This window comes from Marinobacter sp. MIT932201 (assembly GCF_047123295.1).
Lineage (GTDB): Bacteria > Pseudomonadota > Gammaproteobacteria > Pseudomonadales > Oleiphilaceae > Marinobacter > Marinobacter salsuginis.
Window position 1 is genome coordinate 4,029,301 of record NZ_CP138917.1, and the last position, 57,671, is coordinate 4,086,971.

Annotated in this window: 47 protein-coding genes (2 of these 47 only partly in view); 16 read left to right on the plus strand and 31 right to left on the minus strand. The window is 58.9% G+C overall.

Annotated features, from left to right (window positions below; all coding sequences use genetic code 11):
* Nucleotides 1–2,498: the 3' portion of an EAL domain-containing protein gene (locus SIC15_RS18575; RefSeq protein ID WP_412536641.1), read on the plus strand. Its footprint begins 106 nt before the window's first position; the window shows 2,498 of its 2,604 coding nt (coding positions 107–2,604); the start codon falls outside the window, past its left edge; its stop codon occupies nt 2,496–2,498.
* 12 nt (nt 2,499–2,510) lie between these two features.
* Here the strand turns inward: SIC15_RS18575 and ilvD are convergent, their stop codons facing one another.
* Entirely contained in the window at nt 2,511–4,199 is a 1,689-nt protein-coding gene (gene ilvD, locus SIC15_RS18580; protein WP_412536642.1) for a dihydroxy-acid dehydratase, read from the minus strand.
* Between the two features lie 178 nt (nt 4,200–4,377).
* Here ilvD and SIC15_RS18585 point away from each other — a divergent pair, with 178 nt between their 5' ends.
* Nucleotides 4,378–6,795 carry a xylulose 5-phosphate 3-epimerase gene (locus SIC15_RS18585; RefSeq protein ID WP_412536643.1) on the plus strand — a complete coding sequence of 806 codons (2,418 nt, stop codon included), beginning with the start codon at nt 4,378–4,380 and terminating at the stop codon, nt 6,793–6,795.
* On the opposite strand, the gene SIC15_RS18590 is transcribed toward SIC15_RS18585, so the two are convergent.
* The 4 genes from SIC15_RS18590 to ald form a co-directional block, all read right to left on the minus strand.
* Nucleotides 6,776–8,509 (minus strand): alkaline phosphatase D family protein, encoded by a 1,734-nt coding sequence (locus SIC15_RS18590; RefSeq protein WP_412536644.1) that lies wholly within the window; start codon nt 8,507–8,509, stop codon nt 6,776–6,778. The two genes, SIC15_RS18585 and SIC15_RS18590, sit on opposite strands and share 20 nt — an antisense overlap.
* Nucleotides 8,510–8,724: 215 nt before the next feature.
* Nucleotides 8,725–9,336 carry a Yip1 family protein gene (locus SIC15_RS18595; protein ID WP_222465536.1) on the minus strand — a complete coding sequence of 204 codons (612 nt, stop codon included), beginning with the start codon at nt 9,334–9,336 and terminating at the stop codon, nt 8,725–8,727.
* A gap of 179 nt (nt 9,337–9,515) precedes the next feature.
* The gene (locus SIC15_RS18600) at nt 9,516–10,088 is read right to left on the minus strand and encodes a glutathione S-transferase family protein (RefSeq protein WP_069182164.1); all 573 of its coding nucleotides are present in this window, start codon (nt 10,086–10,088) and stop codon (nt 9,516–9,518) included.
* A 22-nt stretch (nt 10,089–10,110) separates the two neighbouring features.
* The gene (gene ald / locus SIC15_RS18605) at nt 10,111–11,229 is read right to left on the minus strand and encodes an alanine dehydrogenase (protein ID WP_412536645.1); all 1,119 of its coding nucleotides are present in this window, start codon (nt 11,227–11,229) and stop codon (nt 10,111–10,113) included.
* Nucleotides 11,230–11,386: 157 nt separating this feature from the next.
* Between ald and SIC15_RS18610 the strand changes: the two genes are divergently transcribed.
* A complete protein-coding gene (locus SIC15_RS18610) occupies nt 11,387–12,190 on the plus strand; it encodes a dienelactone hydrolase family protein (RefSeq protein ID WP_412536646.1) in 804 nt (267 codons plus the stop codon).
* Between the two features lie 51 nt (nt 12,191–12,241).
* Here SIC15_RS18610 and SIC15_RS18615 read toward each other — a convergent pair whose 3' ends face one another.
* The 6 genes from SIC15_RS18615 to cysZ all read right to left on the minus strand — a co-directional run bounded on the left by SIC15_RS18615 (nt 12,242) and on the right by cysZ (nt 20,161).
* On the minus strand, nt 12,242–12,937 hold the full coding sequence (locus tag SIC15_RS18615) for a lysophospholipid acyltransferase family protein (RefSeq protein ID WP_136629868.1): 696 nt from the start codon (nt 12,935–12,937) through the stop codon (nt 12,242–12,244).
* 171 nt (nt 12,938–13,108) lie between these two features.
* Entirely contained in the window at nt 13,109–13,315 is a 207-nt protein-coding gene (locus tag SIC15_RS18620) for a cold-shock protein (RefSeq protein WP_008172950.1), read from the minus strand.
* Between the two features lie 239 nt (nt 13,316–13,554).
* Nucleotides 13,555–13,935, minus strand: coding sequence for a fluoride efflux transporter CrcB (gene crcB, locus SIC15_RS18625; RefSeq protein WP_412536647.1), 381 nt, complete (start codon nt 13,933–13,935; stop codon nt 13,555–13,557).
* 17 nt (nt 13,936–13,952) lie between these two features.
* Nucleotides 13,953–16,403, minus strand: a complete 2,451-nt coding sequence (locus SIC15_RS18630) for an acyl-CoA dehydrogenase (protein WP_412536648.1) — start codon at nt 16,401–16,403, stop codon at nt 13,953–13,955.
* 130 nt (nt 16,404–16,533) lie between these two features.
* Complete coding sequence (gene rapA / locus SIC15_RS18635; RefSeq protein WP_412536649.1) at nt 16,534–19,395, minus strand: RNA polymerase-associated protein RapA; 2,862 nt, start codon at nt 19,393–19,395, stop codon at nt 16,534–16,536.
* 16 nt (nt 19,396–19,411) lie between these two features.
* Nucleotides 19,412–20,161 (minus strand): sulfate transporter CysZ, encoded by a 750-nt coding sequence (cysZ, locus tag SIC15_RS18640; protein ID WP_069182806.1) that lies wholly within the window; start codon nt 20,159–20,161, stop codon nt 19,412–19,414.
* A gap of 97 nt (nt 20,162–20,258) precedes the next feature.
* On the opposite strand from cysZ, the gene SIC15_RS18645 reads away from it, so the two are divergent.
* A complete protein-coding gene (locus SIC15_RS18645) occupies nt 20,259–20,663 on the plus strand; it encodes a VanZ family protein (RefSeq protein WP_412536650.1) in 405 nt (134 codons plus the stop codon).
* Nucleotides 20,664–21,100: 437 nt separating this feature from the next.
* Here SIC15_RS18645 and SIC15_RS18650 read toward each other — a convergent pair whose 3' ends face one another.
* Complete coding sequence (locus tag SIC15_RS18650; protein WP_412536651.1) at nt 21,101–21,763, minus strand: class I SAM-dependent methyltransferase; 663 nt, start codon at nt 21,761–21,763, stop codon at nt 21,101–21,103.
* Nucleotides 21,764–21,896: 133 nt separating this feature from the next.
* Here SIC15_RS18650 and mnmH point away from each other — a divergent pair, with 133 nt between their 5' ends.
* The 5 genes from mnmH to SIC15_RS18675 all read left to right on the plus strand — a co-directional run bounded on the left by mnmH (nt 21,897) and on the right by SIC15_RS18675 (nt 26,489).
* Nucleotides 21,897–23,000 (plus strand): tRNA 2-selenouridine(34) synthase MnmH, encoded by a 1,104-nt coding sequence (gene mnmH, locus SIC15_RS18655; RefSeq protein WP_412536652.1) that lies wholly within the window; start codon nt 21,897–21,899, stop codon nt 22,998–23,000.
* A gap of 142 nt (nt 23,001–23,142) precedes the next feature.
* Nucleotides 23,143–23,976 (plus strand): mechanosensitive ion channel family protein, encoded by an 834-nt coding sequence (locus SIC15_RS18660; protein WP_412536653.1) that lies wholly within the window; start codon nt 23,143–23,145, stop codon nt 23,974–23,976.
* Between the two features lie 170 nt (nt 23,977–24,146).
* Entirely contained in the window at nt 24,147–24,704 is a 558-nt protein-coding gene (locus tag SIC15_RS18665) for an aminoacyl-tRNA deacylase (RefSeq protein ID WP_412536654.1), read from the plus strand.
* 82 nt (nt 24,705–24,786) lie between these two features.
* Entirely contained in the window at nt 24,787–26,082 is a 1,296-nt protein-coding gene (locus tag SIC15_RS18670; protein ID WP_412536655.1) for an FAD-dependent monooxygenase, read from the plus strand.
* 41 nt (nt 26,083–26,123) lie between these two features.
* Nucleotides 26,124–26,489 carry a histidine triad nucleotide-binding protein gene (locus tag SIC15_RS18675; protein WP_069182177.1) on the plus strand — a complete coding sequence of 122 codons (366 nt, stop codon included), beginning with the start codon at nt 26,124–26,126 and terminating at the stop codon, nt 26,487–26,489.
* 330 nt (nt 26,490–26,819) lie between these two features.
* Here SIC15_RS18675 and phoU read toward each other — a convergent pair whose 3' ends face one another.
* From phoU to SIC15_RS18700, 5 genes are all read right to left on the minus strand, one after another.
* Nucleotides 26,820–27,542 (minus strand): phosphate signaling complex protein PhoU, encoded by a 723-nt coding sequence (gene phoU, locus SIC15_RS18680; RefSeq protein WP_069182178.1) that lies wholly within the window; start codon nt 27,540–27,542, stop codon nt 26,820–26,822.
* A 33-nt stretch (nt 27,543–27,575) separates the two neighbouring features.
* Nucleotides 27,576–28,463, minus strand: coding sequence for a phosphate ABC transporter ATP-binding protein PstB (pstB, locus tag SIC15_RS18685; RefSeq protein WP_069182179.1), 888 nt, complete (start codon nt 28,461–28,463; stop codon nt 27,576–27,578).
* Nucleotides 28,464–28,474: 11 nt separating this feature from the next.
* Nucleotides 28,475–29,749: a phosphate ABC transporter permease PstA gene (gene pstA, locus SIC15_RS18690; protein WP_069182180.1), complete on the minus strand. Its 1,275-nt coding sequence runs from the start codon at nt 29,747–29,749 to the stop codon at nt 28,475–28,477.
* Nucleotides 29,742–31,130 (minus strand): phosphate ABC transporter permease subunit PstC, encoded by a 1,389-nt coding sequence (pstC, locus tag SIC15_RS18695; protein ID WP_069182181.1) that lies wholly within the window; start codon nt 31,128–31,130, stop codon nt 29,742–29,744. The genes pstA and pstC overlap by 8 nt, the downstream gene beginning before the upstream one ends.
* 137 nt (nt 31,131–31,267) lie before the next feature.
* Nucleotides 31,268–32,308 (minus strand): substrate-binding domain-containing protein, encoded by a 1,041-nt coding sequence (locus tag SIC15_RS18700; protein ID WP_227549479.1) that lies wholly within the window; start codon nt 32,306–32,308, stop codon nt 31,268–31,270.
* A 197-nt stretch (nt 32,309–32,505) separates the two neighbouring features.
* On the opposite strand from SIC15_RS18700, the gene SIC15_RS18705 reads away from it, so the two are divergent.
* Nucleotides 32,506–32,910, plus strand: a complete 405-nt coding sequence (locus SIC15_RS18705; protein ID WP_069182183.1) for an acyl-CoA thioesterase — start codon at nt 32,506–32,508, stop codon at nt 32,908–32,910.
* 4 nt (nt 32,911–32,914) lie between these two features.
* On the opposite strand, the gene SIC15_RS18710 is transcribed toward SIC15_RS18705, so the two are convergent.
* From SIC15_RS18710 to SIC15_RS18735, 6 genes are all read right to left on the minus strand, one after another.
* Entirely contained in the window at nt 32,915–33,907 is a 993-nt protein-coding gene (locus SIC15_RS18710; RefSeq protein ID WP_412536656.1) for a dihydroorotate dehydrogenase-like protein, read from the minus strand.
* Complete coding sequence (nifJ, locus tag SIC15_RS18715; RefSeq protein WP_412536657.1) at nt 33,900–37,493, minus strand: pyruvate:ferredoxin (flavodoxin) oxidoreductase; 3,594 nt, start codon at nt 37,491–37,493, stop codon at nt 33,900–33,902. Before nifJ ends, SIC15_RS18710 begins: the two co-directional genes overlap by 8 nt.
* A 125-nt stretch (nt 37,494–37,618) precedes the next feature.
* Nucleotides 37,619–38,725 carry a DUF3524 domain-containing protein gene (locus SIC15_RS18720; RefSeq protein WP_412536658.1) on the minus strand — a complete coding sequence of 369 codons (1,107 nt, stop codon included), beginning with the start codon at nt 38,723–38,725 and terminating at the stop codon, nt 37,619–37,621.
* An 11-nt stretch (nt 38,726–38,736) separates the two neighbouring features.
* Entirely contained in the window at nt 38,737–39,921 is a 1,185-nt protein-coding gene (locus SIC15_RS18725) for an MFS transporter (protein ID WP_412536659.1), read from the minus strand.
* 98 nt (nt 39,922–40,019) lie between these two features.
* Nucleotides 40,020–40,817: an ABC transporter permease gene (locus tag SIC15_RS18730; RefSeq protein ID WP_412537634.1), complete on the minus strand. Its 798-nt coding sequence runs from the start codon at nt 40,815–40,817 to the stop codon at nt 40,020–40,022.
* Nucleotides 40,804–41,412 carry an ATP-binding cassette domain-containing protein gene (locus SIC15_RS18735; protein WP_412536660.1) on the minus strand — a complete coding sequence of 203 codons (609 nt, stop codon included), beginning with the start codon at nt 41,410–41,412 and terminating at the stop codon, nt 40,804–40,806. The genes SIC15_RS18730 and SIC15_RS18735 overlap by 14 nt, the downstream gene beginning before the upstream one ends.
* 96 nt (nt 41,413–41,508) lie before the next feature.
* Between SIC15_RS18735 and SIC15_RS18740 the strand changes: the two genes are divergently transcribed.
* On the plus strand, nt 41,509–42,135 hold the full coding sequence (locus SIC15_RS18740) for a hypothetical protein (protein WP_412536661.1): 627 nt from the start codon (nt 41,509–41,511) through the stop codon (nt 42,133–42,135).
* A 7-nt stretch (nt 42,136–42,142) separates the two neighbouring features.
* Here the strand turns inward: SIC15_RS18740 and arsJ are convergent, their stop codons facing one another.
* Entirely contained in the window at nt 42,143–43,336 is a 1,194-nt protein-coding gene (gene arsJ, locus SIC15_RS18745; RefSeq protein WP_291904529.1) for an organoarsenical effux MFS transporter ArsJ, read from the minus strand.
* 1 nt (nt 43,337) lies between these two features.
* Nucleotides 43,338–44,342 (minus strand): ArsJ-associated glyceraldehyde-3-phosphate dehydrogenase, encoded by a 1,005-nt coding sequence (locus SIC15_RS18750; RefSeq protein WP_412536662.1) that lies wholly within the window; start codon nt 44,340–44,342, stop codon nt 43,338–43,340.
* 170 nt (nt 44,343–44,512) lie between these two features.
* On the opposite strand from SIC15_RS18750, the gene arsB reads away from it, so the two are divergent.
* Nucleotides 44,513–45,583 (plus strand): ACR3 family arsenite efflux transporter, encoded by a 1,071-nt coding sequence (gene arsB, locus SIC15_RS18755; RefSeq protein ID WP_349342277.1) that lies wholly within the window; start codon nt 44,513–44,515, stop codon nt 45,581–45,583.
* A 128-nt stretch (nt 45,584–45,711) separates the two neighbouring features.
* Nucleotides 45,712–46,509, plus strand: coding sequence for an undecaprenyl-diphosphate phosphatase (locus SIC15_RS18760; protein WP_412536663.1), 798 nt, complete (start codon nt 45,712–45,714; stop codon nt 46,507–46,509).
* Between the two features lie 153 nt (nt 46,510–46,662).
* On the opposite strand, the gene uvrD is transcribed toward SIC15_RS18760, so the two are convergent.
* Both uvrD and SIC15_RS18770 read right to left on the minus strand, forming a co-directional pair.
* On the minus strand, nt 46,663–48,828 hold the full coding sequence (gene uvrD, locus SIC15_RS18765) for a DNA helicase II (RefSeq protein ID WP_069182197.1): 2,166 nt from the start codon (nt 48,826–48,828) through the stop codon (nt 46,663–46,665).
* A gap of 314 nt (nt 48,829–49,142) precedes the next feature.
* Nucleotides 49,143–50,594 (minus strand): NAD-dependent succinate-semialdehyde dehydrogenase, encoded by a 1,452-nt coding sequence (locus SIC15_RS18770; protein ID WP_222465561.1) that lies wholly within the window; start codon nt 50,592–50,594, stop codon nt 49,143–49,145.
* Nucleotides 50,595–50,780: 186 nt separating this feature from the next.
* Between SIC15_RS18770 and SIC15_RS18775 the strand changes: the two genes are divergently transcribed.
* Complete coding sequence (locus tag SIC15_RS18775) at nt 50,781–51,794, plus strand: histone deacetylase family protein (RefSeq protein WP_069182199.1); 1,014 nt, start codon at nt 50,781–50,783, stop codon at nt 51,792–51,794.
* Nucleotides 51,795–51,798: 4 nt separating this feature from the next.
* On the opposite strand, the gene thiI is transcribed toward SIC15_RS18775, so the two are convergent.
* Nucleotides 51,799–53,253, minus strand: a complete 1,455-nt coding sequence (gene thiI / locus SIC15_RS18780; RefSeq protein WP_412536664.1) for a tRNA uracil 4-sulfurtransferase ThiI — start codon at nt 53,251–53,253, stop codon at nt 51,799–51,801.
* 110 nt (nt 53,254–53,363) lie between these two features.
* Between thiI and ppnN the strand changes: the two genes are divergently transcribed.
* Complete coding sequence (gene ppnN / locus SIC15_RS18785; protein ID WP_069182201.1) at nt 53,364–54,746, plus strand: nucleotide 5'-monophosphate nucleosidase PpnN; 1,383 nt, start codon at nt 53,364–53,366, stop codon at nt 54,744–54,746.
* Nucleotides 54,747–54,770: 24 nt separating this feature from the next.
* Here ppnN and SIC15_RS18790 read toward each other — a convergent pair whose 3' ends face one another.
* Nucleotides 54,771–55,106: a c-type cytochrome gene (locus SIC15_RS18790; protein WP_069182202.1), complete on the minus strand. Its 336-nt coding sequence runs from the start codon at nt 55,104–55,106 to the stop codon at nt 54,771–54,773.
* Between the two features lie 219 nt (nt 55,107–55,325).
* On the opposite strand from SIC15_RS18790, the gene SIC15_RS18795 reads away from it, so the two are divergent.
* Nucleotides 55,326–56,429: an enoyl-CoA hydratase/isomerase family protein gene (locus SIC15_RS18795; RefSeq protein ID WP_291904546.1), complete on the plus strand. Its 1,104-nt coding sequence runs from the start codon at nt 55,326–55,328 to the stop codon at nt 56,427–56,429.
* A gap of 10 nt (nt 56,430–56,439) precedes the next feature.
* On the opposite strand, the gene SIC15_RS18800 is transcribed toward SIC15_RS18795, so the two are convergent.
* Together SIC15_RS18800 and SIC15_RS18805 are read right to left on the minus strand one after the other, a co-directional pair.
* On the minus strand, nt 56,440–56,937 hold the full coding sequence (locus SIC15_RS18800; protein WP_153634023.1) for an ankyrin repeat domain-containing protein: 498 nt from the start codon (nt 56,935–56,937) through the stop codon (nt 56,440–56,442).
* A gap of 82 nt (nt 56,938–57,019) precedes the next feature.
* A protein-coding gene (locus SIC15_RS18805; protein WP_412536665.1) for a tRNA(Met) cytidine acetyltransferase TmcA crosses the window boundary here: on the minus strand, nt 57,020–57,671 show its end. Its footprint extends 1,508 nt past the window's final position; 652 of the gene's 2,160 nt are visible here — the last part of the coding sequence; the start codon falls outside the window, past its right edge; its stop codon occupies nt 57,020–57,022.

Genomic DNA, 57,671 nt, shown 5'->3' on the forward strand with positions numbered 1-57,671 from the left:
CTGCTATGGCCTACGGCCTTCTGGCAGCCTTGCTCCATCAACCTGCAAACCCGCTTTCGCCGCTGCCGCATGTTGACGCTCCCGCCTCAGCACCTCAGTCCCCTCGCATTGTGCAGATCGACTATCTGGTTGCACCTCTGGAGCAAGTAATAGACAACGAAAACTGGCGCCGGCAAAACTGGCAAGCAGCCCCTTCAGAGAACTCCGGCATTGGCTACTACGACGGCCCCGTCACCTTCAAGGTGACCGTGGAAAACCCCGGAACCGCAGGCGTCGAACAGTGGGCACTGGTATCCGCACCTTACATCGACCGGCTCAGGCCCGCCATTCTCGATGAAAACGGCGTTTTCCAGAGGCTTCGCGAAATGGGAGACATCTACCCGTTCGGTAACCGGGTGGTCTCGCTACCACCATGGATCTGGCCAGTTTCATTACCAACGGGCACGTCCACACTCCTGTTCGAGGTTCAGAATACAGGCCCCACGTTGCTGCCCATTACCATTATGGAACCGAACAACGTCGTGAGCAGCATCGCAGGCACCATGGCCTGGAAGGCATTCATTACCGGCCTCCTCGTCTTTGCATTGTTGCTGAGCCTCAGTTTCATGATGAAGTTCAGGCTTCCGGGACTGGCCTGGCTGGGCGTTCTCACGCTATCCGTTATTCACGTGCAGCTGGTCATGGAGGGCTTTGGACTCTGGTTAATCTGGCCAAACTTACCGGAAGTAAACGCACTACTGAACATCAGCTTGTGTCTTTGCCTCATCTCACTTTGCCAAATCACGCCAAACTTCATCCAGGTCTCTAGACTCCCGAGGCTGCTACTGAATGCGACGAGTGTGCTCGGCCTGTTGCACCTGCTGGCCATGCCATTGCAGCTATCGTTGCTCGGGCAGGACTCCTTCCTGATACTGGCGCTGACCGGTGGTTCAATGATTCTGGCCCTGGCTCTCAAACAGGCCCGGCACGAGGTGTATGCCCGCTACTTTGCTCTATCACTGCTCTGTATTCTCCTGGGCACAGTGATATCGGCAGCCCGGACTGTCGGCTGGGTCCCGGTGAACAGTTTTACCGACTCGGCATTCTTTATCGGCGCGGCGGCCGCGTCTCTCATTCTAACCAGTGGCATTGGCCGTCAAATACTGGAAGAGCGTAAAAAAAGGCTGAATTCCGATATTCGCGCCCGTCAGGAACGAAAGCTGCGATCTCACGTTGAGCAGAATTATAAAAAACTCCTCAAAACCCATAGCGTAACCGGCAAACCCAATCGGGCCATGCTCGAGGAGTCATTGGACCAGTTTGATAGCCAACAGCGGCCCTACACCGTCGCCATGATTCAATTGACCCGCTTTAACGAAATCGAGCAGGCGCTTGGCTATCGGACGGCAGAGGATCTGCTCAGAAGCTATCTGTGGGAGCTGGACGGATTTCTCAAACGGATCATGGGGGATCGGCTGATCATGGTTGACGGCTATGCGCTTGCCAGCATTGATACCAGCAACCATGCCTTCGCCTTTTACCAGAGCGATACTGCAGGCACTGATACGGAAAAACTGAAAACCATCGTGAACTGGTTGGGAGAGAACTTCCGCGAGGGCCGATTTTCGCTATCCTGGAGCCCTTCCGTGGGTATTGCTCATGCGCCGGAACATGGAGTCGACGCGTCAGCAATCCTGTCATCTGCCGGCTTTGCTGCCCTGAACACGCATCAGTCCCTGACGGTTTACGACCCGGCTATCGCAGACTTGCAGTACCAGCAGCAAATGCTGATGCTGGATATCGAAGAGGCGCTGGGCAACGGCTGCATATGGCTGGAATACCAACCGACAGTGCGTATAGAGGATGCAAGTATCGCGTCATTGGAAGCCCTGATCCGCTGGCAACATCCGGATTTCGGGACAGTTGCCCCGGATCGATGGATCCCGTTAGCCGAACAGGTCGGGATGATTCACCATGTTACGCTCTGGGTGGTCGACCGTGTCTGTGAAGATATGAGCGCCCTGAAGTCTCGCCACGGAGACCACATTGCAGTTGCGGTCAATATTTCTGCAAACGATCTCACCTATCCGGACTTTCTTGAAAAGGTGAAGGGGATTGTTCAGCACCATAGAGCACACCCCTCCGACCTGATTCTGGAGATTACCGAAACAGCGATGATGGCCGACACAGTCCTGGCACAGGAAGTCATTCGGACCCTCAGCCACAGCGGGTTCAGAAGTGCCGTCGATGATTTTGGGACGGGACACTCTTCGCTGGGAACCCTTGCCACATTCGAGCTGGACGAGTTGAAAATCGATCGTAGCTTTCTCAGTGGCATACTCACCCAACCGGCCCGACAACGAATATTCCGGGCGGCGCTGGACCTGGGTGAGGCCCTGGAGCTGGATGTCGTAATCGAAGGCGTGGAGGAGGAAGCTATCGCCGCCTGGCTGCAGCAGTTCCCCGGCCTTTACGGCCAGGGATACTACTGGGGTAAGCCAGAACCGTTGAAGAGCTGAGCTCCAGTTATATCACGGCAGATCGGTCACCGCCCCTTTTGAGGCCGAACTTACTGTTCGCGAATACTTCGCCAGTGTGCCTCGAGTAAATCGCGGAGGCGGCGCCTGCCAGGCCTGGCGCCGGCGTTCCAGCTCTTCACCGGAGACGCCCAGCTCAATCCGGTTGCTGACGGCATCAATGGTAACGGTGTCGCCATCCTCAACCAGTGCGATGGGACCGCCTTCAGCCGCTTCCGGCGTGATATGACCAACCACAAAGCCATGGCTGCCGCCGGAGAAACGGCCATCGGTTATCAACGCCACGTCGCTACCCAGGCCCTTGCCCATGATGGCGGAGGTTGGGCTCAGCATCTCCCGCATGCCCGGTCCACCTTTGGGGCCCTCATAACGGATAACCAACACATCGCCGGCCACCACCGTGCCGTCGAGAATCCGCTCCTGGGCCTCTTCTTCCGAATGGAATACCCGGGCACGGCCGGTAAAGTGAGTACCTTCCTTGCCGGTAATCTTCGCCACTGCCCCGGTTGGCGCCAGGTTTCCGAACAGGATACGTAAATGGCTGTCCGCCTTGATCGGATTATCAAAGGCATGAATGATGTCCTGTCCCTCCGGATAGGGCGCCACGTCGGCCAGGTTTTCCGCAATGGTCTGGCCGGTTACAGTCAGGCAGTCCCCATGCAGCAGCCCATGATCGAGCAGCATCTTCATAAGCGGCTGAATGCCGCCAATGGCCACCAGCTCCGACATCATGTAGTGGCCACTCGGGCGAAGATCCGCCAGCACCGGCACCCGCTTGCCAATCTCGACAAAATCCTCCAGTTCCAGATCCACACCGATCGTACTGGCCATGGCCAGCAGGTGCAGTACCGCATTGGTGGAACCGCCCAGGGCAATCACCACGGTGATGGCGTTTTCGAAGGCTTTGCGGGTCATGATGTCGCTGGGTTTGATGTCTTTCTCCAGCAGATTCAGCACTGCGGCACCGGCACCACGACAATCCGCCGCCTTTGTATCTGATACGGCATTCTGCGCGGAGCTTCCTGGCAGGCTCATGCCCATGGCCTCGATGGCCGATGCCATGGTGTTGGCGGTGTACATGCCACCACAGGAGCCTGGCCCCGGTATCGCGGTTTCCTCGATCTGCTTGACCTCGATCAGATCCAGGTCGCCCCGGGCATGGGCACCCACGGCCTCAAACACGGAGATGATATCGGTATGGTTCTCGCCGGGCATGATCGTGCCGCCGTAGACAAACACCGATGGCCGGTTCAGGCGCGCCAACCCCATCATGCAACCGGGCATATTCTTGTCACAGCCACCGATAGCCACCAGGCCATCGAAGCCCTCGCAACCTGCCACCGTCTCGATGGAATCGGCAATCACCTCCCGGGACACCAGGGAATACTTCATACCCTCGGTACCATTGGCAATGCCGTCCGATATCGTGATGGTATTGAAGATCAGCGACTTGCCGCCTGCCTCATCGGCGCCGGCAGCAGACTCTTCCGCCAGCTGATTGATGTGCATGTTGCAGGGCGTAAGGTTACTCCACGTAGACGCAATACCGATCTGGGGCTTTTTGAAATCCTCATCGGTAAACCCGACGGCCCGAAGCATGGCGCGGCTGGCGGATTTGCCAATGCCATCAACCACCGGAGCCGAATATTTACGGCGCTTGTCCTGGTTCTTGTCTTGCGTCATGGGAGTCTCCTTTTCAGATGCCTTGTCCGACCAGACTCTCAGAAACCATCGCATTCGGCAACGGGCGGGCGAGCAAGCCTGCCCGCAGAAAGATGCAGTTTCGACTGACCTGCATCAATGGCAGTTAACAGCGGTGGTTTTAAAATCCACTGACATACTGACGCCATGGAGGCATCTCATGCCATCGCCAATTCACTCAGCACCGGCGGATCACACCGCTACCGACTGCCCGGATTACCGGCGCTGGTGCGATGGCTATGGCGTCATCGAGCACAACGAAACCACGCGACATCAGGTCAGGTTGCTGGCAGAGCATCTGGTTGTCGCCGGCCACCAGCCGGACGCCGCCACCGTTTATCGCAGGCTTGGCGATCTGGACCGGCTGACCAGTGCCGGGCTGTGGCTGGTGGTGCATATGACCTATGCCCGCCGGGTCGATGTCTCCGGTCAACCCCTGGCACCCCAGGACTTCAAAACCAATCCGGAAGGCCACACTGGCGGTGCACTGAATATGGTACCGGCCTATGCCGGCTATCTCGCCCTGAACAACCTGACCGGACGGACGCGGAGCTGGTTGATGGGCCAGGGACATTGCGTGGCCGCGGTGGATGCCCTGAATGTCCTCACCGGAAACCTGCATCCGGAACAGGCAGAACGTTATCGCGGGCCCGACGGGCTTTCCACCCTGGTGGCCGATTTCTACAGCTACCGGCAGAAGCCGGATGGCAGCATGGCAGCCCCTCTTGGCAGCCATGTCAATCCGCACACCGCGGGTGGCATTCTCGAAGGTGGTTACCTGGGTTTTGCCGAACTCCAGTATGCCCACATGCCCTTGCCGGGAGAGTCCCTGGTGGCCTTCCTGTCGGACGGCGCTGCCGAGGAACAGCGCGGTAGTGACTGGATCCCCCGCTGGTGGCGCGCCGAGGACTGTGGCGCCGTGATGCCGGTCATGATTGCCAACGGCCGGCGCATCGAACAGCGCACCGAACTGGGTACCCGCGAAGGCCTCGAACGTTTTGAAGCACATCTTGAGCACCGGGGCTTCGTGCCCTTCCGTTTCGATGGCCGGGATCCTGCCGCGTTTGTCTGTGCCCTGTATGAGATGGAACAGGCACTGGCTACCAATGGCGAGGCCGCTCTGAGGGGCGAAAGCAGCTATCCCGTGCGGGTGCCCTATGGCATAGCGGAAACCAACAAGGGTTACGGGTTTTATGGTGCCAGCAGCAACGCTGCGCACAACCTGCCGTTGCCCGGCAACCCGCGCATGGACGCCCGGGCCAGAGAGCTGTTTAACGAACATGCAGCCAGATTGTGGGTGGCTCCTGACGAACTGCTCAGCTGTATTGCTCAGCTGAACCAGCACGCCGGGCAATCACGTGCTCCGGAACGGGACCATGCCCTCGCAGTGCGCAATCCACCGGATCCCGTGATCCCGAGACTGCCGGCCAATCCCGTCCACACCTCGCCCATGAAGGCCGTGGATGATTTTTTCCGGGCTTTGGTGGCTAACAACCCGGGGCTCAGGGCGCGAGTGGGTAATCCGGACGAACTGGCAAGCAACCGGCTTGAGGGTGTCCTTGAAGATCTGAAACACCGGGTAAACGAACCCGAGAACGATCAGGAATCGGTTCATGGCAAGATCATCACGGCCCTGAACGAAGAAGCCGTGGTATCGGCTTGTCTGGCCAACAAGGCGGGCGTGAACCTGGTGGCCAGCTATGAGGCGTTCTGCGTGAAGATGCTGGGCGCCATCCGCCAGGAGCTGATCTTTGCCCGGCACCAGAAGGAAGTGGGTCGACCGGCACGCTGGCTCGGACTGCCGGTTATTGCCACCTCACATACCTGGGAAAACGGAAAGAACGAGCAATCCCACCAGGACACCACCTTCTGCGAGAGCATGCTCGCGGAGATGAATGACGTGTCCCGGGTCCTGTTTCCGGCAGACTACAACAGCACCCTGGCGACGCTGCCCTCGGTGTTCAGTGAAAGAGGCAGGATCACGTGCATGGTCATCCCGAAACGTGAACGCCCCTGTGTGTTTGACAGACGGGAATCCGAACTGCTGGCCAGACACGGTGCCCTGGTGGTGGATGAGGATACAGGCGGTGGCGAACCGTTGCTGCTCATGGCCAATGGTGCCTATCAGTTGTCCGAGGCCATCCGGGCGTGTGAACGATTGCGTGAAACCGGCACCCCATTCCGGCTGGTCTATATCCAGGAGCCGGGCAGGTTCCGCCAGCCAAGGGACACGATGGAAGCAGAGGTATGCCTGTCGGAATTCGAGAGGGAGCGCCTGTTCCCCCATCGCATTCACCGGCGGGTAGCCCTGACTCACATGCGCCCTGAGGTGTTCCGGGGCCACCTCTACCCGTTGTTCCCTGACCCGTCCCAATCCCGGGTTCTGGGCTACATCAACCGCGGGGGCACACTGAACGAGGCCGGCATGCTGTTTGCCAACGGCTGCTCCTGGGGCCATGCCCTGGCTGCCTGCGCGGGTGTTATGGACAAGCCACCGGGGGAGTGGCTGTCCAGCGCCGAGTTGGCAGCGGTTGAGGGCCGGGGCGACCCGGCCGTTATTACACGGGGTCTGACATGAGTACGCCCTGACCCGCCAATACCCGTCGAGAAGCTGTTCGGCCCGCATCGATCTGGTACTCCCGGGACTTGATGGTGTCCACGAAGTACCAGTCCGCTTTTGCTTCTTCCGGAGTGAAGGTAACCAGCATGTATCCCCGCTGATTCACATTCAGGTAATCCAGATCATCGACCAGCAGACTGATCGCCTGTTCCGCACCCTGAATCATCTCATCCGGAATGCCCAGGTACTCCTCCAGACCGGGTGATGTCACCGAGGCCGTGGCGAATTCCACGCCAATCTGGTCCCCATTGATGTCCTTCAGATTGTTGGCCCAGGCATTGTGGGTATCTCCGGCCAGCACGACCAGATTCTTGTTCAGCGCCTTGGCGGTCCCCAGAACCACCTCCCGCTCATATTGGTAACCATCCCAGGCGTCCAGATTGTAGGGGGCAACGGTGTTGATGCGAGCCAATTCCTCTTGCGTCAGAGACGGATCCCCCTGAAGGGCGCGACCTTTGAGCTGCGCCAGTTCGGCCAGGTTTTGTGGCAAGCCTTCAAACTGCTCGGTAGCAATTGCTACCAGCAGTTCCGCGGGCAGATTCATACGGCCCATCAGTACCTGTTGCCCCAACACCTGCCACGTGGCCGTGGAATAGTTCAGGGAAGACTGCAGCCACAGCAACTGCTCCGCGCCCAGCAGGGTGCGGTTCTGACTGCCGACATCCGCAGTAAAACGAGCCGCATCCAGGCCTTCGCCTGTGAAGTAGTCCATATAGTCCAGTTGCTGGTCGCGCCCGATGATGCGGGTATCCAGCATGTGAAGATCCACCAGATTGCCGAACCGGAAGGTCCGGAAGATAGCTTCGTCGCTGCCTTCGATCACCGGCCGGATCGGCATCCACTCGAAATAGGCCTTGAGGGCATTGAGTTTGCGTTCGGTGAAATCCCCTTCTCCGTCATTATGGTTTTCGGCGCCCTCCTCCCAGGTGTCGTTGGCCACTTCATGGTCGTCCCACACCACGATAAACGGCACTCTGGCATGGAGAGACTGAAGATCCGGGTCTGACCGGTACGCAGCGTAACGCCTGCGATAATCCGCCAGTTCAATCAGCTCAAGGTTGTTGTTCTCGGGGAAGGTCCGGCCCAGGTCCTGGGCATCCTGAGCCGCATAGCTGCTGCTGTCAGAGCTGTATTCGTAGATGTAATCGCCCAGATGCACCACGGCATCCAGATCAGTCTGTTTACTGATTTCCCGGTAAACGTTGAAGTAACCGGCCGGGTAATTCGAACAGGACACCACGGCCAGACGCACCGAGTCGATACTGCCCTCCGGCAATGTCCGGGTTACGCCCACCGGTGACTGACGATCGGTCGTCTGGAAGCGATAATAGTAGGTTTGCCCGGGCACAAGACCGCGCACATCCACCTTGACGGTGAAATCATGGGCTGCAGCAGCCTCCGCTGTACCCGAATGCACCAGGTTCTCGAAATCCTCGTCCGTGGACACCTCCCAGGCCACGCCCACCGGGGCGCCGCCATTCGCAGGCGCTGCCCGGGTCCAGAGCATGACACCGTCAGCAAGCGGATCGCCACTGGCCACACCGTGAGTGAAGGTGATTGTGCGCTCATCCGAGCTGTCCAGCACACAGCCTGCCAGGCCGGTAGAGACCACCACGGCCCCCATACCCATGGCTGATGCCTTCAGAAAATCCCGTCGTGTCAATCGTTTCATTGTTATGTCTTCCCCTGCATTCATCCTTCATAGCCCGGCATCCTGCGATCCTTGCCGGTACTACTCCAACTGAAGAACCTAGTCGGGCTTCGTTAAGAACGCATTGCCAAATTGCGACAGGGGGATGGCAAATCACGACAGGCCTGCGCTAACTGCCAGAATTCATAAAAAAGGGGAGCTCGAGGCTCCCCCTTGGCATTCCGTTCAGATCGGGCCTATCCGCTGACGAATACCGGCCCTACGCCAAAGTTCCAGAGGATGACTGAGCCGACCCGTGTCGAAACCAGAATCACCAGGGCAACAGTCAACAACGCACCGGCGTACATGACGGCCCGTTCTTTCTCGATACCCATGACAATCGGCAGACCGTCGTACATGAGGTAAGCCCCGTAACAGGCCGCAACCAGGAAAACGATAGCGTTGAACCAGGGCACCGGATACAGCAGCGCAAAACCTGCCAGGAACAGGGGCGTGCAGGAGTACGCTGCCAGAGCAATGCCGTTGGAGGGCACGTGTTCCTCCTTGGCGCCGTAGGTTTTCGCCATCCAGTTAATGGCATAGCCGAGTGCGAAAACGCCGACCAGCATCGCCAGATAGGTGAGCACACTGAGCTGCATCGCACTGATCTCGGTTAACTTGATCAGCCGCTCATTGCCGACAGTCCAGCCAAAATAGGCCGTCGAAATGTAGGCGCAAACCGGTGCAATGGCCGCAAGAATCAGGACATAGGCCACGTAGACCCGGCGCGGTGTTTCATGTTCTTTTCGTATGGAAGCCCACTCTTCATCAGGATGGGTGAAGAGACCGAACGCATGTGACAGGAGCATGGACAACCCCCTTCTTCGCTGTTGTTGGTATTGTGAAATACGGGATGCGGAAACTGTCAGATCAGCAACCACTCCTTACTCTTAACTATAGTCAAGAATGGCGGATGGGAAAGGCAGAGTGCTCAAAAAATGCCCTGATAGGGGCTGAGAGGCGGCCGGCAGTGGCCGGCCGCCTGAAATCAGGCGTTGCGGGGATCAGTTTCTGCAACCCAGGGGTAATCCCTGTGGCTGTCACGGTAGGACAACAGGCTTTCCACGCCCGAGAAGTCCACCAGGTCCCTGAAGTCGAGCCAGTCCACCAGGCAGTAAAGACAGATAGCGGGGTAATTCCAGGTTTCGAACTGACCGTCCTCCACCATCGCCGCCAGCGTACGCAAGGTGGTCATGATCCTCTCACGCTGGAGGTTGTAGAACATCAGATCCGCGCCAGTGTCGATACCGGATTTTTCCGAAAGCAGCATGGTGACCGCAGAATCATTGGCGCCGTCAATCATGGTCAGCTGGTTTTCCTGGTCCCAGGTCAGCGGATCACGGCCCTGCCTGGCACTGATGTAACGGGCGATAATCCGGGAATCATAGATTTCCTGACCGCCGTCTTCGAGCACCGGAATTTTCAGTGTCGGATTGTTGCGCCGCAGTTCATCCCGACCTTCACCATAGATATTGAGATTGACGAATTCATAGGGCTCTTCATCCAGCAGGATACGAATGCGCCGAACGTAGGGTGAAGTAGTGGATCCGATCAGTTTCATGGTTTCTCCGAGGGTTTCACACTCAGGATCCCAACAGGGATTCAGGGTTTGTGTATGGGTGCCCGGTCGCCTCTGCCACTTCCCTGTAAGTCACCTTGCCAGCGGCCACGTTCAGCCCGGCCCTGAGATGCGGATCTTCCTTCATCGCCCGGTCCGGGCCCTTGTTAGCCAGGGCTGCCACAAAGGGCAAGGTGACGTTATTCAGCGCCAGTGTGGACGTGCGCGCGACGGCACCCGGCATGTTCGCCACGCAGTAATGTACCACACCGTCGACAATATACGTGGGATCGTCGTGGGTGGTTGCCCGCGAGGTTTCAGTACAGCCGCCCTGATCAATGGCGACATCCACGATAACGCTACCCTCCGGCATGCGACGGATCATGTCACGGGTAATCAGCTTGGGCGCAGAAGCGCCGGGAATGAGCACACTGCCAACGACCAGATCCGATTCCGTTACGGCCTGATCAAGAGTCTGGGCCGTGGAAAACAGTGTGGTGATGCGGTTGCCATACAGGTGGTCCAGTTGTCGGAGCACATCCATATTCCGGTCCAGCACCGTCACCTGCGCGCCGAGACCCACCGCCATGGCAACGGCATTCTGGCCAACAACACCACCGCCAATCACCGCGACCCGAGCGGGGCTGACACCGGGCACACCGCCCAGGAGGACGCCTCGCCCACCCATGGCCTTCTCAAGACAATGGGCGCCTGCCTGAATCGACATACGCCCCGCCACTTCCGACATCGGCGCCAACAGGGGCAAATGGCCCGCACGGTCGGTGACCGTTTCGTAGGCTATACAGGTGGCGCCAGACTGCACCAGGTCATCGGTCTGGGCTTTGTCCGGAGCGAGATGCAGATAGGTGAAGAGTGTGTGTTCCGGTTTCAGCAGCGCCCGTTCCTCGGCCTGTGGCTCCTTGACCTTGACGATCAGCTCGGCAGTGTCGAAAACCTCCCTCGCGGTATCAACAATACTGGCCCCCGCCTGACGATAATCGTCATCGGAAAACCCGATGGCAACGCCTGCCCCGGTTTCCACAAACACCTCATGATTGTGGCCACACAGCTCGTGAACGGCCGCCGGCGTCATGCCTACACGGTATTCGCGGTTCTTGATCTCCCTCGGCACGCCGATTTTCATACACAACCTCCAAAACAATCGGGATTCACCAGTGTCTGAATGTAGTGTAGTCAAAAGGTCCTATACTGGGTTGGCAACTGATTGCATCGGTTTACCCGTTCCGGGCGTAGATCTCCGGACAAAAAGACAATCCGACCCAAAAGGAGCAGGACTGATTATGAGAACCCTGAAAGCAACAGCGGCAGTGGCAACCCTCTCACTTACTCTGGCAAGCACGCAGGTACTGGCAGAAATGCAAACCAAGACCGTCGAATACAAGATCGGTGAGACCACCTTCACCGGCTACATGGCCTGGGATGACGAGTTCGAGGAGAAGCGTCCGGGCGTTCTGGTGGTTCACGAGTGGTGGGGCCACAATGAATTCGCCCGGGACCAGGCAGAGCGGCTTGCAGCATCTGGCTACACGGCGTTTGCCCTGGATATGTATGGCTCCGGCAAGCTGGCAGACCATCCCGATACCGCCCAGAAGTTCATGCAGGAAGCGACCAAGGATATAGACCAGGTAAAGGCGCGTTTCCTGAAGGCGATGGAAATCCTGCAGAATCATGAAAGCGTTGATGCTTCCCGCATTGCCGCACAAGGCTACTGCTTTGGCGGGGCGGTGGTCCTGAACATGGCCCGTATGGGCGTGGACCTGGACGGCGTCGTCAGCTACCACGGCGCCCTTGGAAGTCCAATCACCGCGGAAGCTGGAACCGTGACAGCCAGGGTTCAGGTATATACCGGTGGCGCCGACAAGATGGTTCCTTCAGAGCAGGTCGCCGGTCTGGTAAAAGAGATGCAGGACGCAGAAGTCGACCTCACGCTGGTCAGTTTCCCGGGAGTGCTGCACTCATTTACCAATCCCGGCGCTGACAAGGTCGCCGAGGAGTTCGGTATGCCGATTGGCTATGACGAAGAAGCCGCGAACCGCTCCTGGAACGGCACCATGCGTTTCTATGAGGAGATTTTCGCTCGGTAACACAGTGGGCTCTGAAAACCGGAACCCGGCCTGACCGCCGGGTTTTGGTTTTTAAAGGGAAGACGCAATGCTGTTGCGAACGTCCGTCATAAGGTCATCCAGCGGCAACGCCCCGGAGGCCATCGGGGGATGGATGACGATTTCAATCTCACCGCTGCTGAATGCCGCAGAGCCCTTGGGTAAACGCTGGTGAGATCCGCAGATGGTGATCGGAAGGATCGGAAGCTGGCCGTCCTGGGCAATAACAAAGCCACCTTTCTTGAAGGGCAGCAATTTGCCATCCCACGAACGGGTACCTTCCGGAAAGATCAGTATGCTGGTGCCATCCGGAAGCTGGCCAACCCCACGCTTGATGCTCTCCAATGCATCGCTGCCTTTGGAGCGGTCGATAAACAGGTTGCGGGAAGTTTCCAGGGCCAATCCGAACAGGGGTACCTTGCGCAGCTCCTTCTTGATCACCCATCGGTACTGCAGGCCGAGCGCAAGCACCAGCGCGGGCGGATCAAAGTAGGATGCATGATTGCTTAGAATCACGTAGCGCTGGCCCGGCTCAATGTTTTCCTTGCCACGCACTCTGAGCCGAATACCGCAGACTTTCAGGATGATCCAGGCATAAACCTGGGTGCCATGGAAGGCTGCATCCCCCCGCTTTCCCACCAGGGCGGCAATCACAATCGGAAAAAACAGAATCAGGGTCAGCAGTATGGCCCAGAACAGGATCCAGGCAGCTTTTAGCACTCGGAGCATGTAACGATTCCTGGAGATCTCGACTTCCGCTTAAACGAGCAGCAGGCCCGTAAAGATTACACAAAGAAGGGATAATGACAAAAGCGAGGCATGACCCAATGTCCTTTTTCAGACATTAAAAAAGGCAGCCGAAGCTGCCTTTTTGGCGGTTATTGCCGAATCCGTCAGGGATTACAGGGCAACAACGTTCTCCGCCTGAGGACCTTTCTGGCCCTGGGTAACGGTGAACTCAACCTGCTGGCCTTCTGCCAGGGTCTTGAAACCGCTGCCCTGAATAGCGCTGTAGTGAACAAAAACGTCCGGGCCGCCTTCACGAGTGATAAAGCCAAAGCCTTTTGCTTCGTTGAAGAACTTAACAGTACCGGTAGTAGTAGACATACTTAAACTTCCTGAAATCAATCATATTATCTGCCGCCTCGCACCTGCATGGTGTCAGGTCGGCGTTTTGCGGAAATACAGAACTCGCGGAATCAAAAACAGGACGGTCACTACTAACTGCGGAGGTACGTCTTATTCATGAAATGCTTTGCTGAATCTTTCCTACGCCCTTCACTGTACTCCTGAATCAGAAGCTTGCCAAGGGTATTTTCGAGAATTTATGTAGGTAGTGGTACCCATCATCCCTTCAACAGACCGAAGGTATAAATTCCCAACGCTGTCATGAGGATGGAGCCGATCACGTGCGCCAGGATGCCGGTAATCGCCATCGCCCATTTGCCTTCCTGGATTACGGCAAACATCTCGAGCGAGAAGGTGGAAAAAGTGGTCAATGCGCCACACAGGCCGGTGATTGCAAACAGTCGCCATTCCGGTGCGAGCGCGCTGCCATGGCTGAAGTAGCCAATCAGCAAGCCGATCAGCCAGCCGCCGCTGAGATTGGCAACCAGGGTTCCGTAAGGCACGGCATGGTAGGTGGTGTTAAGCCACAAACCCAGGGCCCAACGCAGGTTGGCGCCGATCACGGCGCCAACGCTGACTGCTACAAAAGACAACCACATTTCAGGACAGATCCCTGTCAGGCGGGGTTGTGATCAATCACAGACTCCTTGTTCTGGGCAAAGGCATCAAAGGCAAAGTCATCGACCGTCAGCATTTCCAGTACCACGGTTTCATACTGGCGCATGAAATCGGCCTCCTCCTTGGTGTAGACACCGGCCTCAAGTGCGGCCTCGAAACGTTCTTCCGGATGCAATGCCGTCATCGGCAGCTCGCCCTTGGCGTAGGCCTTGGTCACCTTCCGGTAAAGCTGCTCCGCCTTGTCGTAATCCTTCAGCAACCCGTTATAGCGGGCGACCGGATTATCTACGGTTCCTTCGCTGTCGGTCGTCCAAACACTGGCAATCAGCTTGTTGCGGATCGGTGTGTCAGTGGAGATCGCACGGGCCAGCTTGCGGGCCAAATCGTCATGGGGGCTGTCCCAACGGCGACCCAGAGGCATGGTCACACCTCGCAGTACCATCGCAACAGCGCGGTTCGGCAGATTTTGCAGGAACTCATCCAGTGCGTTTTCGGTGCGATGCAGCAGCAGGCTCATGCTGTATTCCATCACTTCCTTTTCACTTTCCACCGGCTGGGTCTCGTGCCAGTTCTTCAGCACCATGGAGGCAAGGTAGAGGTTAGACAGCATATCCCCCAAACGCGCGGAGATCAGTTCACGCATCTTCAGCTCGCTGCCGAGAGTGGTCATCGCCGCATCCGAACACAGACCAAAGGCGGCACTGAAACGGGCAACCGCCTGGGCGTACCTGCGGCTGGCGCTGTCAAACGGCACATCGGCCCGGCCAAGCCCCAGAGCCTGGGTAAAGGCGCGGGCCGCATTGCCGAAGATCAGGCCGGCATGGCCGAAGAAGGCATCGTCAAACGCCTTGATATCGTCGTTATCCTTGGCCGCCAGCTCTTTCAGCACGTATGGATGGCAGCGAATTGCACCCTGACCGAAGATCATCAGGCTTCGGGTCATGATGTTGGCGCCCTCAACAGTGATCGAAACGGCCGCACCGCTGTAGCCAATGCCCAGGTAGTTGCGCGGGCCAAGGGTCACCGTCTTGCCACCGTGAACATCCATCGCATCGGTCAGGACACCACGCTGGAACTCGGTGAGATGGTATTTAAGGATGGCCGATGGCACAGCCGGCTTTTCGCCCTTGTCGATCATATTGGCGGTGTGATTAACAGCCGCCTGGGCGATATAGGTCTTGGCGCCAATCCGGGCCAGCGGCTCCTGCACGCCTTCCATGTCTGCAACCGGGGTGTTGAACTGGCGACGAATACGGGTAAACCCGCCGGCGGTGCCGACCGAGTAGGCGGCTGCCCCTGCAGCGCCTGAGGGCAGCGTGATGCAACGGCCAACAGACAGGCATTCAACCAGCATGCGCCAACCCTGGCCGGCCATATCGACGCCACCGATGATGTAGTCCAGCGGAATGAAGACATCCTTACCCTTGATCGGGCCATTCAGGAACGGGCTGCCAATCGGGCAATGACGACGGCCGATTTCCATGCCCTTGGTGTCCCGGGGAATCAGCGCACAGGTAATGCCGTAGTCTTCGGTGTCACCCAGCAGCCCGTCCGGATCGAACATACGGAAGGCCAGGCCCACAACGGTGGCGATGGGTGCCAGGGTAATCCAGCGCTTCTCGAAGTTGAGTCGGATACCGACCACTTCCTTACCGTCCACCTTCTGTTTACACACGATACCGGTGTCCGGCAGCGATGTTGCATCAGAGCCCGCGCGAGGACCGGTCAGGCCGAAGCATGGAATCTCTCGGCCATCCGCCAACCGGGGCAGATAATGGTTTTTCTGTTCTTCGGTACCATACTTTACCAGCAACTCACCCGGGCCGAGCGAGTTGGGCACACCAACAGATACCATCAATGATTCATTGGCAGCCAGTTTCTGCAGCACCGCAGTCTGGGCCTTGGCGGAAAACTCCAGGCCACCGTATTCCTTCGGGATAATCATGCCGAAGAACTTCTCTTTCTTCAGGAAATCCCACAGCTCTTTCGGCAGGTCCGCCCGCTCGACGGCGACATCCCAGGCGTTACACATGGAGATTGCCTGGGTGCATTGGTTGTCCACGAAGGCCTGTTCTTCCTCGCTCAGGCCTGTGTTGCGATTAATCAACAGGTTGTGCCAGTCGGGGCGACCGGTAAACAGCTCGCCATCCCAGCCTACGGTACCGGCTTCCAGGGCCACTTTCTCGGTGTCGGAAACTTTCGGTGCGACTTTCTTGAACATCGCGAAAACGCGGGGTGTCAGCCAGCCCTGGCGGAACCCGGGCAGGCCGGCGGCAGCCGTTACGGCGGCACCAATAAACAAAACAAGGGCCAGCCAACCAGAGGCAAAAATCAGCGACAGCAGGCCGGTGATGGCCATGACGCCAATCGCGGACATTGCACCGGACTCGCGCCGCATCACTATCAGCAGGCCAGCCAGCGCCACAATAAACAGTATGAAAGTCATCATAGGTTCTCTCTGTCATCCATGGTTCGGGAATGTCGAAGACTATAAACCGTTACGTTTACGGTACCGCATCAGATGAGGGCTGACCAGCAAATGCCGCTCAGTCAGCCAGTTACAGCCGTCCCACCCCGATTTATGAGGTCACGATCACACGAATACCCTCTAGAGCCAGGCTGGCATGGCCTATGGCATCCCTAGCCGCTTCGAACTGGTTCCGGAAAAAGTCGATCTCCTCCTCGCGGATGGCAGGGTTCACTTTCTGCAACGCTTCCAGTCTCCGGATTTCCGGCTCGAAACTGGCAGCGAGCTGTTCAAGCGCCCGGGCTTTCAGGGGCTCCAGATGAGGCTCCGAGAGGCGCTCGACGTGATCAACCATGGTTTCGACCTGGGGCCGAATCTGGGGCACGATAGCCTGGGCCGTGCGCCGGCGGATGTTCGAGCACATTTCGTTCAGCCGGTTGTGGGGCAAAGCCCCCGACAGCTCCTTGCCATTCACGTCCACCAGCAGGCGCAACGGCGAAACCGGCAGGTAGCGGGTCAGTTGCAGAGCGTCTGGCGCCGGGCAGTGCACGGTAAACAGCGCTTCCATCAGCAGCGTTCCCGGAGGCAGGGCCTTGACCGACAGGCTGGCGAGCGCGGCTTTGCCCAGACCGGAGCTGGTGACCGAGTCCATCACCCCGGTGACCATCGGGTGCTCCCAGCTCATAAACGCCAGATCTTCCCGCTCTAGGGCATTCCTGCGATCCCAGGTCACGGTCATGCCATCTTCGGGCAATTCGGCGACATGGCCGGCCCGGTACTGTTCGCCCGGCCGCAGGATATCGGAGTGTTCGGCATGGTCTTCGACATCGACCCCGAGAATATCGAAGGCTTCCATCATGTAGTCCCGAACCTGCTCCTCAGATTCCTCTTCTTCAATAGCGGCAATCAGGTCCTCCGCCACGTCCGGGCGGCAGGAATTCAGTTCAATCAGGGCATCCCGACCGTTTTGCAGCAGGGTTTTCAGGCGCTCCGCCTCTTCGGCGGAGGCTTTAACCAGCTCGTTCGCAATGCTGGCATCGCCATCAATGGCCTGCTGCCATTGGGACTGGACCGCTTCCTGAACCGCAACGCCGACGGCGCAACTTTCGGCAAAAGCGTTCAGCCCTTCGTGGAACCATCGGAACTGGACCTCCTGGCTGGTCTCGCGCAGGTAGGGAAGATGAATATCGATGGTTTCGGTCTGACCAATCCGGTCCAGCCGACCGATACGCTGTTCAAGCAGATCCGGGTTGCCCGGCAGATCAAACAGCACCAGGTGGTGGGCAAACTGGAAGTTGCGGCCTTCGCTGCCGATCTCAGAACAGATCAGCGCCTGGGCTCCCTGTTCGGTGTCGGCGAAGTAGGCGGCAGCCCGGTCTCGCTCGATCAGGCTCAGGTGTTCATGAAACGCCGCACTGCGGATACCGGCGCGCAGCTGGAGATAGTGCTCCAGGGCCATGGCGGTCTCAGCGCTGGCGCAGATAACGACGACCTTTGCGGGACGCAGGCTGACCAGCTTTTTCTCGAGCCACGCCACCCGGGGATCGTCCGACAGCCATTGCTCCTCGGGCACCAGTTGCTCGGGGGTCAGGCCCTGAAGACCTGAAGCCTGCCCTTCGTACATGGCCGGGCATGGCAGAGGCTCCGGGTTGGGACGGCGCTCGGGGAATCCCTGGATGGCCGCCCGGGTGTTCCGGAACAGCACCCGCCCGGTACCGTGGCGATCCAGCAGGGCATCAATGACCGCTTGCCGTGGATGGTCTCCGGTCAGCAGGTGGTCCAGCTCCTCTCCCAGCCATTCCCGCAGCAACTTCTGGTCTTCAGCGCTGATTGCGGATTCTTCGTCCAGAAGCCGGCGGACCACCGCGTTGATCGTCTCGTACTGCTGCTCCTCTTTCCGGAAGGCTTCCAGATCATGGAAACGGGCCGGGTCCAGCAGCCGCAACCGGGCGAAATGGCTGGCGACACCCACCTGCTCCGGCGTTGCCGTCAGCAACAGCAAGCCCCGACTGATCGCCGACAACTCTTCAACAATCCGGTACTCCGGGCTGACTTCATCCGGGCTCCACGCCAAGTGATGAGCCTCGTCCACGATCATCAGATCCCACTTAGCCTTGCGGGCATCGTCGTGCGCCTTCTGGCTTTGCTTCAGGAAATCGAGACTGCAGAGCACCAGTTGCTCGCTCTCGAAGGGATTGACCGCGTCTTCGTCGCCAAAAATGTGGTTAACCAGGGCGTCGACATCGCTTTCCTGCTCTTTCAGGGCATCGTAGCGACCCTGATCCACGATCGAGAACCGCAGATTGAAGCGCCGAAGCATTTCCACCAGCCATTGATGGGTGAGGGAATCCGGCACCACGATAAGGGCGCGTTTCGCCCGCCCGGTGTGCAGCTGATAATGCAGGATAAGCCCCGCCTCGATGGTTTTGCCAAGGCCGACTTCATCGGCCAGAAGCACCCGTGGCGCATGGCGCCGGGCAACTTCATGGGCAATATAGATCTGGTGCGGCAGGTGCTGGGTACGTGCACCTATCAGCCCCTGGGCCGCAGACGCCCTCAGGCGGTTCATATGTTGAAGGGTCGCATACCTCAGACGAAAAGCGCCGTTGCGATCGAACTGGCCCGCGAAAAGCCGCTGGTGCGGCGCAGAAAAGTTCACCGAGCCCGCAAGTTTGACCTCGGAAATTTCATGCAGGTCGGTGCCATCGTCGGCGTGGTACATGAGCACGCCACCAATATCCTCGACCGCTCGAACGATGTACCGCTCGCCGTCAAAGGTCTCAATCTCCTCGCCCAGCTGATAGATGATGCGGGACAGAGGTGCGTTATCAATCGCGTAGGTGCGTTCCTCATCGGCGGCAGGAAACCCCAGGGTTACCCGACGCCCGGAGATATCCGTGACAATGCCTAACCCCAGGCCGGTATCACTGTGGCTGCCCCAACGCTGACCAATAACAAATTCCGATGTATCCAAGAAACCTCCAGACCAATTACGTTCTTGTGGCGCCGTTCTCACGCACCCAGTAAGCCGTTGCCCCGCACACCGCCGCAGGCACAACGAACAGGTTCAGTACAGGCACCATGGCAGCCAATGCCACTGGCACTCCGAAGCCGAAAGCAGACAAGCGGGTATCACCGAGCAACCGGCGCAGGGCGGGGAAACTGACCTTGTGGTTGTCTGCCGGGTAGTCCACGTATTGCAGCGCCATCATCCAGCTGTTGAAAAGAAACCAGAGAACAGCCGCAACTAGATTGACGACGGGTATCAGACCGATAATCAGCAGGCCGATAGCCCTCGGCAGGTAATACAGGATTTTCTGAACCTCACGCCATAGCGCACGGGGAATATCCTTGATGATGGCCGCCCAGCTGTCGTCGGTATTCACTTCCTGACCGGTCAGGTGCTTTTCCGTCAGCTCGGCCAGATAGCCGTAGAAAGGGGAACCAATCAGGTTGGCAACGATCACAAAGCCGTAGGCGAGCATGAGCACGATGACTGCGCCGTAAAGAATCCAGAACAGCCAGTCCAGCGCCTGTAGCCACGCCCAGTCCGGCAGCCAGGCCATGGCGGCGGCAATCAGCCCGGCAAAAAGCTCTCCCATAAAGAAGAAGAGCAATCCGAAGAGCAGAATATTAATAACCAGTGGAATAATGACGAACAGCCGCAGACCGGGCTGACGAATCAGGCGGAAACCTTCCCCCAGGTAGCCCAGTCCACGAAAAAAATTACCCTTGAGCATCGCTGGCAGGACCTCCGCTTCCATGACAATGACGGGGCGCAAAGCATATCATGTTGACAACATTCCCACAGCCCGAGAGCACTCAGGGACTTCCCCGATGGATACACTGAAACAACAAGTGACCAGCCTACTGCAGTATCGCCCACTTTGGCGGGCAGCCTTTGTGATTTCCGTGCTCGCCATCGGGTTTCTTGCAACAACCGACAACCCTTACCCCATTCCCTCCTCTTCAAGCGACAAGATAAACCACCTGGTCGCCTTCCTTGAGCTGACCATCCTGACCCGTCTGGCCTGGCCGGAACTGCGGGCAATCTGGTTTGTACCGGCGCTCCTCGGCTTTGGTCTGGGCATCGAAATCATCCAGGGAAATCTGCCCTACCGCGAATTTTCTCTGGCAGACCTCGCTGCCGACGGCGCAGGCATCGCACTGGGACTCCTCCCCTGGCCGGGCGTTCGAAAACTGGGAAAACCGGATTTGCGAAATTCGCCAGGATCTTTGTAAGAGATTTCTTACAAAGGCGTGAGATCTTGCAGTGATATCACGTGCGCAGTGGTGCGAATACGCCCTTAGCAAAAACCTAACCCGTTGATAACCATATTTTATTGGATGCGACCTCGCTGAGAACACCTGCGCCCCGTGCACAGTTCACGCGTTTGTAAGAATTCAATTGGTATAGTGTTTACATCAAGGACGACAGGGAAAAGGACGACGCACTGGATGCACCCCGGCAAGGAATGCAGGGAGAGGTAAGGACACAAGGACGCCTCGCTTAAGGGATAACTATTCGGATAGCCGGCTCGGATGCCGGCACCACGGAGTGGCTCAAGGATCTCGCAACACGGCTGTTGCCCAATGCGCACGGATGCGCCGACCTGTTCCGAGAAAGGGTAACCGGGTGGTTGCCCTTTATTTTTTCTACGCTTCCTGCTGTTCTCCCGTTATCTGCCGACGCCTTCGGCCATGTAGATGCGCACCTTATTGAACTCCTCGAATTCGTGAAGATCCGGCCAGGTCCGGGCCTCAATCGTTGTCTGTCTGTGATAGGCAGTGTCACCCAACACTTTCATTCGTGAATCCGCCAGAAGCACTCTAGGTGCCGCCTCTCGAAAAACGCCGAGCAACGGCCGGTTTTCCGGATCGTAGAGCACATCCGCCGCTGTCACGACATCCAGTTCCTCCGGGCGATCTGCCCAGTCCCGGCAGAGGCCAATCGAAACGCCGTTAAGAGCCGCATTGGCACTGGCTGCGTCCAGCGCTGCCGGATCAATATCACAGGCGATGGCTTCACGGGCGCCAGCCATCGCCGCAGCCACTGCCACTATCCCGGAACCAGAACCAAAATCGAGAACCCGCTTGCCTTCGACCCAGCCGGGGTTGTCCAGAATCCAGCTGGCAAGCACCTGACCGCTGGCCCAGCAGAACGACCAGTAGGCAGGTTCGGCAACCACCGCCTGGGCTTCTTCGTGGGACAGGGGCCCCTCAAGAACGGTCGGGTCAAAAAGATAAAGCGCGATGCGCTCACAGCCAGCGGGACGGGACACGGCAACCCGGCCACGGGCCAGCGTTTTGCGAAGATGCGCATTCAGACTGTCGGCTGCCATGGGCTATCCAACCTCAGGTTTCAAGAAGGCGACATTGTACCCATGACAGGGACGGGAAACAGGGCGCGACAAGCAGAAAACCCCCATTTCCGCTATACTGCCGCCTCCATCTGACAACTGGTTTACCGCTGAAATGGCAAGCAGACCCGACACTGACGACTACCTTTCCCTGTTCCTGAATGACGCACCACTGATGGACGTTCGGGCACCGGTGGAGTTCAGCCGTGGCAGCTTTCCGAACACGGAGAACGCTCCCCTGATGAACGATGAGGAGCGCCACCGGGTCGGCATCTGTTACAAGGAAAAAGGCCAGGACAAGGCCATTGAGCTAGGCCATCAACTGGTGTCCGGTGACATCAAGGCCCAGCGCATCGAAGCCTGGAAGCGCTTTGTTGCCCGGCATCCCGAAGGTTATCTGTTCTGCTTCAGGGGCGGCCTGCGGTCCAGGCTTACCCAACAGTGGATACGGGACGCCGGCATTGACTACCCGCTGGTCAAAGGCGGCTACAAGGCGCTGCGCCGGTTCCTGATCGACAGCCTCGAAGCGCAGGTAAAATCTGGTGAATTCCGGATTCTCAGTGGTCGCACCGGCACCGGCAAGACACGGGTTCTACCACAGCTGCCGAACCCGGTGGATCTTGAAGGCCTGGCCAACCACCGGGGGTCCAGTTTCGGACGCCAGGTGACCCCCCAACCTTCACAGATCGATTTCGAAAACAGGTTGGCCGTGGCCATGCTCAAGGCCCACCACCTCAAGGGCGGCCCGATCTACCTGGAAGATGAGAGCCGGCTGGTGGGGCGATGCGCCCTGCCCGAATCCCTTAAAAACCGCATGGCGGAGTCGCCACTACTGATTCTCGAACAACCCATGGAAGAACGCATTGGCATCATCCGGGAGGACTATGTCGAGGGCATGTTTGCGGATTACGTGAACCGCGACGGAACCGAAGCTGGCTGGCTGAACTTCCGGGACTATCTGCTGAGCGCCATCGATCGCATTCGCAAGCGCCTGGGTGGTGAACGTCACAGGCAACTGCGAGGCCTGATGGAAGAGGCGCTGCTGCAGCAGGAAAACACCGGACGGACTGGCGCCCATGACGCCTGGATTGAGGCGCTGCTGAAGGACTATTACGACCCCATGTACGACTACCAATTGAGCCAGAAGGAAGGCCGGATTCTGGTCCGCGGGGGCCCAAAAACCATTCTCGAGTGGGCCAGCGAGCGCTCAATTGCGTAGGCGACTGACTGAACATTTTTTCCTGCGACACACATCTCTGACATTTGTCTGCTATATACAGAAGGAGACGAATCACGTTGTTGCAGGATTTTGTCCGTTAATCCGACACTTATGAAAAATACCAACGAGCAAGGAGTCCATTATGGAAGATCTCTTCGGCGCTGAGGGAGGCGCCTCGGAACTCATGAGTCAGGCCACAGCTCTGGTCATGACCTACGCACCCAAGGTCGTTCTGGCCATTGTCACTCTGATTGTGGGTATGTGGCTGATCAACCGGTTTGTCGGTGTTCTCGACAACAAGCTGGGCAAGAAAGACCCTACCCTGAACAAGTTTCTCTGCGGCCTGATCGGCGCAATTCTCAAGATTCTGCTGCTGATCTCTGTCGCCTCCATGGTCGGCATTGCCACCACCTCCTTCATTGCCATCATCGGTGCTGCCGGTCTGGCCGTCGGTCTTGCGCTGCAGGGCAGCCTCGCCAATTTCGCTGGCGGCGTGCTGATCCTGATCTTCAAGCCTTTCAAAGTTGGCGACACAATTGATGCCCAGGGCTACCTTGGCTCCGTCCGGGAAATCTCCATCCTTTACACAATTGTCGATACCTTCGATAACCGCCGGATCGTGATCCCGAATGGACAGCTGGCCAACGCCAGCCTGACCAACCTGAGCGCCTATGAAACCCGTCGTTGTGACATGAGCTTTGGCATCGGCTACGGCGATGACATCGACAAGGCCAAGGCCGTCTGCAAGCGCCTCATCGAAGAAGACGAGCGCGCACTGAAAGACCCCGAGCCTCTGATCGTGGTTGGCGCCCTCGGCGAAAGCTCCGTCGACCTGACGGTTCGGGCATGGACCAAGTCCGCTGATCTGTGGCCCTTCTACTGGGACATGCACGAGAAAGTGAAGAAAGCGTTCGACGCCGAGGGCATCAGCATTCCGTTCCCTCAGCGCGATGTGCATATGATCAAATCCGACTGAGATTCGCGATCGGTTTCTCATTGATACATCCGGTTACTCGCAAACTGCGTAACCTCGACTAAGCTGACCATTAATGGCGGGGTTTAGCGACCCCGCCAAGCCATCGGGGCCAGGCAATCTGATCCACACGGGCTCCGGAACGCTGTCATTGCTGGTAGGAGGTTGTCACTATGCCGGTACAGCAGTTGAAGGAATTCCTCGATGAGGCAGGTGTCGAGTACATGTGCCTCTCTCACCCCCCTGCGTATACCGCCCAGGAATTGGCCCACCACGTAAAAATCGCCGGCGACCGCGTCGTCAAAACGGTCATCATCGAGCTTGATGGCAAAATGGCGATGCTGGTGATGCCGGCGACCTGGCGAATCCGCTGGGACAGGCTATCCCGTATTCTGGACACCGACTTTATTGATCTTGCGGACGAACAGGAATTCAAAGACCGCTTCCCGGATTGCGAAGTGGGCGCCATGCCGCCCTTTGGCAACCTGTTCGGTATGACCGTGTACTGCGCCGAAGCCCTGACCGAACAGCCGGAACTGGCCTTTGCCGCTGGCAGCCACAGCGAATCGGTCCACATGAAAACTGCCGATTTTATTAACCTTGTGCAACCGATGGTACTGAACCAGGGCTTCAATAAACCGGGGGCCCAGAAGCCCGCCTGGCTGGTCAAAGGCCGTCGCCGGCCAGAGGAGGCTGACAAGCAGCGGGTATCAGGCATGGCCGGGTATTGAGGCTTTTTTTGCCGGCTTGATCCCGGTCTCTTGTCTGGCTGCCGCCATCGCGTAAACTTGGGGCATCAGACAGGAAACCTATATGACTCAAGCCTTTGATATTGTGGTAGTTGGCGCCGGTATGGTCGGTGCCGCACTGGCCACTGGCCTCGGCCAGAATGGTTTCAGTGTTGCACTCATTGACCGGTCTCCGCCGCCCGCCTTTAGTCCAGACACCGCCCCGGACATTCGGGTTTCTGCGCTTAGCGCCGGCAGCGAGCGCTATCTTCAGAGTCTCGGCGCCTGGGACCACATCCTTGGAATGCGCGCAACGCCTTACAAGCGACTGGCCGTCTGGGATGAAACCCGCTTTCCGCTACAGAATCTCGTGCCCCGGAAACTGGCCGAAGTCCAATTCGACGCCACCGAACTGGGCGCACACCACCTGGGACACATCGTCGAGAACTCGGTCACCCAGCAGGCACTCTGGCAAACCGCCGACGCTTGCCCCCATGTGACGTTGTTCCACGGCCATGGAGTCGCCTCCCTGGCACAGTCCGGTGATACGGCGACTGTCACCCTGGATGACGACCTCGAACTACTCGCAAGCCTGGTAGTCGGTTGCGATGGCGCCCAGTCCCGAATCCGAGACCTCGCCGGCATCGGAACCAACCGTAACCAGTATGACCAGCAGGCCATGGTCATCTCCGTGCGTTATCAGGGGCCGGTTGAAGACATTACCTGGCAGGGCTTCCATCCTTCTGGCCCCCGGGCCTTTCTGCCCCTGCACAGCGCCGGGCCGGAACATCCCGGCGAAAGCTGGGGTTCCCTGGTCTGGTACGATTCATCCGAGGAACTCGCTCGCCTGAAATCGCTGGACGACAGCACCCTGATGAGCGAAATCCAGTCATCATTTCCCGCGAGCCTGCCACTGCTGACCCACATCGACAGCAAGGCCTCGTTCCCCATCGCCCGGCAACATGCCAAACAATACCATTCCGGGCGCGTGGTTCTGGCCGGCGATTCCGCCCACACCATCAACCCCCTGGCCGGCCAGGGTGTGAACCTGGGCTTCCAGGATGCCCAATCCCTGCAATCCGCCCTCAAGGAAGCCAAGCGGGCCGGCGATGATCTGGCGGACCCGAAGTGGCTTACCCTGTATGAACAAGAACGCAGGCCGGCGAACCGCCGAATGATGCTGACCATGGATCTGTTCTACCATCTGTTCAGCAACCGGATTCCGCCGGTCCATCTGCTACGCAACCTGGGCCTGGGCGCCGCCCGCGCCCTGCCCTTCGCCCGCAACCGCGTGGCCCGCTACGCCATGGGCATCGACGAGGAACTGCCGGCGGTGGTCAGACAGATAACGTCCCGGATTCCGGGCCTGAACCAGCTTTAACACCGAACAACAATCCCAAGGACACGTGAAAAGGAGCCACCATGTCAGAGACGATTTTCACCAAGATCATCAACCGCGAGATCCCCGCGGACATCCTCTACGAAGACGACCTCGCCCTGGCGTTCAGTGACATCAACCCGCAGGCGCCGGTCCATTTTCTGGTCATCCCCAAGAAAGCCATCGCCACTATCAACGACATCACCGAAGACGATCGGGAACTGGTGGGGCACTTGTATCTGGTGGCGGCGAAGATTGCCAAGGAGAAGGGGTTTGCTGACGATGGCTACCGGGTTGTCATGAACTGCGGGGAGAACTCCGGGCAGACGGTGTTCCACATTCACCTGCACGTACTTGCCGGCAAGCCGCTGGGCTGGCCTCCGTATACCGACAAAATGAAGCAGGCCTGATTTTTTAGACTTGGGTGGAGGGCCGGCATGCGGTGGGGCTTTCCGGGACACGCTCGAGCCGTCCCTGGTCGCTTGGCTTTCGCCATCCATGGCGAAAGACAGTCCCGGAAAGCCCCACCACACGCCGGCCGGTCAAACCACACAGTTAGGCATGCTTAGTAACTACTAAATATTACTGATAGGCAGCACCAAGGTTTGAACGGAGGGGCTGGTCCGGGCTTTCCAGACTGTCTGTGGCCATGGATGGCCACAGCCAAGCCCTACAGGGACGTACTTGCAGGCGTGTCTGGAAAGGCCGGACCAGCCCCGCCAGCCACCCAAGTCAAGCCATCAGCGGCCCACGACTTTCTCAGCTTCCTCCACCGGCGTATGACGAACATCCTCGCCTTTGACCATGAAAATCACGTTCTCGGCGATGTTGCACGCATGGTCACCCACCCGCTCCAGGGCACGAAGCACCCACATCACGGACATGCACCGTGAGATATTGCGGGTATCTTCCATCATGAACGTCAGCAGGGTGCGCGCCGCGGCCTGATATTCCTCGTCGACGCGCTTGTCTTCCTTCATGATCCGCAGGGCCTGCTCGGAATCCAGGCGGGCAAAAGCGTCGAGGGCATCGTGGAGCATGCTGAGCACGTGGGTGCCGATGTGGCGCACTTCCACGTAGCCGCGTGGCGCCTGGCCTTCTTCCTGCAGCTTGATGGCCAGCTTCGCAATCTTCTTGGCTTCGTCGCCCACCCGCTCCAGATCGGCAACCATCTTGATGACCGAGATCACCAGTCGCAGATCCCGTGCCGTCGGCTGCCGACGGGCGATGATCAGAGTGGCTTCCTCGTCGATCTCCACTTCCATCTTGTCGACTTTCTTGTCGTTGGCGCGGATTTCGTCGGCCATGTGACCGTCACCATCCACCAATGCCTGAATGGCATTCTCGACCTGGGCTTCTACCATCCCACCCATTTTCAGGAACTCGGTCTTGAGCTCCATCAGTTCGTTGTTGAACTTGTGGGAGATGTGATCCCCGTAAACGTCGTCCTTCTTCGTAGGCATACTGTTCTTCTCCAAAATTCCTCAGGTCCGGAATCAGCCGAAACGGCCGGTGATGTAGGACTCGGTCAGTTCGTGTTCCGGGGAGGTGAATACCTTGTTGGTCTCGTTCACTTCCACCAGGTGCCCCAGGTGGAAATAGGCTGTACGGTGGGATACCCGGGCCGCCTGCTGCATCGAGTGGGTAACGATAACGATCGTGTAGCTCTCAGACAGCTCGGCAATCAATTCTTCCACTTTCGCCGTGGCAATAGGGTCCAGCGCCGAACAGGGCTCATCCATCAGAACCACTTCCGGGCTGACAGCAATGGCGCGCGCAATGCACAGACGCTGCTGCTGACCGCCGGACATGCCGGTTGCGTTGGCGTCCAGGCGATCCTTTACCTCATCCCAAAGGCCGGCCTTGCGCAGGCTGGTTTCCACAATTTCGTCCAGATCGGATTTGCGATTGGCCAGACCGTGAATTCGGGGGCCGTATGCCACGTTGTCGTAGATGGACTTGGGGAACGGGTTGGGCTTCTGGAAAACCATGCCGACCCGGGCCCGCAGCTCAACGACATCCCGTTTGGGATCGTAGATGTCGTGGTCGTCCAGTTTCAGGGAGCCCTTTACACGACAGATATCGATACTGTCGTTCATTCGGTTCAGGCACCGCAGGAAGGTGGATTTACCGCAACCCGACGGACCGATAAAGGCAATGACCTCGTTACGGCCAATGTCGAGGCTGATTTTTTTGATGGCGGGAGAATCGCCGTAGAATACCTCGACATCCCGAAGCTTGAACTTTGGGTCGTCCGAGAACGGCTTCCCGACGGTTTTCCCTTCCTCAATGATGGTTTCAGCGGGTTTGGATTCCTGAACTGGCACGGCGACCTCATCCGGTTGGGAAACTTCACTGGCAATGGTTGTATTCACACTATTCATCTTGATTCTCCTTACCACCGGCGCTCAAGGCGTTTGCGCATCCAGATGGCCAATGCATTCATGCTGATCAGGAAGGTCAACAGCACCATGATGGCTGCCGACGCACGTTCAATAAAGGCTAGTTCCGGGCTGCCGGCCCACAGGAAGACTTGTACGGGCAGAACGGTGGCCGAATCAAAGAAGCCGTCGGGCACATCCACAATAAAGGCCACCATGCCGATCAGCAGCAACGGTGCGGTTTCACCCAGAGCCTGGGCCATCCCGATGATGGAACCGGTAAGCATTCCAGGCATGGCCAGCGGCAGCACATGATGCAGAACCACCTGCATCTTGGAGGCGCCGATACCTTCGGCGGCCTCGCGGATCGAGGGCGGAACGCTTTTGATTGCGGCCCGGCTGGAGATGATGATGGTTGGCAGCGTCATCAGTGTCAGCACCAGGCCACCAACCACCGGAACCGAACGCGGCATCCCGAAAAGATTGATGAACACGGCCAGGCCCAGCAGACCAAAAATAATGGATGGCACCGCCGCCAGGTTGTTGATATTTACCTCAATGAAGTCGGTAAACTTGTTCTGAGGCGCAAACTCTTCCAGATAGATCGCTGCGGCAACACCAATCGGGAACGACAGGATCAGGGTAACGAACATGGTCAGCAACGAACCGACAATTGCGCCGAGAATACCTGCCTTGGATGGATCACGGGAATCGCCACCACTGAAAAACACATCATTGAACGATGTTTCGATGACATCCCGCTCCAAAAGCTCATCCACCCAGGCTTTTTGCTGATCATTCAGCTTGATCGAGTAGGCGTCATCCCCTGCGTGCTTTACGTAGACATCCACGTCGGTGTGCGTGAGGAATGTCATGGATTGGGTGGTACCCAGCCATTCCGGATTGGCCTTCAGTGCATCCCGGAGCGTCACCGATGCGTAGGGGTTTATCAGTTCGCGAACGTTTTTCCGGTCATCCTCCGTTGCACCAGGTATCTCCTTGATCAACGCCTGAACCAGCGGCTCGACAAAATCAGCCATCTTGATCTGACGCTCGTCCGTGGGATCATCCAGGTACATCATTTCACCATCCAGGTTTACATCCATGGTGATGGTGGTTTTGACGAAGCCGGTGTAACCCTTGCCGATGATATCGGTGAACAGGATTATCAGGGCCCCCAATGCAATGGCAATGGCCATGACGCCGTAGGCGCGGAAACGGCGTTCCTTACGGTAGCGGCGCTTGAGCGACTGGCGGACAATTTCCGCCTGTGAACGTTGATCAGTCATACTGTTCCCGATATTTGCGTACGATTTTCAGTGCAATGACGTTGAGCAACAGGGTTGCCAGGAAGAGCATGGCGCCCAATGCGAAGGCAGCCAGCGTCTTGGCGCTGTCGAATTCCTGGTCACCGGTAAGCAGAGTCACGATCTGGACAGTAACGGTGGTGACGGTTTCCAGCGGATTGGCAGTCAGGTTGGCCGCCAGGCCCGCCGCCATGACCACAATCATGGTCTCGCCGATAGCCCGGGAGACTGCCAGCAGAATACCGCCCATGATGCCGGGCAGCGCAGCCGGGAAAATCACCTTCTTCATGGTTTCCGACTGCGTCGCGCCCAACGCTAGGGAACCATCCCTCATGGCCTGGGGCACTGCATTGATAACGTCATCCGAAAGGGACGAAACGAACGGAATAATCATGATGCCCATAACGGCACCTGCTGCCAGGGCACTCTGGGACGACGCCTCAATACCAATCGAGGCAGCAAGGTCACTGATAAACGGTGCCACGGTCAAAGCGGCGAAGAAGCCATAGACCACAGTCGGAATACCCGCCAGCATTTCCAGTAACGGCTTGACCACGCCGCGAACCTTCTTGCCGGCATATTCGGACAGGTAAATCGCCGAAAGCAACCCGACCGGAACTGCCACAGTCATGGCGATGGCTGAGATCAGCAGGGTGCCGGTGAACAGGGGGATCATGCCGAAAGCACCCTCGGATGCTACCTGATCGGCCCGAAGGGCGGTCTGGGGACTCCAGTGGCTGCCAAAGAAAAACTCGGTGAACGGGACTTTGCCGAAAAACCGGAATGTCTCGAACGCTACCGAGAAAATGATTCCGACAGTGGTCAATATGGCCAAAGCCGCGCAGGCGAAAAATACCCATTTTAGTATGGATTCAACCTGGACACGGGCATTCAAATGCGGCCGGATTCTTAACCAGCCCAGAAAGCCCGCCAATACAGCAACCGAGACAACCAACGCAGACATCAGAAACTGGCTCTGGGAGCGCAGTGCCTTTAACCGTTCCGCAGCCTCGACAATGGGCGCTTCAACAAATCCAGGCGGCAATGCTCCGCTGGCGACGTTACTGATCTTGCTCAGCAAGAGACTTGCTTCACCATCGGTAGCAGGAACCATATCCTGAGGCAGGCCACCAATCACGATTAACTGAATCACTTTGCCTTGAAAAGCCATCCAACAGCCCAGTACCAGCAGAGCAGGGATAACGCTCCATAAAGCCGCCCGGGCGCCATAGTAAAAAGGCAGGGACTTCAGATGACGAATCCCGCCCATAGGCATCGCTAATGACCGGGAACGAGCATATCCAAGACCATAAGCCACGACGGCCATAACCAGGGTCAGTAATAAAAGATTAGCCGGTTGCATGAAAATTCCTGTATTCGACTTCGGATTGGCACACAGTTTACAGGCTCAGCCCTGCACTGGCACCGGATCACCCAAACGTGCAAAAGGCGCGAGCCTCGATCGAGACCCGCACCTCTGTTCCTGACCGGACTGCGGTCTTATTTGAGCTCGTCCAGGGTCAGGTTGGGCATATTCTCTGCCTTGTCCATCAGATCCATCAGCGCAGCGCGGGGCGGCACGATCAGACCAACATCTTTCAGGTAGCCGTTCTGGCCCATGGCGGCGTTGCTGGTGAACTCGCTGACATATTCCTGAATGCCGGGAACTACACCAACGTGTGCCTTCTTCACGTAGAAGAACAGCGAGCGCGCAACCGGGTAGTCATCGGCTGCAATCGCTTCAGCGGTCGGTATCTTGCCATTCAGAGTAGCGGCCTGCAGACGGTCGGAGTTCTCTTCCATAAAGCTATAGCCGAATACGCCGTACATGCCTTCATCGCCAATCAGCTTCTGCACGATCAGGTTGTCGTTCTCACCGGCTTCGATGAAGGCGCCGTCTTCACGAACGCTTTCACAGATGGAAGCGTGCTCGTCCTTGCTCAGATCGGCGGCCTCAGGCAGTTCATCGCAACCAGCGGCAAGAGCCAGCTCGTTGAAAGAGTCACGGGTACCGGAAGTCGGAGGAGGCCCCATCACACGGATCGGCTTGTTCGGCAGACTGGCGTCAACGTCGCTCCAGTTCTTGTTGGGGTTGGCGACCCACTCGCCGTTAACGGGAACCTTGGAACCCAGGGCCAGGAACAGCTGCTCCAGGGTAATGTCGAGGTTCTCGGCTTCCTTGGAGCTGGCGATCACGATGCCGTCAGAACCAATGCGGAATTCAGTGATGTCTTTGACACCGTTGCTCTGGCACAGTTCGAACTCGGAGGTCTTCATGCGACGTGACGCATTGGTGATGTCCGGGTGCTGGGTACCAATACCCTGACAGAACAATTTGAGACCGCCGCCTGAACCGGTGGATTCCAGCTTGGGGGTGCTGAAGTCGGTCTTGGTGCCGAAACGCTCGGCAACAACCGTGGCGAACGGATAAACAGTGGAAGAACCCACGATGCTGATGGTGTCACGGGCCATGGCCGGTGCAGACATGGCGGCTACCGAGCCTGCCAGCGCTACAGTCGCGAGTGCTTTGTTCAGTTTCATCACGTCAAGTCTCCATTATTCGGTTTGGACGTTGTGTAGGATGTGCTTTACCGATGAATGCAGACTAATGGCACTCTGTGACAACTTTGTTACAGCCTCTGAAATATAGTCAGGAATGTTCAAATTTGCTTGCAGCGGCGCTCCAGCCCGTTACCATGCGGGGTAAAACAATTCCAGGCTCGCAAGAAGGCAGTACTATGACAGCGTTAGACGACGACAAACCCACGCCCCGTGGTGATCTTACCCTCCAGGTCATTCCTCTCCCCGCCGATACCAATGCCAATGGCGATGTCTTCGCCGGCTGGCTGGTAAAACAGATGGATCTGGCCGCCGCCACCATGGCCGGGCGTATTTCCCAGGGTCGCAATGCCACGGTGGCTATGGATCGGATGGAGTTTTTGTCACCGTTGCGGGTCGGATCACAGGTAGGTTGCTACTGCGAGCTTGTCGATATTGGCCGCAGCTCCATGAAGATCAGCGTGGAAGTGTGGACCCTGGACCGGACGGCCAAGAACCCGCGCAAGGTGACCGAGGGTCTGTTTGTCTATGTCGCCATCGATGAGCATGGACGGATCCGGGAAGTCCCCGAACAGAACCTCTAAGCTGTCACTTCCAGCCGTGCAGCAGGCGGGCATAGTTGAGGCGCTCCCAGGTGCGACTGTTGGGCGCCTTGTCCATTGACAGCGCGCCTCGCGCCTCAGCCAGATCACGATAGCCCATATCGGACAAGCGCCGGCTCATACCGTGGTGTATTCGCCCCAGGGCATCGGGACCGTCCGCCAGGATCGCTGATACCACCTGAACAGCGGCTGCACCGGACAGGATTGCCTTGGCCGCATCATCACCGGTGTGAACCCCACCCGATATAGCCATCTCCAGAGACGTCTGGCCATAAAGCATGGCCGACGCGTGTAGCCGCAGTGGCAGCTCGGCACTGGAAGACAGCACCACTTCCCGGCTCAATTCCAGCTCATCAAGGTCCATCTCCGGCTGATAGAAGCGGTTGAACAACACCAGTCCCCGGGCTCCTGCCGCTTCAACACCGGAGACAAAGGACGGCAAGGCCGAATAGAACGGCGACAGTTTGACGCTGACGGGAATGGTGACCTGTTCGGCCACCGAGCGCACCACCGCCAGTTGACGCTGTTCCAGACTGGCGGCTGTCTCGGAGGGATCGGTGGCCAGGTCATAGAGGTTGAGCTCAATGGCATGGGCACCGGCGGCCTCCAGCTCAAGGGCGTGTCCGGTCCAGCCTCCGGTGGAAATACCGTTGAGCGAGGCAATCACTGGCACATTCAGTGATCGACGCAACAGCTCCAGCCGTTGGAGGTAGCTGCCCGATCCCATCTCGAAAAGCTCCGACTCCGGAAAAAACGAGCGGGCTTCGGCGTCCGTATTGATCCGGGAATCAATAAATCGATGAGCCGCCATCTGCTCCTCGACCAGCTGCTCCTCAAACAGCGAGTGCATGACAACCGCACCGGCACCGGCCTTGACGCAGGCCTTCAGTGCATCCAGGTCGTCGGTCAGCGGACTGGCGCCGACCACCAGGGGCGAGCGGAGTTCGAGGCCCAGCCAACGGGTTGCCAGGTCAGTCATGACGTTCACCCTCTTGGTTATCTGCGCCGGAAGCTTCGTGGGGCTCAAAGTGGATCCCGGCCAGCTGTTTGTAGAGCTCGCGCTGTTCGGTGGCCGCCTCCGACGCCGCAGCCACCAGCTGTTCGTAGCGTTGGGGATCCCTCAGCTCCAGCATCCGGAAACGGGCCTCTTCCTGCATGTAGGCTTTCATGGTGATTTTCTGGCGCGGGGAATCCAGTTGCAGTGGCGGCAGCCCCTCGTGGGTGCGACGGGGATCAAACCGGTACAACGGCCAGGCCCAGCTGTCCACTGCCCGCTTCTGCTGTGACGGCGAGTGCACCAGATCGTAGCCGTGGGCAATGCAGGGGCTGTGGGCAATGATCAGTGCCGGGCCCTCGAAGCTCTCGGCTTCCTGCAGGGCCTTGGTGGTGTGGTTACTGTGGGACTGCATGGCGATCTGGGCCACGTAGACATGGCCGTAGCTCATGGCCAGCAGGCCCAGGTCCTTCTTGCGGGTCGCCTTGCCGGCGGCGGCAAACTTGGCAATTGCACCCATGGGCGTGGCCTTGGACTGCTGCCCGCCGGTGTTGGAATAGACCTCGGTGTCGAGCACCAGCAATTTCAGGTTCTGGCCCGAGGCCAGGGCGTGGTCCAGGCCGCCATAGCCAATATCGTAGGCCCAGCCGTCACCGCCAATCACCCAGACGCTCTTCGGGCAGAGCTCGTCGGCCAGGCTGTCGAGTTCCCGGGCCTCCTGCCCCTCCTGGTCCGTCAGCCAGCTACGGAGATCCTCGATGGCTGCGCGCCGAGACGCCATGGCGGTTTCATCGATTGTCGTGCAGGGCGAGGTCAGGTCCGCATAAAGCCCCCCGGGCAACTGACCCTGCACTGCGTCCAGCAACTGCCGGGCCCGGCCGACAAGCTTGTTCAGCCCCAAGCGCATGCCCAGACCCAGTTCCGCCGCGTCTTCGAACAACGAATTGTTCCAGGTGGGCCCCCGGCCGTCGGCATTCACCGTGTAGGGCGTGGTGGGCAGATTGCCACCGTAGATCGAGGAACAACCGGTGGCGTTCGCAATCAGCAGCCGGTCACCCACAAGCTGGGTCAGCAGACGGATGTAGGGTGTCTCACCGCAGCCGGAACAGGCGCCCGAATATTCGAACAGCGGAATCAGCAGCGGCAGGGCTTTGAAGTCGCGGGGGATGCGGTCTCTGGGCACATCCGGAATACTCCGGAAGAACGCCAGGTTCTCCGCTTCCACCTCACGGTGCTGCTCAATGGGCTGCATGTTGATGGCTTTGCGCTTTGGCTGGGCCCGGTCCTTGGCGGGACAGACCTCCACACACAGACCACAACCGGTGCAGTCATCCGGCGCCACCTGAATTCGGTAATCCAGGCCTTCCAGTTCAGAGGTCTGGGTTTCCGGCACGGCCTCGAAGCTCTCCGGCGCCCCCTTGGCCGCCTCGGGCTCGAACACCTTGCTGGTGATCGCGGTGTGCGGGCAGATCATTGCGCAGAAGTTGCACTGAACGCAGAGGTCAGACTCCCAGATCGGAATTTCCAGGGCGATGGTTCGCTTCTCGTACTGGCTGGTGCCGGTTGGCCAGGTTCCGTCAGGAGGAAAGGCGCTGACCGGCAGCTTGTCCCCCTGCCCTTCCAGTAGCAGGCGAGTGACTTTCTGCACAAAGTCCGGCGCACTCTCTGGCACTCTCGGTGGTCGGGTGCGGGTTGCCGTTACCTTATCCGGCACCGTTACTTCATGCAGGTTGTCCAGTGCCGAGTCCACCGCCTCCACATTTCGGCGCACCACTTCCGGCCCGCGCCGTCCCCAGGTCTTTCGGATGGACTCCTTGATGTGGGCAATGGCCTCTTCCCGGGGCAGGATATCGGCCAGGGCGAAGAAGCAGACCTGCATCACCGTGTTGATCCGCCGTTCCAGCCCCGCTTTTTCTGCCACCTCGGCGGCATCAATCACAAACAGTCGGGCCTTGAGCTCGACCAGCGCACGCTGGACCTCCACCGAGAGCCGATCCCAGACCTCGTTTTCTGGCCAGGGCACGTTCAGCAGCACCGTAGCGCCCTCGGCGGCGTGTTCCAGCACTTCAAACCGTTCCAGGAACTGGGGCGCATGAATGGCCACAAACTGGGCCGTGTTGATCTGGTAGCTGGAGCGGATGGGCAACGGGCCGAACCGCAGGTGGGATACCGTGGTCGCGCCGCTTTTCTTGGAATCATAGACGAAATGCCCCTGGGCGAAGAGGTCCGTGCCCTCGCCCAGAATCTTGATGCTGGCTTTGTTACTGCTGACAGTGCCATCAGCGCCGAGACCGAAGAACAGGGCCCGACGGGTTTTCGGAGACTCGATATCCAGCTCACTGTCCACGTTCAGCGAAAGATGGCTGACATCGTCCCGCACGCCAACGGTGAAACGGGTTTTCGGCGCCTCGGCCTTCAGTTCGTCAAAAATGGTGCACACCATGGCCGGAGTGAATTCCCGGGAAGACAGACCATAGCGACCGCCGATCACCCGGGGCAGCACCTTGCGCTCGCCCCGGCTCCAGGCTTCCATCAGGGCGCCACTGACTTCCAACAGCAGTGGCTCGCCCTGGGCACCGGGTTCCTTGGTTCGGTCCAGCACGGCCAGGTGCTCGACGGTGTCTGGCAGAGCATTCAGGAAACGGTCGGTCGCAAAGGGCCGGAACAGGCGCACCTTGAGCACACCGACTTTCTCGCCCTGCTCCAGCAGCCATTCGACCGTCTCGTGGGCGCATTCGGCGCCGGATCCCATAAGGATAATCACACGGTCAGCGTCGGGGTGGCCGACATAATCAAACAACCGGTACTGACGGCCGGTAATACCGGCAAACCGGTCCATCACGGCTTCCAGCTTGTCCGGAAATGCCTGATAGAACGGGTTGATGGCCTCCCGGGCCTGGAAGAAGGCGTCGGGGTTCTGGGATGTGCCCCGAACCACCGGCCGGTCCGGCGTCATTCGGCGGCTCCGGTGTGCCTCCAGTCCTTCATGGGGTACCAGAGCCCTCAGATCGTCATCGCTCAGGGCGGCGATCTTGGAAATCTCATGGGAGGTACGGAAGCCGTCGAAAAAATGCATCACCGGGACACGGCTTTCCAGAGTGACTGCGTGGCCGATGGCGGCCATATCCTGGGCTTCCTGGACCGAACCGGACGCCAAGAGGGCAAACCCGGTACCGCGGGCACTCATCACATCGGAATGATCGCAGAAGATCGACAGGGCATGGGTGGCGATGCTGCGGGCGGCAATATGCATGCAGAAGGGCGACAGTTCACCGGCAATCTTGTACAGATTGGGCAGCATCAACAGCAGGCCCTGGGACGCGGTAAAGGTGGTCACCAGGGAACCGGCCTGCAGCGCCCCGTGCATGGCCCCGGCGGCACCGGCCTCGGACTGCATTTCCACCACGCTGGGAACCTGCCCCCAGAGATTGGGTTTGCCCAGGGCCGCCCAGTCGTCAGCGTGTTCGCCCATCACCGAGGCGGGCGTAATCGGATAGATGGCAATGGTCTCGCTCAGGCGATAAGCCACCGAGGACACCGCTTCATTGCCGTCGAGGGTATGGAACTCCATGGCCACGACTCCCTGTGGTGAGGCCGACAGACAGTTCTGAGTCTAGTATCGACGGTGACAACCGCAAGAGGGCAGGTTTGATCTGAGACAGGTTTGGGGAAGAAACAGGATCAGGGCTTGCCTGCTCAGGTTTTAATCAATCCATCAAACAAAGCCTGGTAGTCTCCGGCCAGTCTTGATGCCCGCCAACCCTCGGGCGGACAGGCTGGCACGTCTGTTTTGAGCAGTGCTTCGAGGCAGTCGGCGGCTGCTTCCGCCTCTCGCCTGGCATCCTGTTCATGGCTAACATAACGACACTGCTCCGGGACATATTCCTGATAGGCCAGTCGATTGGGGGCTAGCGGAACGCAACCTGAGGCCATGGCCTCCAGCATCGCCAGCCCCTGGAAATCGTGAAGTGCCGTGGAGACGACCAGGTCCGCCTGACGCAGCAAATGATCGTAGTCGTCACGGCTGTCCAGGAAGCCCCAGTGTTCGATTCGATGACTGAACTGTTCACGAATCCGGTCAAATGCCTCTGGATAGCTGCGAAACCGCTCCCCTACCACGCTCAGCCGGAAAGGCACCGAGCGTTGTTCCAGTACCTGCAGCAAATTCAGCAGCCGATCAGGCCCCTTGTCGTATTCCCACCGATGGTTCCAGAGCAGATGCGGACAGGCCCGGCCCGAAAGTGGCGGGCGCTCGAAAAACAACCGATCCTCAATCGGAACCGGGATGACACGGGACCGGTCGCGCAAGGTTTCGATCAGGCCTTCCGGTACCTCATCGGGCAGTTTCTGAAGGAACGCCCGGGCTCCGGCCAGAAAACTGTCCCGATTCCAGCCACTGTTGAAGACCACGCAGTCGGCACAGAGGGCGCTGTAGAGGTTGACCATTTGCGGATCGGCACTGGCGTTCTGGCCGCTGGAGATCGGGAACGCAAACTGGTTTTCGTGCATGTACAGCAGGCAGGGCGTGCGGACGAGGCGCGGGTTCAGACCCCGCAGGGTGGCCAGATCCACCATGGATGTGGCGACTATCAGATCCCAGGGTTCCTGCAGGAGTGGCTCCTTCAGCCAGCTCAGCGGGTTGCCGCGGATGCGCCAGCGGAAGAATCTGGGAGGCAGTGCCAGTGTGTGCCAATGGAACTCGGGTAACAGGGCCGCCAGGTGCTCGCGCCAGCGGCGGTGACTGGCGGCATCGTAGCCGGACAGCAAAAGAACCCGTGCGCCAGGTATCTCGGACTTCGTCATGCTCACAACCATTAGCCGGGCTGAACCTCAGGCCGGGCCCTGGACAGTGACCACAACCCAAGCACCGGCCCCGGGAACAGAAGCAGAACCACCCAGACATCCAGCTGCCCCCATAAGCCACTGGTCAGCCAGATGGCCGGAAGAGTCAGCCCAAACCCGACCGCATTCATCACCGCCAGCGAGGAGCCCACTGATTCCCTGGGTGCCGCTGCCGAGGCCAGCGCGGAAAACTGGGGGGAGTCTGCCACTACGGCAATACCCCAGACAATCAGCAACACCATCAAAACGACCGGCGAGAGCCCATTCAGCCAGGGATACACAAGACAGAAAGCACCGGAAATCATCAGTGCTCGGCGGGCTACCCACTCGCTGCCCAGGGTGCGACTGAGCCTGCCGCCACCGACACAGCCCGCCGCGCCAATCCCGATAACGGCAAACGACAACCAGGGAATGAACGAGTCACTCTGACCTAATCGCTGCAGCTCCCGACCGATGAGCAGCGGCGTGAGTGTCCAGAATGCGTAGAGCTCCCACATATGGCCGAAGTAACCTCCGGCCACGGACCGGAATCTGGGGATACGCAGTGCCGCCAGCCCCTGGCTCAGAGGCAAACGCCCGCTGCTTTTGGGCAAGTGCGGGCCCTCCCCCAACACATACACCAGAAGGCCCCCAGCCACCGCAAGGCAGGAGGCGGCCATCAACGGCCACTCCCAGGGCATGCCCAGAGTTGCTCCTCGCATCAGGTGTGGCAAGGCCGTGCCGAGGGTGAGCATGCCCACTAGCCAGGCCAGGGCGGCGCCGGCGTATTTCGGGGTCCAGGCGATTACCATTTTCATGCCCAGCGGGTAGATTCCAGCCAGACACAGACCCGTGGCAAACCGCAGAAGAAAATCGAGCGGCGGTGCACCGGCGGCGAAAATAAATCCGCCATTAACCAGTGCACCAACCAGACTCGACAGCGCAAAGATACGACTGGCGCCGAACCGGTCAGCCAGACCGGTCACTGCAATGGTCAGGGTACCGGCGATAAACCCGGCCTGCACCGCCAGCGTCAGCCGTCCCAGATCGGTTTCCGACAGGCCCAGTTCCGCGGACAGCGACAGCCAGACACCGTTGATACTGAACCAGAGCGAGGTGCCAAAAAGCTGGGCCAGGACAATCACAGGGAGGGGATAGCGTCGTAGCAGGTCGATCATTGTTGTTGTCTTCTTCCACGCGATGGACCAAGCCTAGCCTCGAGGGGCTGGCCTCGCCCATGCTACTTTGGTGTCTTGTTGAGGTTGGGACCGCTGTTTCAGGACTTCACCAGTCGATCCAGCCGCAAGCGTTCCCGGTCATCGAACAGTCTGCGACCACCCCACGAAACCGCCATCAGCGCACCGAAACCGGTGCCAACGGTAATAATCAGCATCACCAGAATCTGGTATTTGACCGCCACCGCCGGCGGACTACCCGCGAGAATCTGACCAGTCATCATACCCGGAAGACTGACAATACCAGCGGCGGCCATCGCGTTGATGGACGGCATCATACCGCTGCGCATGGCGTCCCTAAGGATATCCTCCAGCGCCTGCTGTGAGGTTTGGCCCAGCATTAGCCGGTTTTCGATAACCGCCCGCTGCCGCCAGACCGATTCATTCAGACGGTCCAGCGCGAGACTGACGCCGGTCATGGTGTTACCGAGCATCATGCCCAGGAGCGGAATAGCGTATTGCGGGGCGTACCAGGGCTCGGGGCCGATGACCACAGTCAGGGCCAGAACGGTAACCGCAAAGGACGACACAAACATCGCCCCCGTGCCAATACTGAATGCCCACCAGCCCCGAAGCCGGCGCCCCTGGCGCGCGACAACCTCACGGCCTGCAACCAGGAGCATGATCAGTGCCAGCAGAGCAATCCAGTAAAACGCAGAGGACGCGAACAGGGCCTCCAGCACCAGCCCGATCAGGGCCAGCTGAATGATCGTGCGCAGGGCCGCAATCAGCAGGCTTCGGGTAATGCCGAGTCGGGCCAGATACCCGGTGCCGGCAAGCGCCAGAACCAACAGGGCCGCCAGCCCCAGCTTCCACCAGGCCAGATCAATGACTTCCATCGACGCGCTCCAGCGTGGTGCCATGAATCCGGTAGTGGGCATTCGCCACCCGATGGATCTGCGCCGGGTCATGGGCGACCCAGAGCACAGCAATCTGCCGCCTCCGGATCTCGTCAAGCAGCCAGGTTTCAAGGGCTTCGGTGCTGTCGTTGTCCAGATTGGCGGTAGGTTCGTCCAACAGCAGAGCCTCTGGTTCAAGGGCCAGAGCACGCCAGATTGCGAGCCGCTGCCGTTCTCCGGAGGACAGCCGACTCACTGACCAGCCCATGACCTCTGGCGTAAACCCCAGCGCTGACGGCAATCCTGCCTTCGCCTCATCGGGAAAGTGACCACCCACGTCATCAAACCACCATTGACTGTCTGCCGGAGCCATGACAACCCGACTTCGCCACTGGTGTGCCGGAACGTCCAACTGACCGGTATCACCCAGAGAAACCCTGCCATCATGGGGTTCCAGGTCTGCCACAGCCCTGAGCAAACGACTCTTGCCGCTGCCCGAAGGCCCGGACACGCAGACAACCTCGCCACCGGGGACCCGTAACGACACGTTACGCAAAGTGCCAACGCTGAGATTTTCCAGCACCAGATCTGTCAAGATAGCATCACCAGGTTTCGCCCAAGTTCGTAACGGCTATACCATTACACAGTGTTCCGCCAACAACCAGTCGACAGTCGCTCAGGCCAGGTAGGTATGAAGCTTCGATCTCTTGTCACGTTCACACTGGCATCTGCACTGATCGCCGCTCCGGTCGCAGCGGAAGTCAGCCTGGCGCCCTTTGCGGGGTATCGGATGAGCAGTTCGGTGGATATAAGGACCGCCGGGGCCAGCACCTCAGACCAGATCGACTTCCGGGATACCCCCAGCCAGGGGCTGGTGTTCAATTTCGATCTGCCGGATCCCGGCAAGCAGGGAGAACTGTATGTCGGGCGGCAGACCACTTCGGCCAGACTGGACAATGGCCTGTTCGCTCCGGGTGTGGAATCCATCGACCTGACCATCTACCAACTCCAGTTTGGCGGACTGTATTTCCCCGGTGGCCAGAATCATGGCGGCTTTGTCTCCGGTGTATTCGGGGTTACCCGACTGGAACCGGACGATTCACGGTATGAAACCCACCACCGGGCCGCCCTGTCCATTGGCGGCGGCTACCAGTTTTTCCTGACTGAACAACTGCGCCTGAGGCTGGATCTGCGCGGTGTTTACACCGCCCTGAATTCCGGGGGTTCGGCCTTCTGCTCAGGGGAATGCGAACTCAGATTCGACAGCAGCGGCTACCTGCAGGTGGAAGCCGCAGCCGGGCTGGCGATTCGGTTCTGAGGCCCGCTCAGGCTGTTACTGGCCGACGCTCGGGCAACATCAGCGACAGCAGCGCAGCGGTGGCCACCAGACCGAACGATATCCACAGGCAGGCCTCCAATCCGTAAGCCTGATAGACCCACCCCGACAGGATGGTGCCCAGCAAACGCCCGGCCGCGTTCGACATGTAATAGAAACCCACGTCCAGCGACACACCATCCCCACGGGCATAGCTGACGATGAGATAGCTGTGCAGCGACGAGTTGACGGCAAACAACACGCCAAACAAAAGCAGACCGCCAACGATCACGAACTGGGGTGACCAGCCTGCCGTCAGGCCAATGGCAATTCCTGCCGGAACCAGCGCCAGGGCCGCCGCCCAGAGCACAGCAGGCTGCTTGCCTTCCATGTCGCCGGTGATGCGTGGCGCCATGGTCTGGATAAAGCCATAGCCGATGATCCAGGTGGCCATAAAGCCGCCTACTTTCCAGAAGTCCCAGCCAAAGACCGTGTGCAGGTAGACCGGCAAAGCCACCACAAACCAGACATCCCGGGCCCCGAACAGAAACATCCGCGCCGCCGAGAGCACATTGATAGCCCGGCTTTTGGAGAGGATCTCGCGGAATTTAGGCTTGGCCTTGCTCTTGCCCAGATCCTGCCCCAACAGAAACAGGCTGGCCAGCCAGACCAGTCCCAAAGCCACGACCATGATGATCACGGCGCCTGTGAAGCCGGCAGCCATCAACAGCACACCACCAAGGAAGAAGCCAACGCCTTTCAGAGTGTTCTTCGAACCGGTGAGAATCGCCACCCACTTGTACAGCGTGCCCTGTTGCTCGTCCGGCACCAGCAACTTGATGCCGCTCTTGGCGGACATCTTGTTCAGGTCCTTGGCAATCCCGGAAAGTGCCTGCGCTGCCATCACCCAAGGCACCGTGAGCATGGCCGCCGGCACCGCCAGCATACCCAGTGCCACAATCTGCAGGAACAACCCGATGTTCATGGTACGGTTCAGCCCCATGCGGGCGCCCAGGTAACCGCCCACCAGGTTGGTCACCACCCCGAAAAACTCGTAGAAGATGAACAGCAAGGCGATTTCCAGGGGCGAGTAACCCAACTGGTGGAAATGCAGCACCACCAGCATCCGCAGGGCCCCATCGGTGAGGGTGAAGGCCCAGTAGTTGCCGGTAATCACCAGGTACTGTCTGATGGCAGCCGTCATATCAGGCAGTGCCTACCCTGCGAGCCAGTTCTGCAGTGCGGTTGGCGTAGCCCCATTCGTTGTCGTACCAGGCGTAGATTTTCACCTGGGTGCCGTTGACCACCATGGTGGACAGGGCATCGACGATGGACGAACGCGGGTCGGTCTTGTAGTCAATTGAGACCAGCGGGCGCTCTTCATAGCCCAGAATGCCTTTCAGCTCGCCTTCGGCCGCTTCTTTGAGCAGTTCGTTCACAGTTTCACGATCCGTGGCCTTCTCCACTTCAAAGACACAATCGGTCAATGAAGCGTTAGTAAGCGGAATTCGCACCGCATGGCCGTCCAGACGGCCTTTCAATTCCGGGAAGATCTCGATAATCGCCGTTGCCGAGCCGGTGCTGGTGGGGATCAGTGAGCTGCCGCAGGCCCTGGCCCGACGCAAATCCTTGTGGGGCGCATCAATAATGGTCTGGGTGTTGGTCAGGCTGTGAATGGTGGTGATGGAGCCGTGCTTGATGCCCAGCTTCTCGTGAATCACCTTGACCACCGGCGCCAGGCAGTTAGTGGTGCACGAAGCGGCAGTCACTATGCGGTCGTTGGCCGGGTCAAAGATGTCATCGTTCACACCGACAACAATGTTTTTCGCACCAGCTTCCTTAACCGGCGCCGTGACAACGACCCGGTTTACCCCTTGGTCCAGATAGGCCTGCAAGGCACTGACCTTCCTGTTTACACCGCTGGCCTCGATCACCAGATCGCAGCCGGACCAGTCGGTCTCCCCGATGGTGCGATTGTGTGTAACGCGAATGCGCTGGCCCTCGATGACGATATCCGTTCCATCCGCGGTCGCTTCCTGGCTCCAGCGGCCATGGATGCTGTCAAAGTTGAGCAGATGGGCAAGTGTGGCGGCGTCGGCACCCGGGTCGTTGATGGCCACAAACTCCATATCCGGCCAGCCCCAGGCCGCCCGCAAGGCCAGGCGCCCAATGCGGCCAAAGCCGTTAATGCCTACCCTGATTTTGCTCATAATCTTCTCCTGACAGTGTTCTTCAATCCATTACATACCATGATGGTTACAAGTATTGGACAGTGAGGCTGAGTTTCATCCTCGGTTTCCCGCACCGACATTTTCAGAACCATCTTACTTGGCGCACAATAGGCGCAACAGTGCGACGAGTACAGGATTCCAAAATCACAATGGATGCCAATTACGATGCAATAACCACCGAGTCCAGCTCGGGCGGCATGGATCTTTTCGGGAAATACCTGTCGGTCTGGGTCGCCCTGGCCATTATCGCCGGCGTAGCGCTGGGCCAGATCGCACCGGTGGTACCGGAAACCCTGTCCCGTTTCGAATACGCGCAGGTCTCCATCCCTATCGCCATTCTGATCTGGGCGATGATTTTCCCGATGATGGCGCAGATTGATTTCAGTGCGGTAGTCGGGGTACGCAAAGAACCGAAGGGCCTGGCGATCACTACCATAGTGAACTGGCTGATCAAGCCCTTCACCATGTTTGCCATTGCCTGGTTCTTTCTGATGGTGGTGTTCGAACCATGGATCGCGCCGGGACTGGCCAGCGAGTACCTGGCCGGAGCGATCCTGTTGGGTGCGGCACCCTGCACCGCCATGGTGTTCGTGTGGAGTTTCCTGACCAAAGGCGATGCCGCCTATACCCTGGTGCAGGTATCCCTGAACGACATCATCATGCTGTTCGCTTTCGCCCCGATTGTTGTGTTCCTGCTGGGCATTTCAGATATCCAGGTGCCCTGGGATACCGTGCTGTTGTCCGTCGTTCTGTACATCGTGATTCCGCTGACGGCCGGCTACCTGACCCGCCGCGCCCTGATCTCTCGCCACGGTCAGCAGTGGTACGACGATGTGTTTATGAAGCGGCTCAGCCCGGTCACCCCGGCGGCGCTGATCGTCACCTTGGTGCTTCTATTCGCCTTCCAGGGCGAGGTAATCCTGAACAACCCCCTGCACATCCTGCTGATTGCCGTGCCGCTGATTGTTCAGACCTTCCTGATTTTCTTCCTGGCCTATGGCTGGGCAAGGCTCTGGAAAGTACGCCACTGCATCGCGGCGCCGGGCGCCATGATTGGTGCCAGCAACTTCTTCGAACTGGCTGTGGCCGCGGCCATCGCCCTGTTCGGTCTGCAATCCGGAGCCGCGCTGGCTACTGTGGTTGGTGTGCTCGTGGAAGTACCGCTCATGCTGATGCTGGTAAAAATAGCCAATCGCACCCGGGACCGGTTTCCCGCCTGAATCCCGGTGGTCAGCACCGGGCTTTCAGTCACGGTGCTGACCTTACCCCGCTACCTGTTCAGCTCACGCCCACCCTGCTAATATCGCGCCGACATTTCTGACGCACCGAACCTGACGGAATCCACGCAATGGACGTTTTCCAGGCCCTTTTCCTTGGCCTTCTCCAGGGACTGACCGAATTCCTCCCGATCTCCAGCTCCGCCCACCTGATCCTCACCCCTGCATTGTTCGACTGGACCGATCAGGGCGTAGGTTTTGATCTATCCGTGCACGTCGGGACCTTGCTGGCGGTTGTGCTCTATTTCCGGCGGGACGTCTTCGGCATTGCCCGGGACGGCCTGATATCAGTCAGCCGCCGCAAAATCGTCGGCCAGGGCGCCCTGGCCTGGTACCTGGTCATCGGCACTATCCCGGCAGGCCTGGCCGGCCTGGCCTTGCTGGACATGATCGACAACGAATTGCGGGCGGTGGAAGTCATCTTCTTCACCACCCTGTTCTTCGGCCTGCTACTGGGCGTTGCCGACTGGCTGCCAAAACGCCAGCGCACCCTGGACAGGCTCAACTGGAAAGACGCCGTCCTCGTCGGCATCGCCCAGGCCATGGCATTGGTCCCGGGCACCTCCCGTTCCGGCGTTACCATCACGGCCGGTCTTTTCCTCGGCATGACCCGGGAAACCGCCTCCCGTTTCTCGTTTCTGCTGGCGATTCCCATCATCGTGCTGGCATCGGCGGTAAAACTGCTGGAAGTCGCAACTTCGGATGTGATCGTCGACTGGAGTGGTTTTCTGATTGGCGGGGTGACTTCGTTCCTTATGGCCATTACCGCGATCCACTTCTTTCTGAAGTGGCTCAACAAGGTAGGCATGTGGCCGTACGTTATCTACCGGATTATTCTGGCGGGTGTGATTTACGCAGTTCTTATGTGAGCGCGGCGCCCAGCAAAGAGTCTGAAGCGCAGGGTTGGGGCGGCCTTTCCAAAACTGTGCGGAGCCATGGATGGCGGAGCCCAAGCGTCACATGGATGTGCCGCAAGGAGCGTGTTTTGGAAAGGCCACCTCAACCCTGTGCACGCACTCAAGCTAGCAGGCTTCTAAAGGCGCATAAGCCAGAACCAGCCACTTCGCGCCCTCATCAAAGTTCACCTGCACCCGAGTATGGTGCCCGGTACCCTCTGAATTCATCACGATGCCTTCACCAAACTTGGGATGGCGAACCCGCTGCCCCAGGCTGAAGCCGGACTGCTGGGCCGAATCCTGGGCAAACAGGCTTTCGTTGGGACGCTCAACCATCGCCGGCCGAGTCACAGTATTTCTCAGCCGCACTTCCTGCAAACAATCGCCCGGAATTTCCCGCACAAACCGGGACAGAGCGTTAAACTTCTCCTGCCCGTACAACCGGCGGGATTCGGCGTAAGTAAGCACCAGCTTTTTCATGGCCCGGGTAATACCCACGTAGGCCAGACGACGCTCCTCTTCCATACGGCCGGGCTCCTCCAGGGACATGCCGTGAGGGAACAAACCTTCTTCCACACCGGCCAGGAACACCATCGGAAACTCGAGGCCTTTGGCAGAATGCAGGGTCATCAGCTGCACGCTGTCCTCATGAGCTTCGGCCTGGGATTCGCCGGCGTCCAGCGCGGCCTGGGCAATAAATTCCGCCAGCGGGTCCACGCCGTCTTCCACCTCATAGTCAGACAAGGCGTTGACCAGTTCTTCCAGGTTCTCCACCCGCGCCTGACCTTTCTCGCCCTTTTCGCTGGCGTGATAGTCCTTCAGCCCGCTGTCCTCAATGGTCTGCTTCATCAACCCATGCAGGGTCGCATCCCCCACCATGCCGGACAGTTTTTCGATAATCGCAATAAACGACTGCAGCCCGGTTTTGGCGCGGCCTTTCACCTGCCCGGCTTCCAGCAGGCGCTCGGCGGACTCCCACAACGAGATGCTTTGCTCAGTGGCGTATTCCCGCAGCTCCGCCAGGCTCTTGGCGCCAATGCCACGGGGCGGCACGTTCACCACCCGCTCAAACGCCGCGTCGTCGCGGCGGTACTGAACCAGCCGCAGGTACGCCAGGGCGTTGCGTATTTCCTGGCGATCATAGAAGCGCAGGCCGCCGTAGACCCGATAGGGAATCCCCTGGCGCATCAGCGCCTCTTCCAGCACACGGGACTGGGCATTGGAGCGGTATAGAATCGCGCACTCACTGCGAAGATTGCCGTCCTGAACCCAGGCGGAAATGCTGTCGGCGATGTAGTTCGCTTCATCCTGTTCGTTGAACGCCGCGTACAGACTGATCGGCTCGCCTTCCGGGCCGTCGGTCCAGAGCTCTTTGCCAAGCCGACCCTGGTTATTGGCGATCACAGCGTTGGCCGCCTTCAGAATCATCTGGGTGGAACGATAGTTTTGCTCCAGGCGCACCAGCCGAGAATTGGGAAAATCCCGCTGGTATTGCTGGATGTTCTCGATCTTGGCGCCCCGCCAGCCGTAGATGGACTGATCGTCGTCACCCACCACCGTCAGCGGGACACGGTTGCTGGCCAGCACCTGCAGCCAGGCGTATTGAATGGTATTGGTGTCCTGGAACTCGTCCACCAGAATGTGCTGGAACCGGCCCTGGTAGTGGGCCAGCAGCTCTGGCCGGTGCAGCCAGAGCTCGTGGGAGCGCAGCAGCAACTCGCCAAAATCCACCAGGCCGCCCTGCTGGCAGAGCTTCTCGTACTGGCGGTAAATCTTCAGCATGATCGACAGAAACTGATCGCCCGGATTCTCCTGGATATGATCCGCCCGCAGCCCCTCGTCCTTCTGGCTGTTAATAAACCACTGGGCCTGCTTCGGCGGCCACTTGCTCTCGTCGATCTGGTTTTCGCGCATCACCCGTTTGATCAGCCGCAGCTGGTCGTCGCTGTCCAGCACCTGGAAGTTCTCGGGCAAGCCTGCGTCTTTCCAGTGCGAACGCAGAAGACGGTGAGCGATGCCATGAAACGTGCCGAACCAGAGTCCACGGGCCGGAATCTGCATCATCTGCTCGATGCGATAACGCATTTCCTTGGCGGCCTTGTTGGTGAAGGTCACCGCCAGGATGCCAGTAGGCGGAACCCGATCCACAGTCATCAACCAGGCGATCCGGTGCACCAGAACACGGGTTTTGCCGCTGCCTGCGCCGGCCAGAACCAAAAGGTGATCGTTCTGTGCGGTAACAGCTTCACGCTGGGCATCGTTCAAAGGATCGATGATGTGGGAGACGTCCATAAAGAATCGGTTCGCTACTGGTTAAATAAACAGGTTAAGGAGTATAACAGGAGAAAAGCAGGATTTCCGGGTGGGAGTTTTTACTGGTTGCGCGTCGGATTACGCGTTGCTAATCCGACCTACGTAATGCCGAATCTAATGATTCGAAAAGCCCTCTCCCCATGTCAGAGAGAGCGCGGGGGAGGTTCCCCTTCAGGACTGTCTGTGGCCAAGGATGGCCACAGCCAAGCGCACATGGATGTGCTCGTAGCGTGTCCTGAAGGGGAACCTCCCCCGTGCGACACCCCCAGGGATGAGGGCTGTTATTTCAGAAGTTAGAAGCCTCTCGGCACCGTCTGAGCTTCCACGAACTCGAACAGACCTTCCAGGCCACCTTCACGGCCTATACCCGAGGCCTTCATGCCACCAAACGGCGCTTCCGGGGTAGGGCCGGTGCCGGTGTTCCAGCCACAATGGCCGAAGCGAAGGCCGGCGGCCACGCGCTGGGCGCGCTCGGCATCGTTGGTGAACACGTAGGACGCCAGGCCGAACTCGGTGTCGTTACCGGCTTCGATCACTTCCTCTTCGGTGCGGAACAGCGCCATGGGCACCAGCGGGCCGAAGGTTTCCTCCTGGTAGCAGCACATATCGCGGTTTACACCGTGTACCACCGTGGGCGGGAAGAACAGATCGTTGCCCAGCTCCTCCGGCTTCTTGCCCGCCACCAGGGTCGCGCCTTTCTCAAGGGCGTCCTGCACGTGCCGTTTGACCTTGTCGTAGCCAGCCTGGTTGATCAGCGGGCCAATATCCACGTCGCCGTTGATGCCGTCACCGACGGTCATTTTGTTGACCCGCTCGGCAAGCTTTTCACCAAAGGCATCGGCCACTTTCTCATGCACGAAGATCCGGTTGGCACAGACACAGGTCTGGCCGCCACCACGGAATTTGTTGGCGATGAGGTTGTCCGCCGCGGCGTCCAGATCGGCGTCGTCGAAGACGATGAACGGCGCGTTGCCACCCAGTTCCAGGGCCAGTTTCTTGACCTGCTCGGCGGTGTCGACGATCAGCTTGCGGCCCACTTCTGTGGAACCCGTAAAGCTGAGCATGGGTACATCCGGGCTTTCGCAGAGTACCTTTCCGATGACACTGGCCTTGCCCATCACCAGGTTCACCATGCCGTCGGGCATGTCCGTGTGCTTGTCCATCAGGCTGAACAGGGCAATCATGGTCAGCGGGGTTTCACTGGCCGGCTTGATCACGGACGGACAGCCAGCGGCCAGAGCCGCCGACAGCTTCTTGGCAATCATGCCAATGGGGAAGTTCCAGGGCGTGATCAGGCCGGCGACACCGATGGGCCGGTAGTGAACCGTCCAGGTGCAGTCTTTCGGTTTCTCGGGAATGGTGTGCGCGTCCAGGGCCTGGATGTGCTTGGAGCAGTAATCGAAGAATCCGGCGGCATAATCTACCTCGCCCTGGGCCTCGTGCAGCGGTTTGCCATGTTCCATGCACAAAATCCGACCGACTTCTTCCTTGTTGGCCTTGAGCGCGTCCCGTATGTCTTCCAGCCACTTGCGGCGGGTCTCGATGCTGTAAGGACTTGTAAGCCGAAGCGCCGACTTGCCGGATGCGATGGCAGCGTTCACTTCCTCTTCCGACATGGATGCGACCTGGGCGATCACCTTGCCCGTTGCCGGGTTATAAACATCAAAGGTGTTGCCATGCTCATTGTCAGTCCAGCGACCACCGATATAGCCGGTCAGCTTTTCCAGCAGGGGTGACTCGATCATCTCGGCTCCTCTTCTGTGATTGGCTCCGCCCCCGTGTGGAGCGCAGTATAGGTAATCTGGTTGCGTCAGTGTTTTATGTCTTCCATAGTGGATGTTGTATCCCGACCTGTAAAGTCAAGGGCAGGCTTTTGATCATCCCCTGAGTGTGCCTATACTCGGGGAATCAGACACTCAGGAGACCGGACAATGAAGGCATTTTTCCATCACGCACAGGATGAGCATATTCCACAGACGTACTTTACCCGTGGACAGATGCGACAGCCCCAGGAGATCCCTGCTCGTACCGGTGAAATGTTGGGCGGACTGAGGGAAATGGGCATTTCCGTGCTGCAGCCTGCGGACCAGGGTGCGGGGCCCATCTCGAAGGTTCACGATCTGGGCTACCTGCGTTTTCTGGAATCCGCCCATCGGCGCTGGAAACAGATGGATGACTGGGGTGATGAAGTCATCTCCAATATCTTTGTCCGTTCCCCCAACCACCTGACAGGCATCCTGGCCGAAGCAGCCCGCTACCAGGCCGACGGCAGTTGCCCGATCGGCGAGAACACCTGGCACGCGGCCTACTGGTCGGCCCAGAGCGCGCTCGGTGCTGCCGATGCGCTGATAGCTGGCGATCGCACCTCCTACGCTGTGTGCCGCCCGCCGGGCCACCATGCCCGCCGGGATGCGGCCGGCGGGTTCTGCTACCTGAACAATGCCGCGATCGCCGCCGAGCACATGAAAGCGCGGTTCCCGAGGATCGTCATCCTGGACACCGACATGCACCATGGCCAGGGCATTCAGGAGATCTTCTACGACCGCAGCGACGTGCTCTACATCTCAATCCACGGCGATCCCACCAACTTCTACCCGGTGGTCACCGGCTTCGAGAACGAGCGTGGCGAAGGGGAAGGCTTTGGCTACAACATCAACATGCCGATGCCCCACGGTTCAACGGAAGACGATTTCTTTGCAAAACTGGACGACGCCCTGGCGGCCATAAAGCTTTACCAGCCGGACGCCCTGATCCTCGCCCTCGGTTTCGATATCTACAAGAACGATCCACAGGCCAAGGTATCAGTCTCTTCCGAAGGCTTCTGCAGGCTCAGCACCCACGTGCGTCAATTGGGGCTACCAACCTTGGTGGTTCAGGAAGGCGGGTACGATCTGGACGCCCTGAGCGAGAACGTCCAGCAGTTCTTCAAAGGCCTGGCGGGCTGAAGCTTCAGGCGGCGGGCACGTAGACTTTCACGTTCGCGTGCCCCTCGGCCTTGAGGTGGCCCGCGTGCATCCGGCTCATGGTACCCCGATCGCAGTACAGCAGGTATTGCCGGTTGGCCGGCAACTCCGGCAACTGCTGGTTCAGCTCGTAAAACGGGATCTGAAGAATCTCGTTATTGGTGAGCTTGAGCGGTGACTGTTCGCCCTCCGAAGGGTGGCGCACGTCGATGATCACATCATCCACCGATGGTGTCTGCACCAGTTCCACTTCTTCAGGTGTCACGGTCGTCTCCAACAACCGGTTCACGGGTGTTTCCTCACGGGCCTCAATCGCACTGGCGAGCACGGAGGCGTCCATCTGGGCCTCGTCTTCCTCCACCCGGTGCAGCTTGGCTCTGGTAGCCGGCTTCTGGGAGATGACGCCGCAATACTCGGGCATGTTGCGGGCATAGACTTCAGTGCCAATTTCACGGGCGATACGGATAATGGATTCCTTGTCCATGGACACCAACGGGCGGAGGACCACTTCGTCACTGGCGCGATCCACCACGTTAAGGTTGCTCAGAGTCTGACTCGACACCTGGGCTACCGCGTCGCCGGTCACCACCCCGGAGGCGTTGTTCTTTTTGGCAATCTCGGCAGCCGCCATCAGCATCTGGCGCTTCAGCACCACACCCCAGTGACGGTGACTGACCGAACGCATGATTTCGGCAACCACGCCCTCGAAGGGCACGGAGATAAATTTGGCGCTGTGGGAGGCGCCGTAGCGGTCCCACAGGTAATGCACCACCTGGCGTACACCCACCTCATGGGCGGCGCCCCCCAGATTGAAAAACAGGAAATGGTTGCGCAGGCCGCGGCGCATCATCAGATAGGCGGCTACCGAAGAATCGTACCCCCCGGAAATCAGAGTCAGGACATTTTCGACACTGCCCAGTGGATAACCGCCCAATCCGCGATGTTTGCGGTGGGCGATATGGAACTGGTCGTCATGCACTTCAATTCGCACTTCAACCTGCGGCGATTTCAGATCTACACCTCTGGCCTCCGATGCCTGCATCAGGGCGCCGCCGACCGTCCGCTCCAGATCGATGGAGCGGAAGTTGTGCTCGCCATGGCGCCGGGCCCTGACGGCAAAGGTTTTGCCTTTCAACCGGTCAGCAAACGCTTCAACGGCTTTATCGGCCACATCGTCAAGGCTGACAAACGGAAATGCCCCGATTTCCTGAATCGTGGAAATACCCGGTATGCGCAAAAGCGCCTCCAGGACAGGGCCGGAGAGTCCGCGGCCATCAGGCACTTCCACATCCACCCGGTCCCAGCTACCGTCCACCCGAATCTCGGGATCCAGCCGTGCCAGCAGTTTTCGGATGTTCTGCCGCAGGTGACGCATTTGCTGACGACGGACGGGTTTACTCTTGATCGCAACTTCCGGAGCGGGACGAATAAGCAGTTTCATAAATCGGAATTTTGTCGGGTGGCGTATTGTATGGAAAGGCCTTAGTCTACCCTTTTGACCCGATGCCTCAAAATCGGGCATTTCCGCAACATTCAGGAGTTTCACCGTTAATGCAGGAATCGACCATCAATGCTCTGGTGTCACCCGAGGGCAGTCTAGAGATTCTCTCCAACCACGAGGTCAACCGCCTCAAGGACCGCAGCGAAGGGGGCTTGTACCGGCTGTTTCGCCAGTGCGCCCTGGCGGTCCTGAATACCGGGGTGGAAACCGACGACTGTCAGGCATTGATGGAATCTCATGCCGACTTCGATGTCCGCCTGGTACCTCAGCCCCGGGGGCTGAAACTGGAACTGATCAATGCGCCTGCGCATGCCTTCGTTGATGGACAGATGCTTAGGGCAATCCGTGAGCACCTGTTCTCTGTCCTGAGAGACATCATCTACTCCCATTCAATTCCGCAGTCTGCCGCCGGTTTCCGGCGGGACGACCCGGAAGACCTGACCAACTACGTTTTTCACATCCTCCGCAATGCCCGGGTGCTGCAGGCCGGGCGGCAGCCAGATCTGGTGGTCTGCTGGGGAGGCCACTCGATCGGACATGACGAATACCAGTACAGCAAGGATGTGGGCCATCAACTGGGGTTGAGAGCCCTGAGTATCTGCACCGGATGTGGCCCGGGCGCCATGAAGGGGCCCATGAAAGGCGCCACCATCGGTCACGCCAAGCAACGGGTTAAAGACGGCCGCTACATTGGCATCACCGAGCCGGGCATCATTGGTGCGGAGGCCCCCAACCCCATCGTCAATGAACTGGTGATCATGCCGGACATCGAGAAACGTCTGGAGGCCTTCGTCCGCTGTGGTCACGGCGTCATTGTGTTCCCTGGCGGGGTCGGCACCGCCGAGGAGATTCTGTACCTGTTGGGCATCCTGCTGCATCCGGACAATGCTGATCTGCCTTTCCCGGTGGTGTTCACCGGTCAGCAGGAGAATGCGGAATACTTCGAAATGATCGACAAGTTCATTCGGAACGCCCTTGGGGACGAAGCCGCGAGCAAGTACGAGATCATCATCGATGATCCAGTGCGCGTGGCGCAGACCATGAAAAAGGGCATGAAGGAGGTGGAGACTTTCCGGCGCGCCATGCAGGATGCCTACTACTTCAACTGGATGCTGAAGATCGACCCGGTGTTTCAGCTACCGTTCGAGCCCAATCACGACAATATGCGAGCCCTGGAGCTTCACCGGGACCAGCCCGTGCACCTGATAGCTGCGAATCTGCGCAAGGCATTCAGTGGCATTGTGGCCGGGAACGTCAAGGAAGGTGGTATTCGACAGGTTCAGGAGAAGGGGCCATTTGAAATTGCCGGTGATCCCAGCCTGATCAAACCGCTTGAGGCCATGCTTGAACAGTTTGTAGCCCAGAATCGGATGAAACTGCCGGGTTCCTCGGCCTACAAACCCAGCTACCGTATCGTCAGCGGAGCGGCCTGAGCCGCCTCGCTGACTCTCGGGCGTTTACTTGCCGCCGTCTGCCGGCAGACTGGCGTAGTAGGCCGCCAGGTTGGCAATATCGGTATCACTCAGGGCAGTCGCCTGGCCCTGCATGATGGCCGCCTGGCCGCCGGAGCGCTGCTTGTTCTTGTACGCCTTCAGGGCCGATACCAGGTACTGCTCATTCTGGCCCGCCAGGTTCGGATAGGTCGGGATCTGCGCAAGACCATTCTGACCATGACACGCAGCGCAGACGGCCGCCTTGGCCTTACCAGCTTCCGCGTCGCCGGCAGAAACTACTGCAGGCACAGCAGCGCCAAGCGCAAAAATTCCCGCAACAGCGTAGTGTTTCAGATTCATTGTCATTACCCTCTCATCATCGTTTTCAAGATTTTCAGGCCGGTTCGGACGCCGGACGGTAAACTGACTAGCACTTATAGCACAGAGCCGGGGAACCTCAAATGCGATAGGTCAAGGACGGCTTTTCGACGTTCGTCCTCTTTCCTGGCCGGGCTATTAAGGTGAAAGTACGTTCGATTCCGAATCCAAGATCGATTTAATTCTCCGGAGATAACGTCAATGTCTGTAGAGGCCCAGGAACTTGCCTGTCGCGAAGGCCACATCGGTGTTCTGACGCTCAACTCCCCAGGCACGCTCAATGCGCTTTCCGAGCACATGATCCAGCAAACCCAGGAAGTTCTTGATCGGTGGGCCGAGGACGACCGGATCTGTGTCGTGGTTATCCGGGGCGCGGGCGAGAGAGCCTTCTGCGCCGGTGGAGACATCCGCGAACTCTATGACGCCATTCAGAATCCGGAAGAGCCGGAGAAACCGGTGCGCTTTTTCACCCGGGAATATCGGATGGACTACAACATTCACCGTTTTCCCAAGCCGGTTTTGGGTATCGCCCACGGCGTGGTGATGGGCGGTGGTCTTGGTGTGTTTTCCGGCTGCCGGTACCGGCTGGTAACCCCGGATGTCACGCTCGCGATGCCCGAGATCACCATCGGCCTGTTTCCGGATGTTGGTGCCAGCTGGTTTCTGAAAAGGCTACCCGGCCGGCTGGGCCTGTTTATGGGCCTGACCGGTGCTCGCCTGAACGTGAGCGATGCACTTCGGGTCGGCCTTGCGGACATGGCCATTCTGCCGGAAGACCGGGACCGTTTGCTGGATCGCCTGGCCTCTGAACGGTGGACCGGGCAGACCGCCGCGGACGACAACCGACTTTTCCGCCTGCTCAATCAGATCCAGACACCGGATTACCGGTCGCTGCCGCCCAGCCATTTGGCAAAACACGAACAGCGGATTGCCCGGCTGAGCGCGGGCGATGAACTGCCGGAAATCGTCGATCAGTTGCTCACGGCGGAGGTGGACTGCGACTGGTGGCATGCCTGCATGAACACGCTGAGAATGGGATGCCCGGTGTCGGCCTGGCTGGTCTGGACCCAGTTGCAAAAGGCCCAGCAGATGTCCCTGAAGGACGCCTTCCGGATGGAGCTGGCGATGGTCTCGGAATGCATCCGCCGGCCGGACCTGGCCGAGGGCATTCGAGCCCTGGCCATCGATAAGGATCGGCAGCCGAAGTGGAGTTATCTGAGCGTTGCTGATGTACCGGAAGAGGTGGTTGCGGCCCATTTCACCCCGGAGTGGGATGACGAAACCGATCCGATGGGGCTGGAATAGCGTCCGGGAACTACAGCTGCGCGCCCGCCTGCACCAGTAGCATTTCCAGATCCCGGTTATTGGTGGCCCGGGCGATGTCCAGCGCGGTCTGGCCGTCGCTGGCCCGGTAATTCACGTCCGCCCCGGCAGCCACCAGCCTTTCCGCAGTCAGCAAGTCGCCATTGGCCACTATCTTCATGAGCAGGGATTCCCCACCCTGGCTGACATTGACGTTGGCACCGGCCGCCAGTAACACCTTGACCACCGAGAGATGGCCGTTTTCGGCCGCGCGCATCACAGGCGTATAGCCGTTGCGATCGCTGGTGTTCACATCGGCACCGGCGGAAAGCAACAGCTGCACGCGTCTTTTCTCGCCATTGCCTGCTGCAGTAATCAGCAGCGCGTCGGCCTCGGCCAGGGCCTCGGGGCTGAGAGCAACCGGCTGGCTCTGGGAAGCGCAGGCAGACAGGAAAGCAAGAAGCGGAAGCAAAATCAGCAAAAAACGGGGGGCGCCGGTTCCCTTGGCCATAGCAAACAGTCTCTGTGGGGCTTTGTAGAAGGATACGAGGCCCTATTCTGGGCAGACACCATCGGAAATTAAATCGAGCGAGTCACAAACCCGGACCGTCCTTGAGAAGATCGCGAACCAGCTGCCGCAAACGGTCTTCGCCGTCTCTCTGCCCCAGGCACAGCTTCTCGGCCTGAAGCGAAGACCATGGCGCACCCTGAAGTACACAGCGGCACCACAGGGCGCGGTCTGCATGGCCACGCAACCCTGCCATGGCAACGGGCGTCTGACTCAGCTTCCGCAGCACCGGAACCGTTATCTGAAACCCCCGGTGGCCGTTGGCGAAATTCCGAAGCTCCCTCAAATCATCGGCATCCAACGCCAACCCGGGTGGCAGTTCTGCGGTTATCTCCGCCAGCATATCCGTGCCCAGCCCCGGCCAGTTGTCCGGCACCAGGGTTAGCCAGTGGCCAGCGAGTCGCTTGCGGATACGCCCCTCCAGTTCCCGACCTGGCCGCGAGATACCCTGGATCATCTGCAGCGGGTACTCACCACTGGACGCCTCCTGTTGCAGCCCCACTCTCACCACGCGAAGACCACAGTTTTGCCAGAACGCCAGCAGGTCGGCGCTGCCACCAAAACTGGTTCCCAGGTAATCAACGCCCTGTTCAGCGCTGTAGGCTCGTGCGGCCTCCACCAGGCTTCGGCCAATACCCGACCGCCTGGCGTCGTCTGACACTGCAATCCGGACCACC

Coding starts and splice junctions, on each gene's coding strand:
- ilvD (WP_412536642.1), bottom strand. CDS start 4,199: ATGACGCAAGACAAGAACCAGGACAAGCGCCGTAAATATTCGGCTCCG.
- SIC15_RS18585 (WP_412536643.1), top strand. CDS start 4,378: ATGCCATCGCCAATTCACTCAGCACCGGCGGATCACACCGCTACCGAC.
- SIC15_RS18590 (WP_412536644.1), bottom strand. CDS start 8,509: ATGAAACGATTGACACGACGGGATTTTCTGAAGGCATCAGCCATGGGT.
- SIC15_RS18595 (WP_222465536.1), bottom strand. CDS start 9,336: ATGCTCCTGTCACATGCGTTCGGTCTCTTCACCCATCCTGATGAAGAG.
- SIC15_RS18600 (WP_069182164.1), bottom strand. CDS start 10,088: ATGAAACTGATCGGATCCACTACTTCACCCTACGTTCGGCGCATTCGT.
- ald (WP_412536645.1), bottom strand. CDS start 11,229: ATGAAAATCGGCGTGCCGAGGGAGATCAAGAACCGCGAATACCGTGTA.
- SIC15_RS18610 (WP_412536646.1), top strand. CDS start 11,387: ATGAGAACCCTGAAAGCAACAGCGGCAGTGGCAACCCTCTCACTTACT.
- SIC15_RS18615 (WP_136629868.1), bottom strand. CDS start 12,937: ATGCTCCGAGTGCTAAAAGCTGCCTGGATCCTGTTCTGGGCCATACTG.
- SIC15_RS18620 (WP_008172950.1), bottom strand. CDS start 13,315: ATGTCTACTACTACCGGTACTGTTAAGTTCTTCAACGAAGCAAAAGGC.
- crcB (WP_412536647.1), bottom strand. CDS start 13,935: ATGTGGTTGTCTTTTGTAGCAGTCAGCGTTGGCGCCGTGATCGGCGCC.
- SIC15_RS18630 (WP_412536648.1), bottom strand. CDS start 16,403: ATGATGACTTTCATACTGTTTATTGTGGCGCTGGCTGGCCTGCTGATA.
- cysZ (WP_069182806.1), bottom strand. CDS start 20,161: ATGCTCAAGGGTAATTTTTTTCGTGGACTGGGCTACCTGGGGGAAGGT.
- SIC15_RS18645 (WP_412536650.1), top strand. CDS start 20,259: ATGGATACACTGAAACAACAAGTGACCAGCCTACTGCAGTATCGCCCA.
- SIC15_RS18650 (WP_412536651.1), bottom strand. CDS start 21,763: ATGGCAGCCGACAGTCTGAATGCGCATCTTCGCAAAACGCTGGCCCGT.
- mnmH (WP_412536652.1), top strand. CDS start 21,897: ATGGCAAGCAGACCCGACACTGACGACTACCTTTCCCTGTTCCTGAAT.
- SIC15_RS18660 (WP_412536653.1), top strand. CDS start 23,143: ATGGAAGATCTCTTCGGCGCTGAGGGAGGCGCCTCGGAACTCATGAGT.
- SIC15_RS18665 (WP_412536654.1), top strand. CDS start 24,147: ATGCCGGTACAGCAGTTGAAGGAATTCCTCGATGAGGCAGGTGTCGAG.
- SIC15_RS18670 (WP_412536655.1), top strand. CDS start 24,787: ATGACTCAAGCCTTTGATATTGTGGTAGTTGGCGCCGGTATGGTCGGT.
- SIC15_RS18675 (WP_069182177.1), top strand. CDS start 26,124: ATGTCAGAGACGATTTTCACCAAGATCATCAACCGCGAGATCCCCGCG.
- phoU (WP_069182178.1), bottom strand. CDS start 27,542: ATGCCTACGAAGAAGGACGACGTTTACGGGGATCACATCTCCCACAAG.
- pstB (WP_069182179.1), bottom strand. CDS start 28,463: ATGAATAGTGTGAATACAACCATTGCCAGTGAAGTTTCCCAACCGGAT.
- pstA (WP_069182180.1), bottom strand. CDS start 29,749: ATGACTGATCAACGTTCACAGGCGGAAATTGTCCGCCAGTCGCTCAAG.
- pstC (WP_069182181.1), bottom strand. CDS start 31,130: ATGCAACCGGCTAATCTTTTATTACTGACCCTGGTTATGGCCGTCGTG.
- SIC15_RS18700 (WP_227549479.1), bottom strand. CDS start 32,308: ATGAAACTGAACAAAGCACTCGCGACTGTAGCGCTGGCAGGCTCGGTA.
- SIC15_RS18705 (WP_069182183.1), top strand. CDS start 32,506: ATGACAGCGTTAGACGACGACAAACCCACGCCCCGTGGTGATCTTACC.
- SIC15_RS18710 (WP_412536656.1), bottom strand. CDS start 33,907: ATGACTGACCTGGCAACCCGTTGGCTGGGCCTCGAACTCCGCTCGCCC.
- nifJ (WP_412536657.1), bottom strand. CDS start 37,493: ATGGAGTTCCATACCCTCGACGGCAATGAAGCGGTGTCCTCGGTGGCT.
- SIC15_RS18720 (WP_412536658.1), bottom strand. CDS start 38,725: ATGACGAAGTCCGAGATACCTGGCGCACGGGTTCTTTTGCTGTCCGGC.
- SIC15_RS18725 (WP_412536659.1), bottom strand. CDS start 39,921: ATGATCGACCTGCTACGACGCTATCCCCTCCCTGTGATTGTCCTGGCC.
- SIC15_RS18730 (WP_412537634.1), bottom strand. CDS start 40,817: ATGGAAGTCATTGATCTGGCCTGGTGGAAGCTGGGGCTGGCGGCCCTG.
- SIC15_RS18740 (WP_412536661.1), top strand. CDS start 41,509: ATGAAGCTTCGATCTCTTGTCACGTTCACACTGGCATCTGCACTGATC.
- arsJ (WP_291904529.1), bottom strand. CDS start 43,336: ATGACGGCTGCCATCAGACAGTACCTGGTGATTACCGGCAACTACTGG.
- SIC15_RS18750 (WP_412536662.1), bottom strand. CDS start 44,342: ATGAGCAAAATCAGGGTAGGCATTAACGGCTTTGGCCGCATTGGGCGC.
- arsB (WP_349342277.1), top strand. CDS start 44,513: ATGGATGCCAATTACGATGCAATAACCACCGAGTCCAGCTCGGGCGGC.
- SIC15_RS18760 (WP_412536663.1), top strand. CDS start 45,712: ATGGACGTTTTCCAGGCCCTTTTCCTTGGCCTTCTCCAGGGACTGACC.
- uvrD (WP_069182197.1), bottom strand. CDS start 48,828: ATGGACGTCTCCCACATCATCGATCCTTTGAACGATGCCCAGCGTGAA.
- SIC15_RS18770 (WP_222465561.1), bottom strand. CDS start 50,594: ATGATCGAGTCACCCCTGCTGGAAAAGCTGACCGGCTATATCGGTGGT.
- SIC15_RS18775 (WP_069182199.1), top strand. CDS start 50,781: ATGAAGGCATTTTTCCATCACGCACAGGATGAGCATATTCCACAGACG.
- thiI (WP_412536664.1), bottom strand. CDS start 53,253: ATGAAACTGCTTATTCGTCCCGCTCCGGAAGTTGCGATCAAGAGTAAA.
- ppnN (WP_069182201.1), top strand. CDS start 53,364: ATGCAGGAATCGACCATCAATGCTCTGGTGTCACCCGAGGGCAGTCTA.
- SIC15_RS18790 (WP_069182202.1), bottom strand. CDS start 55,106: ATGAATCTGAAACACTACGCTGTTGCGGGAATTTTTGCGCTTGGCGCT.
- SIC15_RS18795 (WP_291904546.1), top strand. CDS start 55,326: ATGTCTGTAGAGGCCCAGGAACTTGCCTGTCGCGAAGGCCACATCGGT.
- SIC15_RS18800 (WP_153634023.1), bottom strand. CDS start 56,937: ATGGCCAAGGGAACCGGCGCCCCCCGTTTTTTGCTGATTTTGCTTCCG.